Origin of the sequence: Polynucleobacter kasalickyi, from assembly GCF_900176405.1 — a bacterium.
GTDB classification, from domain to species: domain Bacteria; phylum Pseudomonadota; class Gammaproteobacteria; order Burkholderiales; family Burkholderiaceae; genus Polynucleobacter; species Polynucleobacter kasalickyi.
The window spans coordinates 1-43599 of sequence record NZ_FWXJ01000018.1; the positions used below are offsets into that span (position 1 = coordinate 1).

A 43599-nucleotide genomic window follows, 5' to 3' on the forward strand; every position below is an offset into this window, starting at 1 on the left:
TTAAATAACCGACCAAGAAAAAGATTAGGATTTAAAACACCCAACGAAGTATTTATGCAGTCCTTAAAACGTGTTGCACTTCGTACTTGAATCCACCAATTGATTTAATGGTAATCTAATCATATAACGAAAAATTATTGGAGATAATTCACGATGGAAAAGCCATACCTATTTTTAAAAAAAACCATATTTTGCTGTTTATGTTTTTTTAGTTTGTTGAGTTTAGCGCAAAACAGTTTTCCCAATAAACCCGTTAATCTGATTGTTCCATTCCCACCTGGAGGTGCGGCAGACCAGCCCTCTCGCTTAATTTCACAAGCATTATTCAATGTTTGGCAACAACCAGCAGTGGTATTTACAAAGCCTGGAGCAGGAGGTGCGATTGGTACCGCATTTGTCGCGAACTCCGCCGCCGATGGATATACGCTACTCGCAACAAATCCATCAATGATCATTGTGCCGGAGGCTGACCGTATGTTTAGTCGACCACCTACGTTTGATATGAACAATTTCGCTCCTTTAGCCCTACTAGTCGCAGATCCAATTGTATTGGTTGTAAAAGCAGATGCTCCTTGGAAAACGTATAAAGATTTTCTGGCGGAAGCCAAAGCTAAACCAGGCGAAATCACTTATGGGTCTTCTGGTGCTTATAGTGCTTCACACATCCCGATTGAAATGTTGGCCAATGCAGCCAATGTCAAGTTACGACATATTCCATTTGCTGGCGGCGGTCCTGCGATTCTTGCTGTATTAGGTGGTCATATTTCAACGACAGCTAGCTCACCGGCAGCGGTTGTTAATCAAATTAAATCTGGCGCTCTAAGGGCACTAGTAGTTACTGGCAACAAAAGACTAGCCGCGCTTCCTGACGTCCCTACTGCGATTGAACTAGGCTTTAAAGATGCTGAATTTTATTTATGGATTGGTCTTTTTGCTCCCATCAAAACACCTCCCGAGATTGTACAAACCATCCGTAATGATTTGAATAAAGCAGTGACGCAAGATAATGGCTTTATTCAAAACATGCAAAAACTCGGTGCGACTACCGACTATCGTGACGCACCAGCTTTTGCTGAGTTTTTATCGAAAGATGCGGAACGAATCAAATCTACGATGCTAAAAATTGGTAAGGTAGATTAGGCTGCGTTTTCAGGCGCAGTCTAATCTTGATCAAGATTCCTTGATGACCATGGATGGGTGAATATCAGCAATGCTTGGGGCGCCCATTTGTTGCATCACCCCACGTAATTCTGTTTGTAAAATATCCATCACTTTTTCTACGCCAGGTTGACCAAAGGCGCCTAAGCCCCACAAATAGGGTCGTCCAACACAAACGGCCGTAGCCCCTAATGCCAGTGCTTTAAAAACATCCGAACCCCGTCTTACACCACTATCAAACAAGATCGGCACTTTGCCTCGAGCGACTTTAGCAACCTCTGGTAAACACTCGATAGAACCACGACCACCATCTTCACTGCGACCGCCATGATTCGATACATGGATACCATCGACGCCATACTTCAAGCATAATGCGGCATCCTCTTCCGTCACAATACCTTTTAAAATGATTTTCATTTTCGTCGTGTCACGAACCTGTTTGATAAAGTCCCAAGTCATATTGGAAGATTGCATGCTTTTAACTTTTGACATATCGATACCATCGTAATTGGGGCGCTCTTGAGGACTACCAATCCCGTGAACGTGACAACCGGCACAATTTCTTGGATCTAATTTTTTGAGTCTAAAAAATGTTTCTTGATTTCTACCACCATTGCGGTCCACTGTAATTTCCAACACAGGAGCGCCTGCTCGCTCTACTCGACGAATCACTTGTTTCGCCACCTCAACACTTGAAGTTGCATAGAGCTGAAACCAAACCTCTCCTTGTCTAGCGGCGATCACATCTTCAATCGTAGATGCCCCAGCATTAGAGAGTACATTTAAAAAGCCTCCAGCACGAGCTGCACGGGCAACAGCAATTTCACCCTCTGGATCATAGGCTTTATTACCACCTGTTGGAGCAATAATGATCGGAGTTTTCCATTTCGTACCAAACAAATTAACCGACATATCTATTTGACTTACATCACGCATGCGACGTGGTCGCAATTGGTACTTTAGAAAAGCGCTTCTATTTGCTCTTAATGTGATTTCATCATCAATGCCTGCAGCCATGTAACCAAAATGGGCTGGGGGTACTTTAGTAAATGCGACTGCTTCAAAATCAAAAACATTAATCGCATCTTTAGGACTTGCAATTAAATCTAGAGGGGTTGTTGGTGTCCAAATCATGGGGTCTGGTCGCTTCGTAAAGTTTCTTACTAGCTCCTTAGTTTCTTGAGCAGTAACATCCTGGCCAAGACCTAGCGCAAATAAGGGACTTGCAGCAAGCCAATTAAGGAATTGACGGCGTTGATCATTTAAATTATCTTGATGACTCATATATCTCCTTTTTAATTATTTTGTTAATTTCGAATAGTATTGCATTTACTTTGTGCAGTTCATATCAGTATTAACCTTTAACTGTTCTACAATCAACCAAATATATAGCTCAAAAGTTTCAGTGAACTAATAGTAGCGCTCGCTTTACATCATAGAGAGGATGGCATGAATTCAAAACGTAAACTGCTTTTAAGCATAGGAGGAGGACTTATTTCATCCGCAATGGCACAAGAAATGACACCCAATCGACCGAAAGAAAAGGGCCCGCTGGTTTGGCTTAATATGGATCAAACTGAGTTAGATTCTGCATACGATCAAAGTGTTTATGCACCTAATATTCAACAAGTATTAAAACGTTATGCTAGTAATAGCGAACTGACGCGGGGTCGTCTAGGTAATCCTAAAAATTATGCATACGGTCCCACCGCTATAGAAGCGCTTGATATTTATCAGAGCAATCAGCCAAAGGCTCCTATTAATATTTTTATTCATGGTGGCGCTTGGCGATCTGGCTTAGCGAAAGACTTTGCTTACAATGCTGAGATTTTTGTAAATGCCGGTGCGCATTATGTAGTCCCTGATTTTATTAATGTGATTCAATCCGGTGGCGACTTAATGCCAATGATAGAACAAGTCAGAAGAGCGGTTGCTTGGGTTTACAAAAATGCAGCAAGTTTTAATGGCGACCCAGATAAAATTTTTATCTCTAGCCATTCTTCTGGCGCTCATTTGGCAGGTGTGGTACTCACCACGAATTGGCAAAAAGACTATGGTTTGCCGATGAATATCATTAAAGGTGGTCTGTTATGTAGTGGCATGTATGATCTCAAACCTGTGCGTTTGTCGGCTAGAAGTTCTTACGTCAAATTCACTGACAGCGTTGAAGATGCACTCAGCGCACAACGTCATCTTGAATTTTTAAATACTCCAATTATTGTTGCCTACGGCAGTCTTGAAACCCCTGAGTTTCAACGTCAAAGTCGTGACTTTGTTAAAGCGGTAAAAGAGCTTGGTAAAAATGTTGAATTAATTGTCGGACAAAACTATAACCATTTTGAATTGCCGGAAACTTTAGCAAATCCTTATGGAATTTTAGGAAAATTAGTTTTAAAGCAAATGAAGTTGGCTTAACTCATTCAACAACTAACGCCGATTTGGTAGCTGTTTTGCTACCATCTTGGATTGGTTTAACTGTGTAAATGTTATAAAAATTTTAGTTAGTTACAGTCCAAGATTCAATCAATTGGGTCTTCTTCCACTGGTCATCAAAACCAAAAATCTTAATTTCAGTTTTACCATTGCTCTTCACCTTGACATCCGCCCATGAGTACATTCGGTCACTTGGCTTATCCATCATCTCTTTTGAAATAGCATAATTAGATCCACCACTTCCGACAATAACTTGCCATGCGTGACCACCTTCTGCTTTTCTAGGTTGGCTTGCATGATAAGTATGCTGATGCCCAGTAAATGATATTGCTTGATATTTTTCGATAATATCCCAAAAGGTATCTCTCACCTCTTTCCGGATATCAAAACCACCCGCTTTTATCTTATTCAAAGATTTCTGTTTTTCTGTATTGTAGGTAAATGCCATTTTGTGGGAGAACACAAAGAAGTTTTTTGCACCTCGACTTTTCGCTCGCGCAAAATCTTCGGCCAACCAATTTACTGGTGCAGAATCATCGAAGCCTGTTGGATCCGTATTAATAATTGCAAAGTGGGATTGATCAACATCAAAAGAATAGCTGAGTTGAGATTGGTCCGTAGTAATTCCATCCGAACCAATTGCAGGAGTGTTTTTGATATCCCATGCTGAAATTTTAGTTTTAGTGATTTCCTCCCAGCGAACAGGATTAACAATTAAATCTCCCATATTTTCTCGCCAAAGAATCTCACTTTCGACAACGGCCTTTTTAATTGGTTTGCCATTATCATCTTTTGCTTTAATTTGTACTTCATGGTTACCTGGCACTGGCACAATATAAGTGCCAGTTTCCATCAGGTGTGAGGTTGCGCCTCGCCAATAAGCGTATTGTGTATTCATAATTTTGGGATCAGTTGAGTACCCATAAATCATGTCGCCATTAAAAAATAAGGCTTGTGGTTTTGCCGCTTGTATTTCTCTGACCATGCGGGTCAAGACTTTCGTGTTTTGGATCCATAACTGCTCTTGGGCAGATAGTTTTACCAATGCGGGTTCTTCTCTACTATCGCCAACCGTTACAAAGTGGAATAAAGTTTTTACTTTTGCATGTTTCGTTTCTGTCTGAGCCAAGCTTGTTTGTGAAATGATAATGCCAAGTAAAACAACTAGAAGTTTCCTCATTTTTTTAATACGCCTTTAAATATACGTTCGTTTTGTTAAACCTACTTCGTTTTAGTTTTGTTAACAAAATTTCCGTTATACACAATCTGTTGGAAGTTAAAATCCTAGCATCTGAACATGATGTTTTTGTTAAGATGTGATGACTGTTGAATAGAAACGTCAAAGGTACTGAGATTATTTAGGAAAACATCTCAGTACCTTTTTGAATTGATGAGAGCAATTATTTCTGGCGACAAAAGACCATCACCATCATGATGGTCGCAAACAGCTCTGCCAGTAAAAAGCCTAGTACATCCTGTGGCGCAATTCCGACAAAAGTATTTGTAAAACTTCTAGCCACTGTTACTGCAGGATTACTAAAGAAGGTAGACGATGTAAACCAATATCCTGCTGTAACAGTCAGTGCCACCAACATTGGCACCCGATCTTTAGCCCCCTTAACGCCAATCCGAATGACTGAGAGTAAAACGAGGGTCGACACAATTTCACTCACCCAAATACCCAGACCAGTTCTGACCTTTGTCGACTCTTGTAAAAGTGGCAAGTTAAACATGACATGGGTCAACAAGATACCAGTAATTGCTCCGCTAAATTGACAAATCAAATAGCCGACTAATTGCTTTAAATTCAGGTCCCCTAATTTATAAAACATCAAACTGACTACTGGATTAAAGTGCGCTCCTGAGATAGGCCCTAACAGGGTAATCAAGACATATAAACCGGCACCTGTTGCAATACTGTTGCCAAGTAAAGCGACTGCCGCATTACCGACACCTAAGGTATCGCCCATAATGCCTGAACCGGCAACAATTGCAAGTAGAAGAGCCGTTCCTATAAACTCAGCGATGTAAGACCTCATAACGTTTTATGTATTTCTTTAAGGCTGACTGAGTCCAAGGAATCTAATGGCAACTCGGCCAAAAGATCAATCCTTTTCTTTAAGCCAATCATCACGTCTCTAAAAGCACGTCTTTTCACTTCATCTGACCCTTGTACTTGAGATGGGTCAGGAAACCCCCAGTGTGCAGTAGCTGGTTTACCCGGCCAGTAAGGACAGACCTCACCAGCGGCATTATCACAAACCGTGATAATGAAATCCATCTTCGGAGCATCATGTAATGCGTACTCATCCCAACTTTTGCTCCGAAGCTTGTTCTGATCGTACCCCATTTCTAGGGTTAATTCAGTTGCGAAAGGATTCACTGAAGTTCCAGGAGTTGAACCTGCTGAAAAGCCAATAAATTTACCACTTTGATGGGTAGAAGCTAGTGCCTCGCCTAAAACTGAACGAGCTGAGTTGTGCGTACATAAAAAAAGAACGTTATATTGTTTCATGTTGAAATGGCTTTCATCAGCGTTTGATTAGGACTACAAGGCTTGCCATTACAGCAGTTATCTAACAAAAATTCGGTCAGATTTTCCACTAGTGCGGCATTGGGACGATAAATAAGATGGCGACTTTGACGTTCCACCACCAAAAGATTGGCTGTGACTAATTCTTTTAATTGATAGCTCAGTGTAGCGTTTGGAATACCCAGTTTTTCAATCAGTTCGCTTGGGGTGATTCCTACGTCTCCACGTTGAACAATCAGGCGAAATACATTCAGGCGGGATTCATTACCCAAGGCAAGGAAAGCAGCAATAGCATCTTTATTGTTCATATTTCCAATTATATGGAAATATGTTACAAATTCATTAAATTTGGTTTCTAATGGTGTTATCCCTTTCATTTCAACCATATTTTTAAACGTAACCATGGCAGACTTACCCAATATTGACTTTTCAATTTTTAAAAAACCTTCAACGGCTGATCTACAAACCATTACTTTGTTGAATCATCCGCCAAGGATATTGCTTTTATATGGGTCGCTGAGAGAGCGTTCCTTCAGCCGATTGCTGGCTGAGGAGGCGCAGCGATTATTAATTGCCATGGGTTGTGAAACACGATTTTTTAATCCCGCGGGACTACCTCAAGTAGATGAAGTCCCAGAAACACATCCCAAAGTCGTTGAATTACGAGAACTCGTGCAGTGGGCTGAGGGAATGGTGTGGAGTAGCCCAGAACGTCACGGTGCCATGACTGGACTAATGAAGTCGCAAATCGATTGGATTCCATTAAGTGTTGGCGCCGTAAGACCTACTCAAGGAAAAACCTTAGCTCTTTTACAAGTAAGTGGTGGTTCCCAATCTTTTAATGCGGTAAATCAAATGAGAATCTTAGGTCGATGGATGAGAATGATTACGATCCCGAATCAATCCTCTGTACCAAAGGCATTTTTAGAGTTTGATGAGCATAATCGGATGAAACCTTCTGCTAACTATGATCGGGTGGTTGATGTCATGGAGGAGTTGGTGAAATTCACTGTATTAACCCGCTCAGTTTCTCATCATTTAACTGATCGTTATAGTGAGCGCAAAGAAAGTGCTGAAGAACTATCGAAAAGAGTGAATCAATAATAATTATTTTGATGAATATCAATTGAAATGTTTTTAACTAAGGGTAATCTGACCATGAAGTCTTACCCATGATCGTACGATTTTGATTCAGCTAGATGGTTTTCTTTTACTTAAGTATTTTATGTTCGCTCGCGTACATACTTTGATGATTGCTTAGGTTATATTGAACTCTCAACTGGCTGTATAAAACTGGAGCATCAAATGTTAAAAACGCCATTAAAAGATCAGAATCATTTGTTTCACTCAATTCCCACTTCAGAGTGGGAAAGACTCCTACCCCATATCGAAGCTGTTGAAATGCCTCTCGGTATGGTTATGTCGGAACCCGGCATGAAATTAAGCCACGCTTATTTTCCCTCTACCGCAATCGTTTCCGTACTTCATGCCTTAGAAAATGGCACCTCTGCCGAAGTTGCCGCGATTGGTAACGAAGGGCTCATTGGCATATCAATTTTTATGGGTGGCGGAACAAGTAGTAGCTCATGCATTGTCAAAAGTGCAGGTCTAGGATATCGAATCAAGTCACATATCTTATTGGAGGAATTTAATTACTCTACACCTCTCATGCATTTGTTTTTACGTTTTACGCAAGCTTTAATTACACAAATCACTCAGACTGCTGTTTGCAATCGTCACCACTTATTAGAACAACAACTTTGCCGGTTATTGTTAGTCAATTTAGATCGGTTACCAAGTAATCAACTGCTCATGACCCAAGAGTTAATTGCGAGATTGCTCGGCGTGCGTAGGGAAGGTGTTACTGAAGCGGCATTAAAAATCCAAAGCGCTGGTTTTATCAAGTACGCACGCGGACAGGTCACGATTTTAGATAGGATCGGCTTAGAAAAAAGATCTTGTGAATGTTACAAGGTGGTTAAGACTGAATATCAACGGCTGCTTCCCGAGAGAATGGCCATCTAAGTAAAAGACTTGAGTACTGCTTATTAACCCAACCGGACTTCCACATGTTAGAAACAATCGCGATTTTAGTTCTGATTCTTTGGTTAGCTGGTGTAATTACCTCCTATACCCTAGGAGGGTTCATTCATCTTCTTTTAGTCGTCGCAATTGTCATGTTTTTAATTAGGGTAATTCAAGGTGGAAAACTTTAGTTATTCATCAATAACTTCGGTGCATCAAGATACCCTCTACTTATTATTGGAAAAAATATTCATATGACAACGCAAAAAATGTGCCCCATTGCTCACGGGGCCAATACTGAGATAAGTGAGAACCCAATTGCTTGGTGGCCAAAGTCGCTTAACTTAGATATTTTGCATCAACACGATCAGAAGACAAATCCCATGGGTGCATCTTTTAACTATCGAAATGAGTTAAAAAAACTTGATGTTCAAGCATTAAAAGATGACATGCTAGCACTCTTCACTACCAGTCAAGATTGGTGGCCCGCAGACTGGGGACATTATGGTGGTCTCATGATACGCATGGCCTGGCATTCTGCTGGGACATATCGCATTGCGGATGGTCGTGGCGGTGCGGGGACGGGTAATCAACGATTTGCACCCTTAAACTCGTGGCCAGACAATACCAATTTAGACAAGGCTCGTCGATTTTTATGGCCAATTAAAAAAAAATACGGGAATAGTATTAGCTGGGCTGACCTGATGGTTTTTGCAGGCACCATGGCCTATGAATCGATGGGACTTAAAACGTATGGTTTTTCATTTGGTCGCGAAGACATTTGGCATCCTGAAAAAGATATTTATTGGGGTTCTGAGAAAGAGTGGCTACAAAAAAGCAATGGCAAGGGAAGCCGTTATTCAGGAGAACGTGACTTAGTCAATCCATTAGCCGCTGTCATGATGGGTTTAATCTACGTCAATCCTGAAGGTGTAGATGGCAATCCAGACCCGTTAAAAACGGCTCAAGACATCCGTGTAACTTTTGCTCGCATGGCGATGAATGATGAAGAAACGGTTGCACTTACCGCGGGTGGACACACGGTTGGTAAAGCACACGGCAACGGTCATGTAACTCACCTTGGACCGCCACCGGAAGGGGCTACTCTAGATGAGCAAGGGCTAGGCTGGATGAACCACCAAGAACGAGGCATTGGCAACAACACAGTGACTAGCGGGCTTGAGGGGGCTTGGACAACCGAGCCAACGAAATGGGATAACGGATATTTTAGGATGTTATTAAACCATGAGTGGAGGCTTACCAAAAGTCCAGCAGGGGCATGGCAATATGAACCTATCCATATTAAAGAAGAAGATAAACCTGTGGATTCAGAGGACTCGTCTATTCGTCATATGCCCATGATGACAGATGCAGATATAGCCATGAAAATGGATCCAGAATATCGCAAGATTGCAGAACGCTTTAGCAAAGATCAAGCCTATTTTTCTGAAACCTTTGGAAGAGCTTGGTACAAACTAACCCATCGGGATATGGGTCCTAAGGCCAGATATTTTGGTCCAGACGTCCCCAAAGAGAATTTAATTTGGCAAGATCCTATACCAACGGGTTCAACAAATTTCAAAATAGATCAGATCATTACCGCGCTTAAAGAGAGTGGTCTTAGCATGAGTGATCTGGTGACAACGGCTTGGGATAGCGCTCGAACCTATCGTGGCTCGGATAAACGTGGTGGCGCGAATGGTGCAAGAATTTGCTTAGCTCCTCAACTCAATTGGCTTGGCAATGAGCCACCTAGACTAGCTAGGGTCCTTCAGGTTTACAAGAAGATATCCGCCGAATATGGCATTAGCATTGCAGATACTATCGTTCTAGCTGGAAACTATGCCATTGAACAAGCAGCAAAGGCTGGTGGTGTTGATATCAAAGTACCCTTTACTGCAGGTCGTGGTGATGCCACAGTCGATATGACGGACATAGAGTCTTTCGCAGTGTTAGAGCCGGTTGCTGATGGTTTTAGAAATTGGTTAAAGGAGGACTATGCAGTCACCCCAGAAGAGCTACTATTAGATCGCGCTCAGTTAATGGGTCTCACAGCTCAAGAAATGACCGTACTTATTGGTGGCATGAGGGTACTAGGAACTAACTATGACAATACAAAGCACGGTGTATTTACCGATAAAATCGGTGTCCTTTGTAACGATTTTTTTGTCAATCTGACGGATATGAATTACTCATGGCAAGCTACCGGAAGAAATAGTTATAGCATCGTAGATCGTCATTCAGGCAATACCAAATGGATAGCTACTCGCGTTGATTTAGTATTTGGCTCCAACTCCATCCTTCGCTCCTATGCTGAAGTCTATGCGCAAGACGATCATCAAGTAAAGTTTATAGAAGACTTTGTTGCGACTTGGGCTAAGGTAATGAATGCAGACCGTTTCGATGTAATCGATAGCCTCAAAGGAAGTACTTAGACACTTCAATACACATGACACCCTTCCATGCGTGGGCAAGGCAATGATTAGGGTTTCCCACAGTGTTCATTCCGGTAGAACAATGTAAGTATTCAAAAGATATAAAAGTCATCAGCTATCGTTCATCGAAACTAGTTTGATTGTGACTTTTTCAATTTGAATTATTGAGGGAGTTTTCAGATGTCAAAAGTGTATTGGGTTAGCGTATACAAATCAATTTCAGATTTAGATGCTTTAGCGGCGTATGCCAAATTAGCTTCTGCTGCAATGACAGCGCATGGTGGAGTATTTGTTGCAAGGGGTAATCCAGTACATATCATCGAGGCTGGGATACAAGAAAGAGTCGTTTTAATCGAGTTCGAAAGTTTAGAAAAAGCCTTAATTGCTTATAACAGTGATGGTTATCAGGCCGCATTAAAAGCGCTTGGTAATACTGCCGTTAGAGATATTCGAATCATCGAAGCAGTTTAAATCTATCTAAACTTCCTAAAAAACTAGAGGCTTTTTCCATGAAAAAATTTGTGCCATTTGTTTTAGCTACTCTTTTTGTATCGTTTTCAAGTACGCTCGTTTCCCAAGAAGTTAAGGTGCCAAGTGGTGCGATTCGGGTTGGTGTCTTAAATGATCAGTCAGGTGTTTATTCAGGCATGGGAGGGCTCGGTAGCGTGGTAGCCGCAAAAATGGCTATTGAAGATTTTGGTGGTTCAGTATTAGGAGTTCCCATTGAACTGATCTCGGCAGATCATCAAAATAAAACGGACATTGGATCTTCGATTGCTAGAGAGTGGTATGACGTTAAAAAAGTGGATGTCATATTAGACTTGGCGGCCAGCAATGTCGGCTTAGCGGTAATGGGTATTGCTAAACAAAAAAATAAAATTGTCATTAATACAGGCTCAGGTTCTAGTCGTATTACCAATGAAGACTGTAATGATCGAACGGCACATTGGGTTTATAACACCTACGCTTTGGCTCATGGCACAGGTCAGGCTGTGTTTGATCAAGGTGGTGATAGTTGGTATTTTATTACCGCAGATTATGCATTTGGACATTCGCTCGAAAAAGACACAACGGATGTCATTAAAGCGGGTGGCGGAAAAGTATTGGGATCAATCAAACACCCATTGAATGCATCTGACTTTAGTTCCTTTTTATTACAAGCTCAAGCTTCTGGCGCTAAGGTCATTGGTCTAGCGAATGCGGGAACCGATGCTGTCAACTCGATTAAAGGTGCAAAAGAATTTGGGTTGTTAAAAAACAAAAAGCAACAAATTGTAGGTTTAACTACGTATGTAACAGATGTCTATGGGCTGGGAGTAGAAACTGCTCAAGGTATTCAATTAACCGAAGCATTTTATTGGGACATGAATCCTGAAACTAGGGCTTGGTCACAAAGATTCTTTGAGCGTCATAAACGTATGCCATCCATGATTCAAGCGGGTACATATTCTGGTTTAATGCATTATTTGAAAGCAGTTAAGGCAGCAGGAACTTCCGAAGCTGGCCCTGTAATGGCTAAAATGAAATCAACGCCTATCAATGATTTTTATTCAAAGAATGGTGTGTTACGGGAAGACGGCTTAATGGTTCATGACATGTATTTGTTTCAAGTTAAAACTCCGGAACAAAGTAAAAGCCCATGGGATTTGTACACGCTTAAACAAACTATTCCGGGTAACCAGGCATTTGGATCTTTAGCCGAAAGTAAATGTCCTTTACTTAAAAAATAATCGTACGGCTCACTTAGCAATATTGAAAAAGACTTGAGGGAAAACTTCCCTAAGTCTTTTTCTTATCCATGATTTGACATTTGATATAGTTTCCAATGTAAAGGATGCAAAGTTGGTCAATCTACATTCTCAAGTTGTATACACCTAAAAGTTAAATTAATTCTTGAGCTCACTAATTGCTTTGTTTTTAAAAGGCTATGGTGCCAAAATTCTTGGGTAGGTGGATACATTACCAATACACTGCCATTTTCTAAAAACATAGCGTGAGTGGTTTTATGAAGTTTATGCTTGAAAGCAAACTTACGAACTGCGCCTAAGCTAAGCGAAACAATCGGGGCATTTCTATCTAATTCCAATTCGTCATCGCTATGCCATCCCATACCCTCACTGCCATTATGATAAAGATTCAGTAAGCAAGAATTAAACTTGTATTGGACGAGTGCCTCCATTTTATTTTTGATCCAGAGAAGATCTGCAGTCCATGGTTGCGGATACTTTTTTACTCCCGAATAGGTATAAGAACAATCTTGGTCACCAACCCATGCAACTTTTCTTTGGGTAGTAATCTTTTTACCAAACATATAAAGTTGATCTGGTTGCCAATCTAACGTATTCAGGCAGGCTTCAAACAGTCGATTGGATGTTGCGTCGTCAAAGATGCTTGGCATATACTCGACTCGACCATCCGTATCAAGGCATGTGGTGAAAGTTTCCGTGGACTCGAGTTTAAATTGCATCTTTTCAACTAACTATCGCCATAAACTCTACGTCGAGAGTGAGCGGCCACTCCGTCTTTCAGTGCTTCTCGTATAGGAAGTGCCATGAAGTCAATACTCTTCTTTACTACAAAACGTTCTAATTGATTTGGTATTGGCTTATCAATCAACGGATAGACCCAATTTGGCAGATTCAAAAAACCTGCGTGGCTAATGAGTTTAATAAAAGGTTTAGCAGCTAAATTACTGGGAAAGTTTTCTAGTAAATCGATAATACTTTTGGCACGCTCTCCAAAGTAAAGTTCTGGAATGTAGCTACTGATGGCATTTTCAGTAGCGGCATAGGTTGTGGGTAAATCGCTTGCCCCCATTCTTTCACCTAAAGATTTCATTTCCAAAAAATATTGGTCTTTCTCCTGAACGCTGATTTTTTCGTGACGATATCCCTCAAAAGCACGCATGAAGCTACGCGTCTCCGTCAAATGTACCCAAGCTAATAAATGTGGATCATTCGCCGAATAAGGCTTCCCAAATTCATCAAAGCCAGTAATTTTCGTATGAATACGATTCACTTTATCAATGATATTATTCGCCATTTCAGTGGAACCGTAGGTTGTCGCAGCAATAAAATAGGCCGTTCTACCAAGGCGTCCTTTCAGATCTTCGCGAAAATTAGAGTGATCCCAAACTCCGGCCAAAGCCTGAGGATGTAATGCTTGCATGATTAATGAGCTAATTCCACCAATCATCATCGAGATAAAGTCCGCATGAATCTGCCAAGCAACTGACTCGGGGCCCAGTAAACCTCGATCACCTACGGGAGTTAAAAATGCGATTGGGGGACCACTACCACCCACCATTTCTCTAATTGTTTTACGAATTATTTCATCAAGCATTCGGTTAATGCACGATAAGATTTTTTAAGTCATCATCTTCAATAATTTCAGTAATTAAGTCGAGTCTGATGCGTGGATTCGTTTGTGCCAGAAGATGTGTTTTTTGTGCGAGAGAAATTGGCAATAACTCTGCAAAACGATTAGACACCCAACCACAATCATCAATCCTAAAGGGCTCTTTAATTGAAGATTCACTGAGAAGGTCCTCGCTTTTTAAAACACTAATAATTTCATCCAATAACTTTGACATTTTTAAATGCTCCTCAGGAATTGGCATAAGTGGATCGCTATCCAGTAGTTCCACTTCGCCAACCCAAAGTCCATTTGACTCCTGCTGACTTTGCAATAATTTAAAACGCTTTGTACCTAAGGATTTAGTAATAAATAGAGCAGGTTGAATTGGGTCAAAATCTTTAATTTGTGCCAATGTGCCAATTTGAGAAAAGGTCGTCGATAGACCTTCGTTGTTAGTTTCCTGCCCCTTAATAATACTTACCACCCCAAATTCAGTATTTTCACGCATACATTGCTTGATCATATCAAGGTAGCGAGTTTCAAAAATCTTGAGCGCTATTATCCCGTCAGGAAACAACACTGTTTCTAGTGGGAATAAGGGAATTTTTCTTAAAGGGTCGTTGAAATTAGCCATCCCTACAATGTAATGGATTTGAATGATTTTTGCTGACTCGCCATCAATTGAGTTTTTTAACCCAGTTGATGCATATGGTGCCGTAGTTTTTCCAAAAAAAGCTGTTGGCCTTGGTTAACTTGTTTTGACCATTCCTGACCAGAGGCCTCATTGGCATCATCAGAGATGAATTTATAAGATATCCAGTTAACTTGATGCTCATGGGCCACAGATGCGATCGCAAATAGTTCCATATCGACCACATCAATTCCATTCTGTATCAACCAATGATCCTGTTCGGTCACGAAACTATCACCTGTTCCACAAAGATGCCCTTCTAATAACGAAGAGTGGGTATTGGGCTTTTTCGAAAAAGGCACTGTGCCTCTAGGTGACAGTGGTTCAGCAATCATGTCTCTTTGGATGACTGACCCAATGGTAATGAGTCCAGATAAATCTTTCGTAATTTTTCCAACCGTTCCATAATTAATGATTAAACGCGGGTTAAATTCTAAGATTGCTTTGTAGGTAGCGATGGCGGCATTAACCTTACCAATCCCTGAATAGATAACTGGGATATGAGAAGATAGGAGTTTGCTATCGAACTCATCTTCCAGTGCCACTATTACTACTAAAGAGTTTTTCATATTTATGAATTTATTAGATTATTTGCCAACAATTCCTGATTTCCCAAAGCCAGGAATTATGTTTAAAGATATTTCACCTCTACTAGCCAATCAAACAGCATTTTCCTATGCTATTGATCAACTCCATGAGTTGTCCACTCATCATGACTTTGATTATATTTTGGGAATAGAGTCTCGTGGCTTTATTTTTGCAACTGCACTAGCTCAAAAATCTAAAAAAGGACTGGTATTAGCTCGAAAGCCCAACAAATTACCGAAACAAGTTTTTTCTGAGAACTATGGTTTAGAGTACGGGAAAGACTCCTTAGAAATTCAACAAGACATCCTGCCCAAGCAATCCAAGATATTACTCATTGACGATGTATTAGCCACTGGTGGGACCTTAATTGCAGCAGCAAACCTTGTCAAAAAATCAGGCGCAAAGGTGGTTGGCTCTTTAGTTTTATTAGAGATTTTTGAACTCATGGGCAGGGAAAGACTACTTAATGAAAACATTCCATCAAACGCTTTAATTAAAATTTAGATTGTGACTACACATTTCAATTGAAATTATTTTTGTAAGATAACCACTCTCAATGGCGTTTAGAGGAGGCTGTGATCTTTTCGGTATACGCAATCGCTAATGCAGAAAATACAAAGGTAATATGAATTAATGTCTGCCACATCAGTGTTTTTTCATCATAGCTTGTCGCATTAATAAACGTCTTTAATAAATGGATTGAGGATATGCCAATGATTGCGGTTGCTAGTTTAACTTTTAATACGCCGGCATTTACATGAGATAACCACTCCGGTTGATCAGGGTGATTTTCTAACTCAAGCCGTGACACAAAGGTCTCCCATCCTCCCACAATTACCATCACGAGTAAGTTTGAAATCATCACCACATCTATTAATCCCAAAACAATCAACATTATTTCAGTTTCAGAAGGTGTTTTTAACGATATAAGAGAAATCAAATGAACCAGTTCAACCCAAAACTGCCATACATAAACAGCTTGTGTTACCACTAGGCCAATGTAAAGTGGCGCCTGTAGCCAACGCGTCATAAAAATCCACTTTGGCAAAGGTCTTAACTTTTTCTCAAACTCCGTGATGTCATTTGGCATATTTAACCTTTATTTAAAATCAGTCTTTTTAACTTCTATAAGAATCCGAAGTATCCACAAATCTAGTTTTTATATTACCTTAATTTATCTGATGGGATTTTTTCAGAATAACTACGAAAAATATTTGAAGCAGATGAACAGATTACTCGTAATACTTTTGATAGTCAGGTACTTGTAATTTGGATAACAAAATTTTTTTGCTCTTAAAAAACAAAGTAAGATAAATATTTACCCTTGTTTATGATAGGATCAATTAATCCTTTTCTTGTTAGATGCGCCAAGCTGTATCAATATAATGAGGGTTAGGCTTCGACATGTAATCTGTTTACGTTTTTATTATTAACGATTAGATATTTCAAAACATGGGAATGATTTTCAATTAATAAATGTATGAAGGTGATCAGAATAAAGTATTTTTTATCCAAGCTCAACATTAAGATTTATCAAACCGTTGCTATTTTTTTCGTCTATTTAACTCTTTCGCATATTGTTAACGCACAAATAAAACATTCCCCAACTCACCTCTCAAAGACAATGGCATTTGTTCCTGCGGGTACTTTTATCATGGGTTCCACTACTGGAGCCGAGGATGAAAAGCCAGAACACCCCGTTTTTGTGAAGGCTTTTTGGCTCGATATTCTACCGGTTACGAATGCTGATTTTGCAACGTTTCTGAATACTCATCCCTTGAAAAATATTCAAGGGGAAACTTACTACGATGACCGTGATGCTGATGCCAGAATTCATTTGGTAAGTTCCGTATGGCTTCCAGACATTGGCTATGAAAACCATCCCGTGAATGAAGTGAGTTGGATTGGTGGAAAAGACTATTGTCATTGGTTAAATAAACGGCTCCCCACAGAATCAGAATGGGAGAAAGCCGCTAGAGGTCTTGATGGTAGAAAATATCCTTGGGGCAACGCAGACCCACAAATTAAATTTGCGCGTTACGATGCTCCATTTAACGCCTCAGCTCCCGTTGATGCTTATCCTGATGGCGCTAGCCCCTATGGCATTTTAGATATGGCAGGTAATCAATGGGAGTGGGTTTCGAGTATGTATCGTGCATACCCCTATCAAGAAGATGATGGCCGGGAAGATCAACAAACCGGTCCAATCCGAGTTACTCGCGGGGGTGGCCATGATTCCAATGCTCAAGAAATTACTAGTACTCATAGAGGTAGGTATCTTTCGAGAAATCCCAAAGCTGGTCATCACAATATTGGGTTTCGTTGCGCCAAATCTTAATAGATAAGTTTTAATTCAGCATATTTGTTTTTCCTGTAAGTGCATATTGCTATTTGCCCTATACTTGCCAAATGGAAAACTCTCAAGTCAAATGCATCGAAATTGATGGTATCAGCGCAGTTTATCTTGGCTCACTCAGTGCAAAGAAAGTAATTATATTTATTGGTAGAAGTAACTCTCAAAAATACTCAGCTCCACTCGAAAGGCTTCTAGGTGGCCTAGTATCGGATGGATTTTTACTGGTTTGGCCTGTAAGTAGATTCGAATCAATTGGTAGGTTTTTAACAGAAAAAAGTACTAAAGTACTAAATTGGATACATCAAGTATTTGGGACACTCGACTTATTCAACCAAGAATATCTACTTCACCTAATTAAAGGATTGATCTTAATTAGGCACCCAACAAAATGGGATTATTTTTTTGAGTGGCTCAGCAATAATGATCAAACTCTATATCTGCGTGAGGCTATTCAATTCTTTGGTAATCATAGGGCCCTCTTCATCCTATCTCACTCTGCTGGGGGCATCATTGCGTCTAGTCTTGCCGGTGAGATAAATCTTAAAAAAATAATTTGTTTTGGCTATCCATTTAAACACCCAAACAATCAGCACGAAGATTATCGAACAGAGCATTTAAAAAAGTTTAAAAAACCCTTTCTCATTATTCAAGGGAATCATGATGAGTACGGTGGTTCAGAGGTTCTCCACGAATACGAAATGTCGCCGAATATTGAATTTGAATTCGTGGAGTCAAATCATGAATATGAAAACCTATCAACTGTAGATTGGTTAAAGGTCACTCGGCGCCTAGCAAAATTCTTAACTGATTAAAATAATAATTTACTAAAATAATAGCTCAAGCAAGCAATGAAAGCCGTAGCTGGGATCGTTATCACCCAGGCCCAAATAATATTTTGCGCTAAGCCCCAACGAACTCCGCTTATATGTTGAGTCGATCCAACACCAATGATTGCTCCGGTAATCGTATGAGTGGTTGATACAGGAATACCAAAACTGGACGCCAAAAATAAAGTAATAGCCCCACCTGTTTCAGCACAAAAGCCACCAACCGGTTTTAACTTAGTTAAGCGACCACCCATTGTTCGAACAATGCGCCAGCCACCAAAGAAAGTCCCACAAGCAATGGCAAAATAACAAGACAAAATGACTAAATATCCTGGCGAGTTACTGGATGCACTTAAGTAACCTCCAGAAATAAGAATTAACCAAATAATGCCAATTGTCTTTTGTGAATCGTTACCCCCATGACCGATGCTATAGGCTCCTGATGAAATTAACTGCAAATTGCGAAATAATTTATCAGTCATCGCAACCGACTTATTTTTGAAAATATGGGCTATCACCACCATAATGATGGAGCCTAAGATAAAGCCTAATAAGGGTGAGAGAAATATAAAAGCAATCGTCTTTAAAATCCCAGTCCAGACTAAAGCACTTAATCCCGCTTTAGGCAACGCAGCGCCAATTAAGCCGCCAATTAATGCATGTGAAGAACTTGATGGAATACCATATAACCAAGTAATAAAATTCCACGATATAGCTCCCACTAGAGCGCCGAAGATAACATGCATGTCCACAATACTAGGAGTAATGATACCCTTGCCGATAGTCGCTGCGACAGTTAAAGGGAATATAAATAATGCTGATAAATTAAAAAATGCTGCAAATGCAACTGCTTGGTTAGGCCTTAGAACGCCTGTAGATACGATTGTTGCAATGGAGTTGGCTGCATCATGAAAACCATTCATGAAGTCGAAAGCTAATGCCAGAAAGATTAATAGGCCAATAACCAATAAAGATTCTTGTACCATTATGAATTTTCCAAAACGATGCTTTCAATAATATTTGCAACATCCTCGCACATATCAGTAATTGTTTCTAATAATTCGTAAATCACCTTTAGCTTGATTAACTCTTTAACATCTTGGCAATCTAAGAAAAGACTACTCATCGCCGAACGCATAATCCGGTCAGAGTCTGACTCTAAAATATCAATTTCTTCGCAAGTTTTGAGTATGGCTATTGCCGTATTTGCTTTACCAGTATCTGGCAACAATGAAACTGCATATTTGACTCTTTCGCAGGCCTTTAAGGAGAGGTCTGATAATCTCAGTATGTCGATATTCACTTGATTCACGTTATACAAAATTAGCACCTCTGCCGTATCTTGAATAGCGTCGGCGATGTCGTCCATTTTGTTAATCAACTCATGAATCTGTTCTCTGTCAATCGGGGTAATAAAGGTCTTATGAACCAGACGATTTACTTCTTTTGTCACACGATCTGCAGCATGTTCAGAGTCATCTATAGTCGCAATATTTTGATTTCGTGAGTTAATATCACTATAGTTATCTACTAAATCTTTTAAGCCCTGTGCGGTTTTTAATACAAATCCAGCATGCTGATTGAACAGGTCAAAAAACACATCATTTTTAGGTAAAAATTTGCTAAAAAACATAAATTTGTCTAGGCCTATATAAGTATTGTCATACAATTGTAACGAAGCCGTAACAGTTTCATGGAATTAATTTAAAAATATTTCGTTATTTTTGATGTTTATCAATCCTCACCCATTGCACTCACTGGGAATCAAATAACTTACAGTTTTGGCTTATAAAGACTTACAGCATTGTGCCAAAGGCTTTTTCTAGATTCCGTAGGGCCTAAAATTTGTTGAATGAGCTCAATATCGGAAGCTTGAAAAGGGCGCTTCGCACGGGTTGATGGCAAATCTGTGCCAAACATTAGTGCTGTTGAATTACGCTCAGCAATTCGTTCAATTGCCTTCGAAACATTCATATTCACTCGACCAAATCCAGTAAGTTTAATTTTGGCACCTGCATCCACTAAATCAAGAATGACAGGTAGTCCTTCCTCATTCATCCCCATATGATCGATAACAATTTGTGGAAGTTTTGAAAGTTTTGCCACATGTGGCTTTAAGGCCACAGAATCTGCATAAATTTCTGCATGCCATTTCCCAACAGCGTGAGCCCGATTTGCTAATGAAACAATATCATCAATGGTATCAATCCGACCACGAAATACATTGAAGCGAAGTCCTCTTACACCAATTGAAGATAGGTTAACAATTTCTTCATCTGGCACATCGGGTGGAACTTGAGTTATCCCAACCCAACGGGGTCCAAGTTGCGGAAGTGTTGCTCTTAAATAGGTCTGATCATACCCATGGAATGAGCCGGATACGATGGCTCCAGACGTGATCCCAAGAGGGATTGTTTGTTGCCGGTATTCCTCTAATGTAAAAGAGGGTGGAACATACCCCTGATTAGGTACGATGGGATAACGTTTATCAATGATATGACAATGCGCATCAAAGATATCAGGTAATCGCGGACCGGTGCTACAACCAACTAACGAAAGTCCAGTAAAGGCTCCCGCGCCAAGTAGTAATTTACGACGATCAATATTTTTAATCATATGTTTGAAAATTAAGTGAGTTTTAGGATGTATTTCTCGTTGATAAAAGAATCTATCTACCAATGGTAATTTAATGTGACCTGAATGTCTCAGATGATGATGAAAAGATCATTTTGCTAAGCCACACAGCGACTGTTAGAGCAAACAATTTAGAACTCTTATTTTCTTATCCAACCAATTTATACAACGACCAACTCAAATTAATAACTACTAACCCTATCAGCGTAAAAAAGTAAATTTCATCCCCAGAACCCGCTTACTAAAATCTGGTGGCGGCGTATTAATCCCTTTCGCGTGGATTAGACGACCAATGATGAGTGTGACACCTGGAATAAGTACTAGCCACCAAGGTGCGCCATTTAATTCGAGGCATGCAATCAAAATGACCCCAATTGGAACATACTCAGCAAAATTTCCTTGAGCACGAATAGCTCTCTCTAACTCTTCATGACCACCACTGCCTAAACCAACTTTATTCTTACGCCTCAAGTTAATAACAGCAAATGAGAGTTGGATGAAGATTATTGTTAAAAAAGCGGCAATGGTTGAGGTAACGAATAACATTTAAAACTCCTATTAGAAATATTAGCTTATCAGAAATCACCACGCCAGTATTTCTATACAGGATCAATGTGAGTCATCACATTCAAAACAGGTAACTCTTTCATAATTCGATTTCTAGCACTTAAGGCAATATCGTGTCCGACTTGAACCGTAGCGTTCGCATCCACATCGATGTGAACATCCACTAAAATCATATCCCCCATCTTCCTTGTTCTCCAATCATGAAAGCCCATCACGCCGTCCGTAACTTGATTAATAGACATACTGTTTGGCATAGGCCGCGTCATTATAGAGTGCCTCGGAATACTTATCATTGCCGTAATCGCGAATGATTTTTTGTCCTGCGGCAGAACCCACAAAACGAATAAATTTTAGTGCTGTTTCTCTCCCGGACGTAGAACTCTGAGGAGCGCATAATGCGTCATAGGTATTTACTAAAAACTTATCACCGCGATACAAAATCTCTAACTGAGGGGCAACATTCTTTTCTGCCACCCAAGTACTACTATCCGTCATGAAATAGGCATTCTCGTCATTGGCTCTTTTCAAAGAAGCCGTCATAAAGTCATTGGTCACAATGTACCAATTACCTACAGGAGTTATGCCTGCATTTTTCCATATATCCATTTCTTTAACATGCGTGCCACTCTTGTCGCCGCGAGAAATAAAATTCGCTTGGGCTCCGGCAATCTTAGCGTAAGCATTCGCTCCACTAGTCGCCATTTTAATGTTGGCGGGATCAAATTTGGGGCCAACAATATAAAACTCGTTGGAGCCAATCAAGGTTCTATCGGTAGCCCATCCCTCTGCCAATGCTTTATTCACTGCCTCTGGTGCATGCACCATGATCATGTCCACTTGTTTCGTCTTCAACAAGTTTAAAGATGCTCCGCTACCAGCTTTAATCCACTCCATCTGGGCATTTTCTTTTTTACCAAACTCTTCACCTAATACTTTCAGTAGTCCCAACTCTCCTGGACTCCCCGTTGCTAGCTTATAAACATTTGCGCCAGCCCCATATACAGCTTCTACCTTTATTTCAGACTGAGCCATACCTTGCAATCCAATCAAACAAAACGTTATACCAAAAATGACCTGAATGAATTTTGACATTATTTATTACTTTGCATTAGGGAAGAAGAGTTGCTTACCTTCAATCTTGTAGAGAGAAATAACCTCTTGACCCTCTTTAGAAATGATCCAATCAATGAAGTCTTGTCCTTCTTTAGCCTTTACATGAGCAAATTTTGCGGGATTAACCAACATCACACCGTATTGATTAAAGAGTTGAGGATCTCCTTCGACCAATATTTCTAAATCACCCCGATTTTTAAATGCTAACCATGTCCCACGGTCTGCCAAGATATAGCCATTCATCGCCGAAGCTGAATTTAAAGCCGGACCCATACCACTACCAGTGTCTTTGTACCATCCCATATCTTTATTTGGCTCGATACCTGCCGACTTCCAATAGCGAAGTTCAGCTGCATGAGTGCCGCTCTTATCGCCTCTAGAAATAAACGTCGTTTTTACATTTGCAATTTTTTGCAACGCTAATTTAATATCTTTCCCACCAGCAATTTTGGCTGGATCAGCCTTAGGTCCAATTAACACAAAGTCGTTATACATTACTTCATATCGCTTGGTTGAAAAGCTCTCAGATAAGAACTTTAATTCGGCATCCTTATCATGCACAAAGACCACATCCGCATCTCCACGACGTCCAATATCTAAAGCTTGTCCAGTGCCAACAGCAACAACTTTGACATCTACTCCGGATTTATTTTTATAGATCGGTAGCAGGAAACCAAATAAACCTGATTGCTCTGTAGACGTTGTTGATGAAACAACAATGGATTTCTGTGCAAATGATGGAGATGCAATAGCAATAGTGATTGCCAAAAGACCTACGGAAAATTGACGGCGCATTTGATGATTCCTGTATATTAAAAGTTAATACGAAAATTTTTTAAATCCAACTAATAATTTGACTATTAAGACTAACGGCTTTATATCCTGGCATTGCTTCAGAGTTACTTCGAATTTTTTTAATGAGTTTTTTGGCGATACTCTGAGTTGCGACATCTTTTTTCATTGCCACAAAAAAGATCTCGTCTTTTAATGGGATAAAATTTAAGCCATTTTCTAATGCAATATTTTTTACACCAATTCCTACGTCGGCCTTCCCCGCCAAGATTGCATTTGAAATAGCGGTATGTGTGAACTCTTCATGATCGTAGCCATTAATTTCTGACGGACTAATTGCTTCATCCTTTAATAAGCTGTCTAATAATAGTCGCGTCCCTGACCCAGTCTGTCTATTAATAAAACGTACTTTAGGATTCGTTAAGTCGGCAATCGACTGAATTCCCAATGGGTTTCCCTTTTTAACAATTAAGCCTTGTATCCTTTTCATTACTGGATATATTTGTAGATCATTTTTAGATAAGTGGCTATGAATAACTTTTGATCTCTTCTTATCAGACACATGGTATCCAGCCAAATCGGCCTCATTGTTTAATAATTTCTCTAATGCCTCACTAGAGCCAGCAATTTTTAAATCAAATCCTTTCACCTCACTTACAGACTGTTGAATAATTGCGTCGCTACTCGACGCAAATCTCCAGCGCCTGTCATTTTCAATTCCTAGCTCACCAATTTTCTTGGCTAGTATTTCTTGATAAGGTTTGACATATTGCTGATTACTATCCCGCAGGTCATCAATAAATTTAAGAAAGAACTCTCCAAAACTAGTTAACTTGGAGCCATGACCCTTGGTTCTAATGATGATTGGTGTTAATAACGCATCCTCTACGGAATTCAATTTTTCCCAGGCACCCCGGTAAGATGTACCAGCTTTTTTCGCTGCTTCAATCAATGAAGAACCCGCCTTGATATCTTTGAGAATTGCAGACAGCCATAATAGGTCGACTGAATCCTCTCCGCCAAGACGTGGATTTACAGTAGTGATAGATGGGCGAACTTGAATTTGCATATGTAATTTATTACCAATTGAAATGTTCTTTAAAATATTTTACTTTATTTATTAATTGTTAACTTATTGTTCATACAGATGCATTAATGACTTCACCTAACGTTTCGCTAATCAATCATTGAAGTGCGATTTTCAATTTCTATTGAAGATTATTCGTTTTCTGAAAATCAATTTTTTTTACTCTAGGAACTTATCAGCAATTCAAAAAATATCTACAGGTGGTTTATAAATATTAAAGCTCCGTTATGAACGTTTTCAACCTCCTTGCTAGACTAAAACCCTTATAAATAACTATCTTTTTAGGGCTTTTTTAGAAGCTAATTTCTTGCTTACTTTTTAGATTTTCTTCAACATCTTTATAATCATGAAATGTTTTTACAACTTCATTTTTCCAAATTTCCTTTTTTTACTCTCTTATTTTTTGCAATAAGTGGCAACGCTATTTCTGCTCCTTTTGAAATCAAAGTTCATGATGAGCTGATTGCCGATTACCAACACTCAGCATTTGAAATTGAAACAAACTTATACCAAGCCCCTGCCTCGCAAGGTTTCAAAAGTAATATTTTTCAAACTAGGCTTGAGTATGGATATGGCATTACAGAAAAGAGTGAAATTGGCATCAACATCTATCTCAGCAATTACAACGGCGTGAGCTATGTGAATGGCGGCAAGATCAGTCATCTGTATATTCCAACCCACGATGAAGAAGGTTTTTGGCACTATGGCGTCAAGAATGAAATTAATTACATCAAAGATGTCGACGGGGTAGAAACCACCTTTTATGAATTTACTCCGATACTTGCATTGCAATTGAAAGACTGGCGATTTACGGTAAATCCCAGCATCGATATGACACTCAACAAGAACAGTACCGTCACATTTTCACCGTCGGCCAAAATTGCTTACCACCTAACTCATACGATTGATATTGGTACGGAATATTATGCTGACAACTTGCCAATTAAAGGTTTGTATACCGTTACTCAACAACCTAATACAGCCTATTTAGTAATGGATGTTAAATCCGGCAAATCAACATTTCATTTTGGAGTAGGTAAGGGTGTTACTTCTGTGAGTGATAATTGGGTAGTAAAGCTCACAGCCGCCCTGAACTTTAATTAGTTCATGACCAAAAGATCATGAACTTAATCTGTCACTACGAAAAATAAATCAATTACTCAAAATTAAGCCCCTCATTACAAACTTCTTCAGGGCAGTGTAATCAATTCTCCAAGGCCGGAATGATCATGCTTGTCACCAAAAATCTTCGTAAGTTCCACTTGCGCAAAATGTCCCGTACAATGACCAGCTGCAACCCTTTGCAGCTTCCATTTATCTTTAAAATTTGTCACCGTTTGCTTCACTACCTCATCTGATTTGTCGACTAAATGCAGGCCACCAGCAATCGTGTAAATATTGGGGCTAATTTCACTTACCTTCGTTAATATTTTCTCAATACCAGGATGAGAGCACCCTACGATTACCGCTAACCCTTTGGGAGTTTTAATGGCCATTGAGACCTCAGCGAGCTCTAAAGTGCCCTTAACGTCTGATACCGTTCTAACCAGAAAAATATTTGGCAGTACTTCCGTTGTATCTATGATACGTGTAATATTTTTATTTTTCCAAGGCGAATCGATACTATCTTTACTAACTTTGCCATCAAAATACTGAAGATCTTCGGGCAATAAATCAACCTGCCTTTGTAGAGCTTGTGGCGCACTGAAAGGAGTTCCAAAAGAGCCGGTCTCTAGCGGTGCATAGATAACAACATTGGGATTCTTTTCAAGTACATAAGCTAATCCGCTCGTATGGTCCCCATGCCTGTGTGAGAGGACGACAAAATCAATTTTAGTGAGATCAATTTTGAGTTTATTGACGTTCTCTTTAAAACCCTCATATCGGCCGCCCGTGTCAAATAGAATTCTCTTACCATCATATTCAACTAAAGCCGAGTATCCCCAACCACGTTCCAGATCAGAAGGTTTACCAAAGGCATCATAAATAATGGTTACCTTGCCACCAGATGGTTCTTTTCCATTCGCTGCTGCAAGCTCATAGATGAATGAGAGGCTGATCAATGAAATGATTGCCATTACGCTTAGTGATAATAATTTTTTCATAAATTTTGTCTTTGATTAATTTTTAGTCGTTTAGGTTGCTTTTATATAACCATTATGCAGATAATTCTTGCATTACCTTGATCAAATCAGACTTACCTTCAAATCCAATACCAGGCAAATCAGGCATCGTGATGTAACTATTCTCTACTTTCACACCATCAGGGAATCCACCAAATGGTTGGAATAAGTCTGGGTAACTCTCATTACCGCCCAAGCCCAAACCTGCGGCAATATTTAAAGACATTTGATGTCCGCCATGTGGGATACAACGCTTAGCTGACCAGCCATGCTCTTTCAGCATTTCTAACGTGCGCAAATACTCTACCAAACCATAGCTTAATGCACAGTCAAACTGCAGGTAATCACGATCAGAGCGCATGCCACCATAACGAATCAGATTACGAGCATCTTGCATGGAAAACAAGTTTTCCCCTGTTGCCATTGGATTCTTATAGTAACTTCGCAACGTAGCTTGGAGTTCATAATCTAAAGGATCGCCCGCCTCCTCATACCAAAACAAGTCATATTGAGAAAGGGCTTTAGCATATTGAACCGCAGTGTCACGATCAAAGCGGCCATTGGCATCTACGCATAACTGTTGACCATCTCCTAATACGGTAAGGATAGAATCAATCCGACGTAAGTCTTCATCTAGTGAAGCACCGCCAATTTTCTTTTTCACAACGGTGTAGCCACGATCAATATAACTACGCATTTCATCTTTTAACTTCTCATGATCTTGACCGGGGTAGTAGTAACCACCTGCTGCATAAACAAAAACCTTCCGATCTGGTTTTCCATCACTATAACGATCAGATAATACTTGGAATAAGGGTTTATCTTCAATTTTGGCAACAGCGTCCCAAACAGCCATATCGATGGTACCCATTGCCACAGAGCGTTCACCATGACCTCCAGGTTTTTCATTCATAAACATGGTTGACCAAATTTTATGTGGGTCGAGATTTTTGCCCGATGAATCTAACAATGTTTCAGGATTCGCCTCCATAACTCGCGGAATGAATCTCTCACGCATTAAAGTCCCTTGTCCATACCGGCCATTAGAGTTAAATCCATACCCAACTACAGGCTTACCATTACGCATCACATCAGTGATCACTGCGACAAGACTTAAGTTCATCTTGCTAAAGTCAATATACGCGTTTCGGATTGGCGAACTAATTGGAAGTGTGATCTCTCTAATTTCGGTGATTCTCATTGATGCTCCAGGGGTATGAATGGTGGTGGAAAAATTTTAAGCTGAAGGCGGTTCTAGCGCCAAGGTCATTGCAGGAGTTGTTACTTAGGCTTTTAAAACCCAACTATAAAAAATGGACTTTACTTGGCTAGTAGATATTTGGCAAGTGATGTGAGTGCACGACCTAATAAAATAAATCAAAATATTTCTTCTTCAAGATAATTGAGCCGAGCGGAGCCGTCTCGTCGAAATGCCCTTTTAAATTTTTAACGTACTTTTCTAATGACCTAGTAAATATACTGAGTTAGCGTTTTTGCATAATACAGTCAGTTTCCAAAAACTTATTCGTTTTTGATTTACGTATGACTTTTGTTTGCCGGTAGCCATCTTTGAGGCAGGTCAACTTAAGAATTTCAGTCTGGGCTTCTTGATGGATATGGCCTCGATATAAACCCAAGACATTCGTGGTAAATGTGGCAGTTACACCGGCAGCACCAAATGATTTAGCTGTCACAATCACTGACGCAGACTTGATAATGTTTCCTTGCTCATCCTTCACAAATCCAAAATAAGCAGGGCCTTGAGCACTCGTGTCATCAGCCATAAACTCCATTCCGCCAGCAAAACTAAACAGCGCGACTGAACTAAAACATAGCATCAAAGGAATTTTGATGACACTTCGATATTTTGTATTAACGCATCGAACTAACACAACAGGAACAAGAGAACGAATACCAACTGCTTTGGCATTTAATACCGAATGAACGCATAAAAATCGACCCATAAAACTTGGTGAAAATCTAAACTTATCTGCAAATCTTAAAAGTGGCGTATGCATTAAAGCCCCTAAAAGAACTACCGCACTCAAACCCTGCAATAGAAGAAAGAGGGGCCAATAAATCGGTTCAGAAATCCAGTTAAGCATATGTATGTATTTACATTGAAGTTATCATTTATAGCAATATAAGCGATAGAAATAAAGAAGGCAATGGACTAGAAACTATTTCACGGATACTTTTATGAGCCTCTAAAACAATCAAGAGCTTAAGTCTCCGATGACGGCAATTTTTCGCTTAACTCTTACACTCTGTATTTCCCCCTATAAGTTCTATTAAGCAATGTGCGTTACCGAACAGAAAATTTCTCTTGCGTCAATTAATGTCAAGATTCCTAGGTGTGGGTTCACTTCACCGAGGTAGATTTGTTATTTGTTTTAACTCTAAATTGAATTGCCTTTCTAATTTTTTAAATACTAGTATCAACAATACAATCGAGGAATCTCATGCCACACAAGGACCCTAATCATATTCACCACCAGTTCACTGCCAATTATCACGATCATGCGGCGAATCATCACGAGCAAGCTGCAAAAAGCCATATGGAGGCCGCAAGAATGCGTTCATTAGGCAATCATGAGGCATCGGCGAATCATGCGCTTATCGCTCATGGGCACGCTCTGCAAGCCCTTCGTTATAGCGAAGAAGCGATTAATGAGCATGCCAATATTCAATCATCTGTTCAACGGCCTTAGGTTGGCAATGCCAAAAGTAGATCAACTACAAGATATTGCGGCGGCAATTGATCATATTGACCACTCCATTAAAAATCAAAGTATCAGTCTCAGCGCTGCTTTGGGCCTAATCTACAGCATTACTGAAACCTTAGGCGTCATGATTGGAGATCCTGACCTACCAAATCATCTTCATAATGCTTATGAAGGACTAGCTGAAGTTTCAGTAGAGTTGCAAACCAGAATACAAAATATGAATAAGTGACGGTTAATTGTCTCTATAAGTTATCTTTGAACTGTTGCCTCTATGTTGAATAGTGCATGAGTCTTTACGCTCAATAATGATGGGGTTCATCTTTGAACCAATTAATTTTCAAGCCCACATTCCATCGGGGAGCCATTGACTTGTTTTTGCCAAATGGTCATTTCATATTATTTATTATGCCTCTTCAGGTCTTTGTGCAACATCAACGTTATCCTAACCTATTGTGGTCGCTGGTTAATTACACTAGACTGTAATGACATTTCCTTCATGTGTTTCAAAAAATTTTCCAAGGCCTAAAATCTATGTTTTTTCGCTTATCAAATTTCAGGAACTTGCTGTACGGTTTCATATTATTGTTCTCGTTTAATCCCGTACAAGCGGCCTTTCCCGATAAGCCGATTAAAGTTATTATTGGCTTTTCTGCCGGTGGTCCATTGGATTCCCATTTACGGCTACTGACTGAAAATCTACAATCTATTTTAGGGCAACCTATTATTGTTGATTACAAGTCCGGAGCAGGGGGCGTTCTTGGCGCCCAATTTGTTGCACAATCACCTCCTGATGGATATACCATTTTATTAGCCAATACCGGGACCATGGTCATTAATCCCGCAATTTATGCCAAGTCGTCCTATGACACATTAAAAGATTTTCAGCCGATAGCGCGCACAGCTCAACAACCTTTAGCTTTTATCGTGAATAAAGACCTACCTGTCAATTCATTAAAAGAATTTATTACGTATGCAAAAGCTAATCCGAGCAAACTGAATTATGGGTCTTCAGGAAATGGCGGTATTAGTCATTTAGTTCCTGAGATGCTTAAAACTGAAACTAGTATTCTTATGACTCATATTCCCTTTAAAGGTAGTGCGCCCGCTTTTACTGATTTGATTGCAGGTCATGTGCAGTTTATGGCAGAGTCTTTACCTCAAGCAGCAAACTACGCCAAACAAGGCCGATTAAAAGTATTAGCAATAACGAGTGCTAAACGTAACCCTGCCTTGCCTAATATCCCTACGGTAATTGAAACTGGCGTTGCAAATATTGAAGTAGTAGGATTTTATGGGATTTTGGGACCCAAAGGTATGCCACCTGAAGTACTTAATAAATTGAGTCAAGCTTTCAAAGAAACATTAGAGTCTCCTGAAATTCAGAAGAAAATGGTAGATCAAGGAGCGGACCCAGCCTATCTGAATGCAGATCAATTTACTAAATTTCTCTCTGCAGAAATGCCTCGTTGGGCTAAGGCTGTTAAAGATGCTGGCGCTAAATTAGACTAACCAATGCATGTTTTTTTCTATCTTGATTCTCTGTATATTTGAGTTCAATTCAGCTGTGATGAGAATGTTCAACGAATACTGATTCAGCTTCTTTTTAATCAACACTTATGCCGATCAACATGGTTTGATGGAAGTTCTATTTTCTTCTACTTCATGCGGGATTTATCTGTTGTTGTTCCTCGGGAATCTTTATGGCTTGCTGCCGAAGCGACTAGACTCGAGAATTTTCAATCCAATAACCCGCTAACATCTGAGGTGGTTAGAGACTCAAAACACACACAGCATGCCTATTTATCCCCTCTATTATTAATAGGAATCATTCTCAATAACATGTATAATGAGAATGATTCTTATTTAATAAAGGACTAAACCATGAAAAACACTATTGCTTACACCTTATTTTGTCTCGTGCTTGGGGTTGCCACCTCAGCGAGTGCCAATCAATCAGAAATCAACATCAAGATTCAAAAAGGGCGCTTCTCTCCCTCTGAAATTGAAATCCCGGCAAATAAGAAGGTAAAACTAGTGGTTCAGAATCTTGATGACACCCCAGAGGAGTTTGAAAGCCATGATCTAAAGAAAGAAGTTCTGATTAAAGCAAAAAGTAGCGCCTCTTTTTATATTGGCCCACTCTCACCAGGTCGTTACAAGTTTGAAGGTGAATTCAGCCCAGAAACAGCTCAAGGTGTAGTTATTGTTAAATAAAATGACTTATCTCTATTTTGATAGACCGCCACATTTACACATGCCAGGGAATATCAGAGTGAGTCAGTTGAATGCACGTAGCCCAAAAAACTGGGCTTCGTGTAGGGCCTGAGACATACTTTAGTCTCTTAGGGCTTGTAGATCCGAAACTTATCTTCTTTTGACCTTTTGGCTTGGTACATTGCTTGATCTGCATGCTTTAGCATGTCTGATGGCGAACTATGATCTATAGGATAAGTTGTAACTCCAATGCTAATACCCACCTGAAGAATATTGCCTGAGAGCAATCGAATTGGCTGATGAATACTTTTCTTAACTCTATCTAAAACAATTTCAAAACCATCCCCATCCACACCTTCGACCAACAAGAGCACAAACTCATCACCACCAATGCGTGCCACTGTGTCACTAGCTCTCACGGAATCCTTCAGTCTTGTCGCAACCTCTTTCAGAACCAGATCCCCAATATCATGGCCATAATTGTCATTAATCAATTTGAAACCGTTTAAATCCATAAAGCAGAGAACAAAGTTTTTACCACTTCTATCACTAAAGACAATAGCTTGGCCAATGCGGTCTAGCAATAAAAGTCGATTAGGCAGACCCGTGAGGTGATCATTAAACGCAATTTTCTCAAGGGCTTCGCTTTTACCGTCCATTAAAGCTTCCTCAACACGAATCAGACTGTGGGTGCGTCTTAAAACTAATCCAATCGAAGCAAATAAAATGAGGCAGGCGCCTAAAAGTGCAATACTTACATCCCGACGTAAATCAATTAACTTATCGTCGATCAATTTAGAAGTAATTTCTAGCTTAAGTCCGCCTATAGGAACTCCCGCCTTTAACGCTAACCAACGTGTGGTCGATAAATTATTGCTATCGACTGATTCTTCAGCAGATGGAGCTGTAGTCTTTTTATAAGAATAGGTTGGCTTGATTTCTCCAGTCAGAGTATCACGTTGCATCTCAGACAATACAACTCCATCGAAATCTGCCACCATTATTGAAAGAACTTGAGGATCTGAGATTGCCTGCCTCAGGCGACTTTCGAGTTGAGCGAAGTTCCGGGCAATAACATCATCCTGAATGGCAATTGCAATGCCATCAGCCATCATTTGTGAGGTACTCTCACGACCTGAGATGCGAATATCCCGCGCTCTCAAATCAAACAACCAAAGCGCTATCAAGGTAAATACAATCGTACCTATCGCAATATATCCTGTACCCTTTAATAATGATCGAGTACTAATTCTAGATCGTCTATAAACTTCAACCTTCATCGAGCACCAAAAATTTCTCTAACTTCAAATTTTCTAAGGGCGCAAAGTCACGCTGATAGTCTGATGGTATTGGCTGAGGAATTTGCACATCCTCTAAGAGTTTTCTACCGTACTCGGTATTACTGAGAGTTATAAATGCCTCCGTTACCCCATTGCGCACTTTTAGAGGAACTCTAGGATTTGCTATAAAAGGATGTGGGGCATACCCCGAAGTTTCATACAAGATTCTGAGACTTTCTTTGAGAGTTGGCTCCTCACGTTGCAGGGTATTGTTTACTCCGCCAGCACCAACAAAGTCTCCCATCGCAACCCCACGGTAAGCAGTTGCATGGGTTTTAAGGTATTTGGGTTTGATGAATATCCCTTTTTTTGCCAGTTCAGCTCTGATTAAAAGTGAGGCGGCGAAAGCATTTGGAGATGGAAAAGCTATTTCTTTTCCCTGAAGATGTTCAATGTTTTTAATAGCGCTATCTGTTTTGACGACCAATATGCCGGTAAGCTTAGTCTTGCCGTCAGTGAATAAGGGAATGTAGCCTTTGCGTTTTTTAGCAATCACTTCATGATAGGGGTTGGCAAAGGCAAAATCCGGTTCGCCTTTAAATAGTATTTTTTCAAAGGCAGGAATAGTTTCAGGAATTTCTAAATTGAAGCATTGGCCAGTTTTTTTGCCAACATACTCTAGGATGGGAGCCCACTTCGAATAAGTCAAAGCGTGTGAAAGTTGAGGAACAATTGCAACGCTCATTTCTTTAGGAGATGCCTTATCACCAAGGCACGCCCCCCATATGTTTGGGCTAATCACTATTAACAGAATTACTACCGAAGAAATTTGTAAGCTAGTTAAATATGTCCTCATTTTTCCCAATATGGCCACAACAACTGAACCTATTTTTATCTTAGCAGACTTCCTCTGTAAATAGCTCAATTCACTGCATCATTTGAAGGCTTTATGTTCAAAAGCTTAGTGACTTTTTTGCACTGAAGATTATCACTTTCGGTCTAAAGCAAATAAAGACTTTCATCGATTTACTAAAATTTCAAAATTCATTGGCTAGCGGCAAACACTCTCCAAGTCTGAGTAATCTTTGAGTGACCGCTACCCCAGTTAGAAAGAACATTGTTTCTATTTAGAATCCCCTTTGAATTTCATAATATGGCGTAAGGCAACTATCTTTAGTTAATACTTCCTTTTAACTGTAGGGCATTTTCCGGATTAGGGCATATACTAGGCTCCCAGTTTAATTAGAATGAATAACTTTAAGAAAAGTAGAAAAACAATATGAAAATGAATATCTTGGCTGTTGGCTGTTGTATGTGTTTGTCCTTTGCTACTTCAGTAGCTTATGCCCAGGCAAGCAATTTTAAGGGCCCGTTTGGTGGCATCTTAGTAAGTTCTGTTGGCTCTTCAACGGATATCAATGGATCGGGACCGGCATTTAGCACGGGAGCCCAAACGGTACTTCCAACACTTGAAGCAGGATATAACTTCGCGACTACAGAGAAATTTGTATTAGGTGCATCTGTTACTTATGACCTTGCTAAAACGAATGGCGGGAATATTGCAACTGCAAGCTTGCAAAGTGATAACCATTACAGCTTAAACTTTAAACCAGGATATGCAATTAATGACACTACCTTGCTATATGCAACGATTGGTTATAACCATAGAAATGCAACTGTAACTAACGCTGGCAACTTTCCTGGTTATTCATTTGATGGTATTGGGTATGGTATTGGTTCAATGCTGATGTTGAATGAAAGTATATACCTTCGTTTCGAACTACAAAAAATTAACTACGGCTCACAAAGTATTCAGAGTGGAGTTAGCGCTCAGCCATCCCTTACCGTTGGAACGATTGGCGTTGGCTATAAGTTCTAATAGTTTAATCTGAGAAGGGTGTCAAATAATCAGTCGTCCTGAGAACATGCCGAGCCGTGGCTTGGCAATCTTTGGCACCCCGTTACTCGTTTTTTTTACAGTCTCCATATTGAAAATCAGAGGCATCGTCAATTCTTGTCGTTCTTTCCCTCGGATGTTAGGCTTAGATAAATAACCGTAGTCTTCCAATAATGTTCGCTCCCTCGTTGAGCTTAAACTAAATCTTTTATTCAAACTTAAAGTCGTTTAAAAGAAGCCTGTAGGCGTCGGCTACTCTTTAATGTCATGAACCTCTGCAAAATTCTCGTTCACAAGTACAAAGAACTTATCTAAAGTAAAAATAATTGCCCTTAAATTTTGCATTCATACTGTTTGCAGGTCCGGGACTAGCTTGAACCAATTGGCCATGTGGGTCGTGGTAATCTTGCTCCTCTGTTTATCTCTTGGGCACTTTTGGCATTTAAGGTCGTAGTAGCAACCGACGAGTGTGATTTTAAAAATAAAGGAAGGAAGGCCACAAAGAATGAAATAACTTTGTGGTTCGTTAGGCTGAGGGCAAAAGCTTTTTTGAAATCATCTGGCGACTTCTCCATAACAGCGATCTTCACTGTAAGTTTAAATATTCTGACATTCGCAAATCAACTCGGCCAACGATTCAGAAATTAAACTACCTTTTGCTGAACTATTTTCAATAGCTTACGGCTTAATCTTACTAACCATCCATTGATGTAAAAAATCAGCAATTTCTAAATTGTTTTTTTCAAGCATCACCATGTGCCCATTCCCGCGAATACCTCTCTCTGGCAATCGAATGAAATCGATTGGCGCACCAGCTTGTTTCAAATACGCCGCAGTACAATGATCGTAGGGTGCGTGGTACGAACTCTCTGAAACAGTAATCAAAATCGGAAACTGTCGGAAGTTGACCAACTGCCGTGGCGGTTCAGCTTGCAAGGTGCAGCCAATTAAACCTTGACTATCTGGTGATGTTTGCACTTGCGTTTTGATTTGCTCAGGTGCTGTTACTTTAGGTTCATAGGTAAGAGGAATATCGGCCACACCCCAAGCGCGTGCTTTGGGGTTTCCGGGTGCATTGTTATGAAATGGCGGGCCAGAAGGCTCGATGGACACAATACCCTTGATCTTTTGTGGACGACTCTCCGCAATCACCCAGCCCAATGGGCCTGACTGTGAATGCGTTAACAAAATGGCGGGGCCAATTTTGTCTAGCAATGCAGCACCAGCCGCTTGACTCAAGGTCTGCGTTTCGACATCACTCAACAATGACTCAACCTGTGTTGCATAAAAAGCATCGAAGGTTGCATCTCCTCGCCGCCCCGAGCCGGGCCATTGAGTATGTAGCTTAGCTTGTGGCCAGTTTCCCAAAGTAGCTGCTGCGGTAAAAAGTTGCTCAATTTGCGGTGCAGTATACATGCGCAATTTACCATTCACCTCAGGATGCCATGCCGAGCGTCCCCGCGCTGGTTGATCCACCATATAGACCACATAGCCCAACTCTAGAAAATGTTCAGCCCACCCCTTTCGACCATCGGGTGTCATCATCCAATTGGTAGCCGTTTGTGCTGCGCCATGAATCAAAACCAATGGGTATGGTTGCTTGACTTGCTGGGGCTGCAGTTTTTCGACATACATTTGTCCTTGCATAATTTCTTTACCAGGACTTCCGACATAACTGCCGCCGACATAAAAGAAACTTCTACTAGGTACTGGCTTGTCTGGCAAACTGGTGCAGGCGGACAAAAGCAATATCAGTGAAAAGATCCAAAAACGATTCGTTTTTTTAAATTGCATGTCTCACCCTATGAAAGATTTTCTACTGATTTTTTGAAATAGTACAGTTGCTCATCAAGCGTGAGTATATGCAATTCTTTCATTCAATTCAATCAGTAATTACCTTGGTAACTGGTACTTATTGTTGGTTCACGGTGGAATCGACAATACCAGAGGAGGACGATTTCTAAGAAAAATACTAGGGCTAATATCTATTGTTACAAGATTCCTAAGGTGGTTTAATGAAGTTATGAACAAAAATTCACCATTAATTTCTTTATGCTATACCAGCAATACAACGGAGGAAATTTCTTTTCTTGGAAGTTTGAGATTATTAGCGCACTCTTTTCTTAATAATCAAAAATACAACATCACGGGTTTATTAATCTATAAGAACAATCAATTTGCTCAGGTCATTGAAGGTGATGAAGACGCTATTGAACGTATCTGGAGTAAGATTCAACGAGACACAAGGCATAAAGATATCCAACTCTTATCTAAAGAGCCTATTGTTCATCGAAGTTTTACCAAATGGTCTATGTTATTTCCTGAATCAGATAAGGTGGTCGAGTATTTTCCAGATATGGTCGAAGCCGTTAAAGATTTAGAAATGCCCGTCAACCATCCTCTTTTTAAGATACTGGCTAAATAAAGCCTTCTTGTCCTTTGTCAGGACACTTCATGCGAGGGTTGATCCGAACCCAAAGCCCCTTAAAGTTAGATGAGTTCAACAGAATTTCCACCCCCACTCGTAAGGTAAGCACCCTAGGTACGATTAAAACGCTGGTTATTGTGGATTAGCCATCAATTAAATAACAGATAAAGGTATTTCAAAAAAGCCCATAAATACCCAACCAATGGTGGATCCCCTCAATGAAGCAGTGATGTTTTCCTTGCTCATTTTCTGACCCTAATCATATTTGCTGAATCATAATCATGAATACAAATAGCCCAACCATGTGACCGGTACATAGCTGATGTATGACCTGAGGCATACCTTACACTTTATACCGGACACATACTTTACAGTTTTAGGCATAAGGAAGGCCTACTTCTGCCATGGAATGAAAGTACGAAGATAGATGAAAAGCTGAAATTTGTATCTCGTTTTTTAGATGGTGAGAAGATTGCCCGACTAATTAATCCAATCAAACAAACGGTTCGCGACAGAGCAAGTAAAGTGAACATATGTCCACTTTACTTTTGTTTTACCCATAAAAAAGATATTTCTTACGCCTGTTGAGGCGTGTTTACCCCTCAGGACATTACTAACTCTTTTAAGAAACAAATGTCCTAGATAGCATATAACTGTCGTGACATCCAGTCTGCTGTTTGATCGCGATATCTATACCAAAGGTTATTCACCACATGATTACCACCCGGAATGATAGATAGTACGCATGGTCCTGAAACCTCCTCCGCCAATAACTTTGCTTGCTCTACAGGGGTTAATCGATCCTTATCCCCTGCAACAATATAAATTGGACATGTAATATTTTTAGCAATCCCTTTTAAAGACATCCGTAAAGCCACTTTTCCGGCCTCTTCAAGATTGGCACTTTTCGTCCGAACACGAAATGCCTCAACATTGATTACCGGTCTTCCCTCAAAATTTGCCGAGCGTTGATATGCGCCCGATAGAGCTACGCAGGCTTTAATTCTTTTTTCAAAACAGGCTGCTCTTGGAGCTAAATGACCGCCCAAAGAAACTCCCCAAATTCCTATACGGTTCAAATCAATGTCCGACCGAGTTTCTAAATAATCACATACGGCTCCTACCGGCTCTTCAAACTCAGGACAAAGTGGAAAATCATACTCCCCCTCTCCCTGACCTGGTCCATCAAAAGCAAGGGTTGCTAAACCACGAACTAAGAAACGATTTTCATAATCGTCCATTTCTTCTTTTGCTGAGTCTAGCCCCATGCACATCACTACAACCGGTGGATTTGAGACACCTAGTGGTTTTCTTAAATTGCCATATAAGAATTTACCCTGGTATGGAATAGCGACTCTTTCCCCAGGTGGCTTTAAATGCGGTAAGGCTAAATTACGACACTCTACAGCTTTCATATTAGCTTGGCGCATTTGCTCCAAATCGTTCACAAATAAAAATTTTCCAAAGTGATAACATACGGCCGCTCGTGTCCAATGTTGGCTCGCTGAATATTCAAAGCCATCATTAAATGCTTCATGCCCTAATCCTTCATGGATAGCGGCTCTTTGTGACCAAGCTTGACACCAATTATCCCAATGTTGCAAGCTGGCAGTAACTTCTAGAAAGTCTGTCATCGGTACGCCATTGGCAACAAAGCGTGGCGCCCAATGGGAAATTGCAGATTCAATACGAGGATCTTTTGCCTGTTCGTTAGTAGTTTGTGTCATATTAGTCAGCCTGTATATTTGCGTTTTTGATGATCGGAGTCCAACGTTTAATTTCTGTTTGCACAAAATCTTCTAATGACTCCGGTGTTGAAGGTGATGCTTGAATACCCTGTTTCAAGAACAGTTCTTTTACATCTGGGCGACGTAGGATGTCTGTAATATCTTGATTCAATTTTTGTATGACTGCTTTAGGGGTTTTTGCTGCAGTAAAAAGTCCAAACCATAATTTGGCATCCATGCCCGACAGTCCTGCTTCTGATGCGCTAGGGACTTCTGGTAAGCTAGGAAATCGATCGCTGGTTGAGACAACTAATGCTTTTAATTTACCTGTTTTTAACTGTGCCGCAGCGGTCACTGGCGACAAAAAAGAGACTTGGGTTTCATTGGCGAGTAGAGCAGTTAATCCCGCACCAGCACTTTTATAGGGGATATGCATCATATTTACCCCTGTAACTTGTTTAAATAACTCTCCAGTTATATGGCTAATCGTGCCATTGCCAGCAGAGGAGAAATTGAGATCATTTCTTTTTTTTGCATATTGAATAAACTCAGCAACTGTATTGGCTTGAATACTTGGATGCACCATCATTACAGTTACACCCGTTGCAACCATGGATACACCAACTAAATCTTTTACAGGATCGTAAGGTAAGTTAGGGTATAAAACAACGGAACTCACCATGGGGCCTGCATGGCCCATCAACAAGCTATAACCATCGGCTGGAGCTTTAGCAACAATATCTGCTGGCACAGTACCACCAGCCCCTGTACGACTGTCTACTATTACAGGTTGACCCCATTTTTCAGATAGCTTTTGGGCGATAATTCGCGACAAATAATCCGCAGTACTGCCTGGGCCATGACCAAAAATACGCACGGGTCTATTGGGATACTCTTGTGCCCCAATAGGTCCACTCAAAACAATCAACATGCATATTAGAAACTTTTGCCAATGTTTTACATAACAGCGCGATAGTAAGCCAACTCCACAACTCGGGTTCAAAGTGTCTCCTTCATTATTTATCTATTTCCATCTAAAAAAGGAATAGATATTTTTAATATTTTGAATACTTTAACATTTTTCTTATTAACCGATTATGTATATTGTTTCCTTTTTTTAGGTGTATGAGGTTTTTTGACCACATCTAAATTACATATTGAAAATTCTAGCCTAGTTATTAGATCCACTCTTGAGAAGTATTTCAACTGCAGGCAATCGAAATTTTTGTAACCGATAAAGAATCTTGGATAACGAACGCTAAATAATTAAGCGATACAAAGACCATCCCAAATTGAAAACGCCTAGGGATATGAGTGTGAAAAAGGTAAATTTTGTCCCCAAGATACGTTTACTAAAGTTTGGCGGAGGCTGATTAATCCCTTGAGCATGGATCACTTTACCAATAATAAGAGTGATGCCAGGAATTGTAACCATCGACCAAGGGGCACCATTTAATTCCAGACAAGCAATCAAGCTAATCCCAAAGGGAACATATTCAGCAAAGTTATCCTGATCTCGAATAGCCCTCTCAAGATCATCAATATCACCATTTCCTAAGCCAACCTTATTCTTTCTTCTCAGGCCTATGACGGCAAAAGAGCGCTTTACAAACATGGTTAATACAGAGGCAATGATTGAGTTGACTATCAACATTTAGGGCTCTGAGGATATTTTCTAGATACTAATTGCAAATGAAGAAAACCACCCGAAGGTAGTTTTGGTGTTTCTTGGTGACCCTGGGGGAATCGATTAGGGTCCAGAGTCCCCGACTCTATTTCCAGTCTTTGGCTTGTTGAGATAGATGCTTCTTAAAGATTGTCGCTATTGGCGATAGCTTTTTGCCTTTAGGAGTCACGATGTGCCAACTTGATTCAAAAGGAAAGTCTTTACATTTTAAGATAGCGACTTCTTCTTGGTCAGATTGATCCCCCAGAGAATATTTAGACAGAACAGCTATTCCCAGACCGCCTATGACAGCCTGCTTAATTGCCTCGTTACTTCCAAGTTCCAGCCTAACATCCGGCTTAAATTTCAACTTTTTGAAATGCGCATCTGTTGTCATTCGTGTACCAGAGCCCTTTTCTCTAAAAATAAACTTTTCATTCTTTATTGAGCAGATATCAAAATTCTTTTTCTTAGCAAACACATGGTCTTTTGTAGCAACCAATAACAAAGGGTTTGGCATAAATACTTCGTCTTCTACATCCATATTAAGTGGTGGCTGAGACATGATGTAAAGATCATCTAAGTTGTTTTCCAATCTTTTCACCACACCATCGCGATTGAGGACTTCTAGAGAAATATCTATTTGTGGATACTTTGCACAAAAAGTTCCTAATATTCTTGGAATGAAATATTTGGCAGTACTCACTACGGCTACTCTTAACTTTCCCCGAGTTAATCCTTTGATGCTATCGACTTGCTGTTCAAAGGATTCCCATTCACCAGAAATCGCTCTAGCGGTTTTAGCCAACTCTTGACCCATTTGCGTTAAATGTACTTTTCTGGCTACCACTTCATAGAGTGGCACTCCAATAGCATCACTTATCTCCTTGAGGCCCATTGAAGCGGTTGGTTGGGTTACATGAACCATACGGGCGGCCGTACTGACGCTACCAGTCTCGGCTAAGGCCATAAAAAGGCGTAATTGTCTAAAAGTAATATTCATAGGTTTTTACCTATACAAAATTATCATAATTTCGATTTTACTTTATATGTCTATTTTCCTAGAATCACTTTAAAAGGAATATTCATGACAAACTTACTAGATCCCTCGATTCTGTTTTTTATCTTCGGCATATTTGCTGGGCTCGTTAAATCCAACTTAGAAATCCCCCAACCAATCTCTCGTTTTTTATCCTTGTATCTACTGATGGCACTGGGATTAAAGGGTGGGTTTGCTTTAAATAAATCAGGATTTACTCCTGAGATTGCGATTAGTCTGGGGTTGGCAATCACTTTAGCTATAGCGATTCCATTGCTGGGCTACAACTTACTAAAACATAAACTCAATAAACTGGATGCCGCCGCTATTGCCGCAACCTATGGATCTATTAGTGCCGTCACTTTTATTACTACTACCCAAGTTTTAGATCAAGACGGCATTAGCTATGGAGGACACATGGCCGCAGCTATGGCTCTCATGGAGTCGCCCGCGATCATTATTGCGATTGTTCTTGCGAATCAGATTCGGCAACAGCGCTCAGGCACCACAACTTCGCAGACCTCTTTAGGCAAAATACTTCATGAATCGTTTACTGATGGCGGGCAACTTCTGCTACTAGGATCATTAGTAGTGGGCCTGATATCTGGTGACTCAGGTCATAAAGTCATGGCACCATTCTCGATTGATTTATTCAAAGGCTTATTGGCATTCTTCTTGCTAGACATGGGCCTAGTTGCCGCCAGAAGTATTAGGGAGCTCAAAGGAAAGCCCCCCATCACACTGTTATACGCCTTCATAGCACCGCCCGTTCATGCTCTGATTGCGCTCGGCTTATGCCATCTATTTCAAGTACCACTTGGTGATACGATTTTACTAATGATTCTTGCGGCAAGTGCGTCTTACATTGCGGTGCCAGCAGTTCTACGTCACGCCATGCCTGAAGTGAATCCCGCTTTGTTTATGGGCATGTCACTAGGCATCACCTTTCCCTTGAACATTATTTTTGGCATCCCCATCTATATCGCAATTGCTAAATACTGTGCTTAAGGAATGGCAAATAGGTTTGTCATTTAAAAAAACATTTCATCACAGAGTATCTATCGCAAGAACGGTTAGAGGACAAACATCCCCACGCTTAGATTTTGAACTCTGAGCCCAGACAAGCATCACTAGATCCAAATAACCGAACCATCAATCACCTTAGAAGCACATGGGCATTAAAAAACCACTCGAAGGTGGTTTTGGTGTTGCTTGGTGGTCAGAGGCAGAATCGACCAGGGCCGAGGACGCCTAGATTCGCGCTTAGACTAATGTCTACTTTATTCGTAGTGAGTCTACATTCTTAAGATTCGAACTGTCTTCTCCTTAGGAAAGATTTCATAAACCAAACGGTGTTGAATATTAATTCTGCTTGAGTAAGTCCCCTTTAGGTCGCCAACCAACTCCTCATAAGGTGGTGGATTTTGGAGTGGATCTACTTCTAAAATATCCAATAAAGCCTGTGTTTTATCTTTAAGACCTGCGGTAGATAGTTTTTTAGCATCCTTAGTGGCATATTTGGAATATACCAAATTCCAAATCACCACTTCAATGCCCTTTTACTTTTAGCAATAGGCTCAGCCATTGCGTCTTTAATTGACTCGCGCATTCCTGGAATTGCCAATAGATAAAGCTTCTCCTGTATGGCGCTCCAATCTTCTTCAGAAAGTAATACGGCCTTTGCCTGCTTACCAGAAATGACTATTGGCTTGTGTGACTCTGCCGCCTGATCAATCAAACGATAAAGACCTGCTCGAGCTTCGCTTGCAGTTAATATAGTCATGATTTTGCTCATTTTTATATAGTGGTGGATTCAAGTACGAAGTGCAACACGTTTTAAGGACTGCATAAATACTTCGTTGGGTGTTTTAAATCCTAATCTTTTTCTTGGTCGGTTATTTAA

General features: G+C 40.2%; 49 protein-coding genes and 1 pseudogene. 19 read left to right on the forward strand and 31 right to left on the reverse strand.

Going from position 1 to position 43599, the window contains the following annotated elements; genetic code table 11:
* Positions 1-153 precede the first annotated feature (153 nt).
* Entirely contained in the window at positions 154-1140 is a 987-nt protein-coding gene (locus B8983_RS12710) for a tripartite tricarboxylate transporter substrate binding protein (protein WP_084285657.1), read from the forward strand.
* 30 nt (positions 1141-1170) lie between these two features.
* Here the strand turns inward: B8983_RS12710 and B8983_RS12715 are convergent, their stop codons facing one another.
* Entirely contained in the window at positions 1171-2442 is a 1272-nt protein-coding gene (locus B8983_RS12715; RefSeq protein ID WP_084285659.1) for an alpha-hydroxy acid oxidase, read from the reverse strand.
* Positions 2443-2607: 165 nt separating this feature from the next.
* On the opposite strand from B8983_RS12715, the gene B8983_RS12720 reads away from it, so the two are divergent.
* On the forward strand, positions 2608-3573 hold the full coding sequence (locus B8983_RS12720) for an alpha/beta hydrolase (protein ID WP_084285661.1): 966 nt from the start codon (positions 2608-2610) through the stop codon (positions 3571-3573).
* A gap of 82 nt (positions 3574-3655) precedes the next feature.
* On the opposite strand, the gene B8983_RS12725 is transcribed toward B8983_RS12720, so the two are convergent.
* The 4 genes from B8983_RS12725 to B8983_RS12740 form a co-directional block, all read right to left on the reverse strand.
* A complete protein-coding gene (locus tag B8983_RS12725; RefSeq protein WP_084285663.1) occupies positions 3656-4771 on the reverse strand; it encodes a metallophosphoesterase family protein in 1116 nt (371 codons plus the stop codon).
* A gap of 220 nt (positions 4772-4991) precedes the next feature.
* The gene (locus tag B8983_RS12730; RefSeq protein WP_084285665.1) at positions 4992-5630 is read right to left on the reverse strand and encodes an aquaporin; all 639 of its coding nucleotides are present in this window, start codon (positions 5628-5630) and stop codon (positions 4992-4994) included.
* The gene (locus B8983_RS12735; RefSeq protein ID WP_084285667.1) at positions 5627-6106 is read right to left on the reverse strand and encodes an arsenate reductase ArsC; all 480 of its coding nucleotides are present in this window, start codon (positions 6104-6106) and stop codon (positions 5627-5629) included. The genes B8983_RS12730 and B8983_RS12735 overlap by 4 nt, the downstream gene beginning before the upstream one ends.
* The gene (locus tag B8983_RS12740) at positions 6103-6528 is read right to left on the reverse strand and encodes an ArsR/SmtB family transcription factor (RefSeq protein WP_234987047.1); all 426 of its coding nucleotides are present in this window, start codon (positions 6526-6528) and stop codon (positions 6103-6105) included. The genes B8983_RS12735 and B8983_RS12740 overlap by 4 nt, the downstream gene beginning before the upstream one ends.
* Between B8983_RS12740 and arsH the strand changes: the two genes are divergently transcribed.
* The 6 genes from arsH (at position 6527) to B8983_RS12765 (ending at position 12314) form a co-directional block, all read left to right on the forward strand.
* Positions 6527-7228 (forward strand): arsenical resistance protein ArsH, encoded by a 702-nt coding sequence (gene arsH, locus B8983_RS12745; protein ID WP_084285767.1) that lies wholly within the window; start codon positions 6527-6529, stop codon positions 7226-7228. The two genes, B8983_RS12740 and arsH, sit on opposite strands and share 2 nt — an antisense overlap.
* Positions 7229-7429: 201 nt before the next feature.
* Positions 7430-8149, forward strand: coding sequence for a Crp/Fnr family transcriptional regulator (locus B8983_RS12750; protein WP_084285670.1), 720 nt, complete (start codon positions 7430-7432; stop codon positions 8147-8149).
* A 44-nt stretch (positions 8150-8193) separates the two neighbouring features.
* Positions 8194-8340: a lmo0937 family membrane protein gene (locus B8983_RS13940; RefSeq protein WP_143736185.1), complete on the forward strand. Its 147-nt coding sequence runs from the start codon at positions 8194-8196 to the stop codon at positions 8338-8340.
* A gap of 63 nt (positions 8341-8403) precedes the next feature.
* Complete coding sequence (gene katG / locus B8983_RS12755) at positions 8404-10584, forward strand: catalase/peroxidase HPI (RefSeq protein ID WP_084285672.1); 2181 nt, start codon at positions 8404-8406, stop codon at positions 10582-10584.
* A gap of 180 nt (positions 10585-10764) precedes the next feature.
* Entirely contained in the window at positions 10765-11055 is a 291-nt protein-coding gene (locus B8983_RS12760) for a DUF1330 domain-containing protein (RefSeq protein ID WP_084285675.1), read from the forward strand.
* A gap of 38 nt (positions 11056-11093) precedes the next feature.
* On the forward strand, positions 11094-12314 hold the full coding sequence (locus B8983_RS12765; protein ID WP_084285676.1) for an ABC transporter substrate-binding protein: 1221 nt from the start codon (positions 11094-11096) through the stop codon (positions 12312-12314).
* A gap of 116 nt (positions 12315-12430) precedes the next feature.
* Here B8983_RS12765 and B8983_RS12770 read toward each other — a convergent pair whose 3' ends face one another.
* The 4 genes from B8983_RS12770 to B8983_RS12785 are packed head-to-tail and all read right to left on the reverse strand — an operon-like array spanning position 12431 to position 15201.
* Entirely contained in the window at positions 12431-13051 is a 621-nt protein-coding gene (locus B8983_RS12770; RefSeq protein WP_084285679.1) for an alpha-ketoglutarate-dependent dioxygenase AlkB family protein, read from the reverse strand.
* An 8-nt stretch (positions 13052-13059) separates the two neighbouring features.
* A complete protein-coding gene (locus B8983_RS12775; protein ID WP_084285681.1) occupies positions 13060-13926 on the reverse strand; it encodes an oxygenase MpaB family protein in 867 nt (288 codons plus the stop codon).
* Between the two features lie 4 nt (positions 13927-13930).
* On the reverse strand, positions 13931-14575 hold the full coding sequence (locus B8983_RS12780) for an LON peptidase substrate-binding domain-containing protein (RefSeq protein WP_084285684.1): 645 nt from the start codon (positions 14573-14575) through the stop codon (positions 13931-13933).
* A gap of 56 nt (positions 14576-14631) precedes the next feature.
* A complete protein-coding gene (locus B8983_RS12785) occupies positions 14632-15201 on the reverse strand; it encodes a phosphorylase family protein (RefSeq protein ID WP_084285688.1) in 570 nt (189 codons plus the stop codon).
* A gap of 4 nt (positions 15202-15205) precedes the next feature.
* Here B8983_RS12785 and B8983_RS12790 point away from each other — a divergent pair, with 4 nt between their 5' ends.
* Entirely contained in the window at positions 15206-15724 is a 519-nt protein-coding gene (locus tag B8983_RS12790) for an adenine phosphoribosyltransferase (protein ID WP_084285691.1), read from the forward strand.
* Between the two features lie 49 nt (positions 15725-15773).
* Here the strand turns inward: B8983_RS12790 and B8983_RS12795 are convergent, their stop codons facing one another.
* A complete protein-coding gene (locus tag B8983_RS12795) occupies positions 15774-16310 on the reverse strand; it encodes a TIGR00645 family protein (protein WP_084285694.1) in 537 nt (178 codons plus the stop codon).
* Positions 16311-16700: 390 nt separating this feature from the next.
* Here B8983_RS12795 and B8983_RS12800 point away from each other — a divergent pair, with 390 nt between their 5' ends.
* Together B8983_RS12800 and B8983_RS12805 are read left to right on the forward strand one after the other, a co-directional pair.
* Positions 16701-17558, forward strand: a complete 858-nt coding sequence (locus B8983_RS12800; protein WP_084285697.1) for a formylglycine-generating enzyme family protein — start codon at positions 16701-16703, stop codon at positions 17556-17558.
* A gap of 71 nt (positions 17559-17629) precedes the next feature.
* On the forward strand, positions 17630-18388 hold the full coding sequence (locus tag B8983_RS12805) for an alpha/beta family hydrolase (RefSeq protein WP_084285699.1): 759 nt from the start codon (positions 17630-17632) through the stop codon (positions 18386-18388).
* Here the strand turns inward: B8983_RS12805 and B8983_RS12810 are convergent.
* The 8 genes and pseudogenes from B8983_RS12810 to B8983_RS12845 form a co-directional block, all read right to left on the reverse strand.
* The gene (locus tag B8983_RS12810; RefSeq protein ID WP_084285702.1) at positions 18385-19389 is read right to left on the reverse strand and encodes an inorganic phosphate transporter; all 1005 of its coding nucleotides are present in this window, start codon (positions 19387-19389) and stop codon (positions 18385-18387) included. The genes B8983_RS12805 and B8983_RS12810 overlap by 4 nt on opposite strands.
* Positions 19389-20036, reverse strand: a complete 648-nt coding sequence (locus B8983_RS12815) for a DUF47 domain-containing protein (RefSeq protein ID WP_084285705.1) — start codon at positions 20034-20036, stop codon at positions 19389-19391. Before B8983_RS12815 ends, B8983_RS12810 begins: the two co-directional genes overlap by 1 nt.
* Positions 20037-20176: 140 nt before the next feature.
* Entirely contained in the window at positions 20177-21019 is an 843-nt protein-coding gene (locus B8983_RS12820) for an amidohydrolase family protein (protein ID WP_084285708.1), read from the reverse strand.
* 219 nt (positions 21020-21238) lie between these two features.
* The gene (locus tag B8983_RS12825) at positions 21239-21583 is read right to left on the reverse strand and encodes an MAPEG family protein (RefSeq protein WP_200806907.1); all 345 of its coding nucleotides are present in this window, start codon (positions 21581-21583) and stop codon (positions 21239-21241) included.
* A gap of 53 nt (positions 21584-21636) precedes the next feature.
* Positions 21637-21828 (reverse strand): annotated as a pseudogene (locus B8983_RS12830) (cation transporter dimerization domain-containing protein); the annotation flags it as partial.
* 7 nt (positions 21829-21835) lie between these two features.
* Positions 21836-22696, reverse strand: coding sequence for an ABC transporter substrate-binding protein (locus B8983_RS12835; protein WP_084285712.1), 861 nt, complete (start codon positions 22694-22696; stop codon positions 21836-21838).
* Positions 22697-22702: 6 nt separating this feature from the next.
* On the reverse strand, positions 22703-23512 hold the full coding sequence (locus B8983_RS12840) for an ABC transporter substrate-binding protein (protein WP_084285714.1): 810 nt from the start codon (positions 23510-23512) through the stop codon (positions 22703-22705).
* A gap of 40 nt (positions 23513-23552) precedes the next feature.
* The gene (locus tag B8983_RS12845) at positions 23553-24578 is read right to left on the reverse strand and encodes a substrate-binding domain-containing protein (RefSeq protein WP_084285718.1); all 1026 of its coding nucleotides are present in this window, start codon (positions 24576-24578) and stop codon (positions 23553-23555) included.
* A 369-nt stretch (positions 24579-24947) separates the two neighbouring features.
* Between B8983_RS12845 and B8983_RS12850 the strand changes: the two genes are divergently transcribed.
* Positions 24948-25700 carry a hypothetical protein gene (locus tag B8983_RS12850; RefSeq protein ID WP_084285720.1) on the forward strand — a complete coding sequence of 251 codons (753 nt, stop codon included), beginning with the start codon at positions 24948-24950 and terminating at the stop codon, positions 25698-25700.
* 86 nt (positions 25701-25786) lie between these two features.
* On the opposite strand, the gene B8983_RS12855 is transcribed toward B8983_RS12850, so the two are convergent.
* The 3 genes from B8983_RS12855 to B8983_RS12865 form a co-directional block, all read right to left on the reverse strand.
* The gene (locus B8983_RS12855) at positions 25787-26701 is read right to left on the reverse strand and encodes an MBL fold metallo-hydrolase (RefSeq protein WP_084285721.1); all 915 of its coding nucleotides are present in this window, start codon (positions 26699-26701) and stop codon (positions 25787-25789) included.
* 52 nt (positions 26702-26753) lie between these two features.
* On the reverse strand, positions 26754-27920 hold the full coding sequence (locus B8983_RS12860) for a mandelate racemase/muconate lactonizing enzyme family protein (protein ID WP_084285723.1): 1167 nt from the start codon (positions 27918-27920) through the stop codon (positions 26754-26756).
* Positions 27921-28203: 283 nt separating this feature from the next.
* Positions 28204-28737, reverse strand: coding sequence for a carboxypeptidase-like regulatory domain-containing protein (locus tag B8983_RS12865; RefSeq protein ID WP_143736187.1), 534 nt, complete (start codon positions 28735-28737; stop codon positions 28204-28206).
* 444 nt (positions 28738-29181) lie between these two features.
* On the opposite strand from B8983_RS12865, the gene B8983_RS12870 reads away from it, so the two are divergent.
* The 4 genes from B8983_RS12870 (at position 29182) to B8983_RS12885 (ending at position 31659) form a co-directional block, all read left to right on the forward strand.
* Positions 29182-29430: a hypothetical protein gene (locus B8983_RS12870; protein WP_084285729.1), complete on the forward strand. Its 249-nt coding sequence runs from the start codon at positions 29182-29184 to the stop codon at positions 29428-29430.
* A complete protein-coding gene (locus tag B8983_RS12875) occupies positions 29390-29674 on the forward strand; it encodes a hypothetical protein (RefSeq protein ID WP_143736188.1) in 285 nt (94 codons plus the stop codon). The genes B8983_RS12870 and B8983_RS12875 overlap by 41 nt, the downstream gene beginning before the upstream one ends.
* Positions 29675-30027: 353 nt before the next feature.
* The gene (locus B8983_RS12880) at positions 30028-30954 is read left to right on the forward strand and encodes a Bug family tripartite tricarboxylate transporter substrate binding protein (protein ID WP_234987048.1); all 927 of its coding nucleotides are present in this window, start codon (positions 30028-30030) and stop codon (positions 30952-30954) included.
* 372 nt (positions 30955-31326) lie between these two features.
* Complete coding sequence (locus B8983_RS12885) at positions 31327-31659, forward strand: cupredoxin domain-containing protein (RefSeq protein WP_084285736.1); 333 nt, start codon at positions 31327-31329, stop codon at positions 31657-31659.
* Positions 31660-31787: 128 nt separating this feature from the next.
* On the opposite strand, the gene B8983_RS12890 is transcribed toward B8983_RS12885, so the two are convergent.
* Both B8983_RS12890 and B8983_RS12895 read right to left on the reverse strand, forming a co-directional pair.
* The gene (locus B8983_RS12890) at positions 31788-32939 is read right to left on the reverse strand and encodes a GGDEF domain-containing protein (RefSeq protein ID WP_084285740.1); all 1152 of its coding nucleotides are present in this window, start codon (positions 32937-32939) and stop codon (positions 31788-31790) included.
* Positions 32929-33795: a phosphate/phosphite/phosphonate ABC transporter substrate-binding protein gene (locus B8983_RS12895; RefSeq protein ID WP_084285743.1), complete on the reverse strand. Its 867-nt coding sequence runs from the start codon at positions 33793-33795 to the stop codon at positions 32929-32931. Before B8983_RS12895 ends, B8983_RS12890 begins: the two co-directional genes overlap by 11 nt.
* Before the next feature lie 423 nt (positions 33796-34218).
* Between B8983_RS12895 and B8983_RS12900 the strand changes: the two genes are divergently transcribed.
* A complete protein-coding gene (locus B8983_RS12900) occupies positions 34219-34818 on the forward strand; it encodes an outer membrane protein (RefSeq protein WP_084285745.1) in 600 nt (199 codons plus the stop codon).
* Positions 34819-34839: 21 nt separating this feature from the next.
* On the opposite strand, the gene B8983_RS14055 is transcribed toward B8983_RS12900, so the two are convergent.
* Together B8983_RS14055 and B8983_RS12910 are read right to left on the reverse strand one after the other, a co-directional pair.
* Positions 34840-35007: a hypothetical protein gene (locus B8983_RS14055; protein WP_159460908.1), complete on the reverse strand. Its 168-nt coding sequence runs from the start codon at positions 35005-35007 to the stop codon at positions 34840-34842.
* A gap of 507 nt (positions 35008-35514) precedes the next feature.
* The gene (locus B8983_RS12910; RefSeq protein ID WP_084285748.1) at positions 35515-36630 is read right to left on the reverse strand and encodes an alpha/beta hydrolase; all 1116 of its coding nucleotides are present in this window, start codon (positions 36628-36630) and stop codon (positions 35515-35517) included.
* A 229-nt stretch (positions 36631-36859) separates the two neighbouring features.
* Here B8983_RS12910 and B8983_RS12915 point away from each other — a divergent pair, with 229 nt between their 5' ends.
* A complete protein-coding gene (locus B8983_RS12915; RefSeq protein WP_084285749.1) occupies positions 36860-37261 on the forward strand; it encodes a BLUF domain-containing protein in 402 nt (133 codons plus the stop codon).
* A gap of 641 nt (positions 37262-37902) precedes the next feature.
* Here B8983_RS12915 and B8983_RS12920 read toward each other — a convergent pair.
* The 4 genes from B8983_RS12920 to B8983_RS12935 form a co-directional block, all read right to left on the reverse strand.
* The gene (locus tag B8983_RS12920) at positions 37903-38991 is read right to left on the reverse strand and encodes an alpha/beta hydrolase family protein (protein WP_084285751.1); all 1089 of its coding nucleotides are present in this window, start codon (positions 38989-38991) and stop codon (positions 37903-37905) included.
* Position 38992: 1 nt separating this feature from the next.
* Positions 38993-39922 carry a Bug family tripartite tricarboxylate transporter substrate binding protein gene (locus tag B8983_RS12925; protein ID WP_084285753.1) on the reverse strand — a complete coding sequence of 310 codons (930 nt, stop codon included), beginning with the start codon at positions 39920-39922 and terminating at the stop codon, positions 38993-38995.
* A 327-nt stretch (positions 39923-40249) separates the two neighbouring features.
* A complete protein-coding gene (locus B8983_RS12930) occupies positions 40250-40645 on the reverse strand; it encodes an MAPEG family protein (protein WP_084285758.1) in 396 nt (131 codons plus the stop codon).
* A gap of 118 nt (positions 40646-40763) precedes the next feature.
* A complete protein-coding gene (locus tag B8983_RS12935) occupies positions 40764-41660 on the reverse strand; it encodes a LysR family transcriptional regulator (protein ID WP_084285761.1) in 897 nt (298 codons plus the stop codon).
* A gap of 84 nt (positions 41661-41744) precedes the next feature.
* On the opposite strand from B8983_RS12935, the gene B8983_RS12940 reads away from it, so the two are divergent.
* Complete coding sequence (locus tag B8983_RS12940) at positions 41745-42704, forward strand: sodium-dependent bicarbonate transport family permease (protein ID WP_084285764.1); 960 nt, start codon at positions 41745-41747, stop codon at positions 42702-42704.
* A gap of 287 nt (positions 42705-42991) precedes the next feature.
* On the opposite strand, the gene B8983_RS12945 is transcribed toward B8983_RS12940, so the two are convergent.
* Both B8983_RS12945 and B8983_RS12950 read right to left on the reverse strand, forming a co-directional pair.
* Positions 42992-43243 carry a Txe/YoeB family addiction module toxin gene (locus B8983_RS12945; RefSeq protein WP_234987049.1) on the reverse strand — a complete coding sequence of 84 codons (252 nt, stop codon included), beginning with the start codon at positions 43241-43243 and terminating at the stop codon, positions 42992-42994.
* The gene (locus B8983_RS12950) at positions 43237-43479 is read right to left on the reverse strand and encodes a type II toxin-antitoxin system Phd/YefM family antitoxin (RefSeq protein WP_084285766.1); all 243 of its coding nucleotides are present in this window, start codon (positions 43477-43479) and stop codon (positions 43237-43239) included. The genes B8983_RS12945 and B8983_RS12950 overlap by 7 nt, the downstream gene beginning before the upstream one ends.
* Positions 43480-43599: the final 120 nt, after the last annotated feature.

What these genes read in the sequence shown, in the direction of transcription:
- B8983_RS12710 (WP_084285657.1), top strand. Translation starts at nt 154, where the DNA reads ATGGAAAAGCCATACCTATTTTTAAAAAAAACCATATTTTGCTGTTTA.
- B8983_RS12715 (WP_084285659.1), bottom strand. Translation starts at nt 2,442, where the DNA reads ATGAGTCATCAAGATAATTTAAATGATCAACGCCGTCAATTCCTTAAT.
- B8983_RS12720 (WP_084285661.1), top strand. Translation starts at nt 2,608, where the DNA reads ATGAATTCAAAACGTAAACTGCTTTTAAGCATAGGAGGAGGACTTATT.
- B8983_RS12725 (WP_084285663.1), bottom strand. Translation starts at nt 4,771, where the DNA reads ATGAGGAAACTTCTAGTTGTTTTACTTGGCATTATCATTTCACAAACA.
- B8983_RS12730 (WP_084285665.1), bottom strand. Translation starts at nt 5,630, where the DNA reads ATGAGGTCTTACATCGCTGAGTTTATAGGAACGGCTCTTCTACTTGCA.
- B8983_RS12735 (WP_084285667.1), bottom strand. Translation starts at nt 6,106, where the DNA reads ATGAAACAATATAACGTTCTTTTTTTATGTACGCACAACTCAGCTCGT.
- arsH (WP_084285767.1), top strand. Translation starts at nt 6,527, where the DNA reads ATGGCAGACTTACCCAATATTGACTTTTCAATTTTTAAAAAACCTTCA.
- B8983_RS12740 (WP_234987047.1), bottom strand. Translation starts at nt 6,528, where the DNA reads ATGGTTACGTTTAAAAATATGGTTGAAATGAAAGGGATAACACCATTA.
- B8983_RS12750 (WP_084285670.1), top strand. Translation starts at nt 7,430, where the DNA reads ATGTTAAAAACGCCATTAAAAGATCAGAATCATTTGTTTCACTCAATT.
- B8983_RS13940 (WP_143736185.1), top strand. Translation starts at nt 8,194, where the DNA reads ATGTTAGAAACAATCGCGATTTTAGTTCTGATTCTTTGGTTAGCTGGT.
- katG (WP_084285672.1), top strand. Translation starts at nt 8,404, where the DNA reads ATGACAACGCAAAAAATGTGCCCCATTGCTCACGGGGCCAATACTGAG.
- B8983_RS12760 (WP_084285675.1), top strand. Translation starts at nt 10,765, where the DNA reads ATGTCAAAAGTGTATTGGGTTAGCGTATACAAATCAATTTCAGATTTA.
- B8983_RS12765 (WP_084285676.1), top strand. Translation starts at nt 11,094, where the DNA reads ATGAAAAAATTTGTGCCATTTGTTTTAGCTACTCTTTTTGTATCGTTT.
- B8983_RS12770 (WP_084285679.1), bottom strand. Translation starts at nt 13,051, where the DNA reads ATGCAATTTAAACTCGAGTCCACGGAAACTTTCACCACATGCCTTGAT.
- B8983_RS12775 (WP_084285681.1), bottom strand. Translation starts at nt 13,926, where the DNA reads ATGCTTGATGAAATAATTCGTAAAACAATTAGAGAAATGGTGGGTGGT.
- B8983_RS12780 (WP_084285684.1), bottom strand. Translation starts at nt 14,575, where the DNA reads ATGGCTAATTTCAACGACCCTTTAAGAAAAATTCCCTTATTCCCACTA.
- B8983_RS12785 (WP_084285688.1), bottom strand. Translation starts at nt 15,201, where the DNA reads ATGAAAAACTCTTTAGTAGTAATAGTGGCACTGGAAGATGAGTTCGAT.
- B8983_RS12790 (WP_084285691.1), top strand. Translation starts at nt 15,206, where the DNA reads ATGAATTTATTAGATTATTTGCCAACAATTCCTGATTTCCCAAAGCCA.
- B8983_RS12795 (WP_084285694.1), bottom strand. Translation starts at nt 16,310, where the DNA reads ATGCCAAATGACATCACGGAGTTTGAGAAAAAGTTAAGACCTTTGCCA.
- B8983_RS12800 (WP_084285697.1), top strand. Translation starts at nt 16,701, where the DNA reads ATGAAGGTGATCAGAATAAAGTATTTTTTATCCAAGCTCAACATTAAG.
- B8983_RS12805 (WP_084285699.1), top strand. Translation starts at nt 17,630, where the DNA reads ATGGAAAACTCTCAAGTCAAATGCATCGAAATTGATGGTATCAGCGCA.
- B8983_RS12810 (WP_084285702.1), bottom strand. Translation starts at nt 19,389, where the DNA reads ATGGTACAAGAATCTTTATTGGTTATTGGCCTATTAATCTTTCTGGCA.
- B8983_RS12815 (WP_084285705.1), bottom strand. Translation starts at nt 20,036, where the DNA reads ATGTTTTTTAGCAAATTTTTACCTAAAAATGATGTGTTTTTTGACCTG.
- B8983_RS12820 (WP_084285708.1), bottom strand. Translation starts at nt 21,019, where the DNA reads ATGATTAAAAATATTGATCGTCGTAAATTACTACTTGGCGCGGGAGCC.
- B8983_RS12825 (WP_200806907.1), bottom strand. Translation starts at nt 21,583, where the DNA reads ATGTTATTCGTTACCTCAACCATTGCCGCTTTTTTAACAATAATCTTC.
- B8983_RS12835 (WP_084285712.1), bottom strand. Translation starts at nt 22,696, where the DNA reads ATGTCAAAATTCATTCAGGTCATTTTTGGTATAACGTTTTGTTTGATT.
- B8983_RS12840 (WP_084285714.1), bottom strand. Translation starts at nt 23,512, where the DNA reads ATGCGCCGTCAATTTTCCGTAGGTCTTTTGGCAATCACTATTGCTATT.
- B8983_RS12845 (WP_084285718.1), bottom strand. Translation starts at nt 24,578, where the DNA reads ATGCAAATTCAAGTTCGCCCATCTATCACTACTGTAAATCCACGTCTT.
- B8983_RS12850 (WP_084285720.1), top strand. Translation starts at nt 24,948, where the DNA reads ATGTTTTTACAACTTCATTTTTCCAAATTTCCTTTTTTTACTCTCTTA.
- B8983_RS12855 (WP_084285721.1), bottom strand. Translation starts at nt 26,701, where the DNA reads ATGAAAAAATTATTATCACTAAGCGTAATGGCAATCATTTCATTGATC.
- B8983_RS12860 (WP_084285723.1), bottom strand. Translation starts at nt 27,920, where the DNA reads ATGAGAATCACCGAAATTAGAGAGATCACACTTCCAATTAGTTCGCCA.
- B8983_RS12865 (WP_143736187.1), bottom strand. Translation starts at nt 28,737, where the DNA reads ATGCATACGCCACTTTTAAGATTTGCAGATAAGTTTAGATTTTCACCA.
- B8983_RS12870 (WP_084285729.1), top strand. Translation starts at nt 29,182, where the DNA reads ATGCCACACAAGGACCCTAATCATATTCACCACCAGTTCACTGCCAAT.
- B8983_RS12875 (WP_143736188.1), top strand. Translation starts at nt 29,390, where the DNA reads ATGAGCATGCCAATATTCAATCATCTGTTCAACGGCCTTAGGTTGGCA.
- B8983_RS12885 (WP_084285736.1), top strand. Translation starts at nt 31,327, where the DNA reads ATGAAAAACACTATTGCTTACACCTTATTTTGTCTCGTGCTTGGGGTT.
- B8983_RS12890 (WP_084285740.1), bottom strand. Translation starts at nt 32,939, where the DNA reads ATGAAGGTTGAAGTTTATAGACGATCTAGAATTAGTACTCGATCATTA.
- B8983_RS12895 (WP_084285743.1), bottom strand. Translation starts at nt 33,795, where the DNA reads ATGAGGACATATTTAACTAGCTTACAAATTTCTTCGGTAGTAATTCTG.
- B8983_RS12900 (WP_084285745.1), top strand. Translation starts at nt 34,219, where the DNA reads ATGAAAATGAATATCTTGGCTGTTGGCTGTTGTATGTGTTTGTCCTTT.
- B8983_RS12910 (WP_084285748.1), bottom strand. Translation starts at nt 36,630, where the DNA reads ATGCAATTTAAAAAAACGAATCGTTTTTGGATCTTTTCACTGATATTG.
- B8983_RS12915 (WP_084285749.1), top strand. Translation starts at nt 36,860, where the DNA reads ATGAACAAAAATTCACCATTAATTTCTTTATGCTATACCAGCAATACA.
- B8983_RS12920 (WP_084285751.1), bottom strand. Translation starts at nt 38,991, where the DNA reads ATGACACAAACTACTAACGAACAGGCAAAAGATCCTCGTATTGAATCT.
- B8983_RS12925 (WP_084285753.1), bottom strand. Translation starts at nt 39,922, where the DNA reads ATGTTGATTGTTTTGAGTGGACCTATTGGGGCACAAGAGTATCCCAAT.
- B8983_RS12930 (WP_084285758.1), bottom strand. Translation starts at nt 40,645, where the DNA reads ATGTTGATAGTCAACTCAATCATTGCCTCTGTATTAACCATGTTTGTA.
- B8983_RS12935 (WP_084285761.1), bottom strand. Translation starts at nt 41,660, where the DNA reads ATGAATATTACTTTTAGACAATTACGCCTTTTTATGGCCTTAGCCGAG.
- B8983_RS12940 (WP_084285764.1), top strand. Translation starts at nt 41,745, where the DNA reads ATGACAAACTTACTAGATCCCTCGATTCTGTTTTTTATCTTCGGCATA.
- B8983_RS12950 (WP_084285766.1), bottom strand. Translation starts at nt 43,479, where the DNA reads ATGACTATATTAACTGCAAGCGAAGCTCGAGCAGGTCTTTATCGTTTG.